This window comes from Thalassotalea algicola (assembly GCF_012932965.1).
GTDB lineage: Bacteria > Pseudomonadota > Gammaproteobacteria > Enterobacterales > Alteromonadaceae > Thalassotalea_F > Thalassotalea_F algicola.
This window is the reverse complement of the sequence record NZ_JABBXH010000004.1, coordinates 115,344-173,014: the sequence shown is the minus strand read 5'-3', so window position 1 is coordinate 173,014 and position 57,671 is coordinate 115,344. Positions and strand designations below refer to the sequence as shown.

Sequence of the window (57,671 nt, the reverse complement as noted above, 5' to 3'; positions counted from 1 at the left end):
ACAGTACAACTAGATTTTGCTTTACCTGGCCGATTAGATGCTTCTTATATTGGTGAAGATGGTGAACGTCATGTACCGGTAATGATCCATCGCGCAATTCTAGGTTCGTTGGAACGTTTTATCGGAATTTTGATTGAAGAATATACGGGTAAGTTCCCAACATGGTTATCGCCAATTCAAGCAACAGTGATGAATATCACCGACAAACAAGGTGAATATTGTGAAAATGTTGTTAAAAAACTAAAAGAAAATGGCTTTAGAGCAAAACATGACTTGAGAAATGAGAAGATAGGCTTTAAAATCCGCGAGCACACTTTAAAGCGAGTTCCATATCTTTTAGTCGTTGGTGACAAAGAAATGGAGAATGGCGAAATTGCTATTCGTACACGTGGTGGTGAAGATTTAGGAAAAATGTCGGTGGATGCTTTCATTGAGAAGCTAACTGAAGAAGTTAATTCACGGGCTTAATACTTTTTACGCAGGTATGTATGAGAAAACATACCTGATTATTTTTTAGTTCTTTGGAGGAACAGACTATTAAAGGTGGTCAAAGAGGCGGTCAAAAAGAGCCAGCTCATCGTTTAAATGAGTTAATTACAGGTATTCCTGGCAATGAAGTTCGTTTAATCGGATTCGATGGCGAAGCAGCGGGCATTGTTACATTAAATGAAGCAATGGACTTAGCAGAACAAGCAGGTGTTGATTTAGTAGAAATCAGTCCTACAGCTAAGCCTCCTGTATGTCGAGTAATGGATTACGGTAAGTTCCTTTACGAAAAAGCCAAAGAGCAAAAAGAACAGCGTAAAAAGCAGAAACAAATACAGGTTAAGGAAATAAAATTCCGTCCTGGTACAGATGAAGGCGACTATCAGGTAAAACTACGCAACCTGAGGCGCTTTTTAGAAGGTGGTGACAAGGCTAAGGTAACAGTACGTTTCCGCGGCCGTGAAATGGCCCACCAAGAAATTGGTCTAGAGCTTCTAACTCGTGTTAAAAACGATTTAGAAGACATAGCGTCAGTCGAGTTTTTCCCTAGAAGGGCAGAAGGTCGTCAGATGATTATGGTATTAGCACCAATTAAACGTTAATAGCTTGGTCTGCAAGTAGTTTTAATATTTTTAAGACTCACCACTATTATCTGAAACCGGTTATTGAGGCTTGCAAGTAAAGCATTACTTTTTGTAAACATGCTTTCGCCTTTTATAACTTAATATTAATGGCAGAAATGCGGAGTAATTTTCATGCCTAAAATGAAAACAAACAAAGGTGCTGCAAAGCGCTTTAAGCCTACAGCTAATGGCTATAAATTCAAGCAAGCTGGTCTTCGTCACATCCTGACTAAGCGCCGTACTAAAGTTAAGCGTCATTTACGTGCTAAATGCCAAATCGCCGCTTCTGACATCAAGTCAGTTAAAAAACTTTTACGTCACGCTTAATAGGAGACTTAGACAATGGCAAGAGTAAAACGTGGTGTTGTAGCACGCCGTTCTCATAAGAAAATATTAAAGCAAGCGAAAGGTTACTACGGTGCTCGTAGTCGCGTATATCGCGTTGCATTCCAAGCTGTTACTAAAGCTGGCCAATACGCATACCGTGACCGTCGTCAACGTAAGCGTCAATTCCGTCAACTTTGGATTGCTCGTATCAACGCAGCATCTCGTCAAAATGGTTTATCTTACAGTCGTTTCATTAACGGTCTTAAGAAAGCATCTATCGAGATCGATCGTAAGATCTTAGCTGATATCGCTGTATACGATAAAGCAGCTTTCACTGTATTAGTAGAAAAAGCAAACTCTGCTTTAGCTGCTTAATTACAGGTTAAGTGATAAATAAAAGGACGCTTTATGCGTCCTTTTCTCTTTTTAGTCGTTATTTTATTGCTAATTTGCCATATTACATCGTTAAAAGTGCTCACATATAATTATATGCTCCGTGCTTTTTCCTTGAACTATTACAAATTATCAGCAAACTAACGTACTAAATTTAGTATGTACTAAGGCGTTATTTGTTTGTATTTAGTCATTTGAATCTAAACAAATAAGTTCTATTTAAAAGGTTTGAGATTATGAGTCTTGCAGATCAAGTATTAGCGGTAAATGATGATTTGCCAATTCGTACTGATAAGCCCGTTCATAGTGGCAAGGTGCGCAGTGTTTATTGGTTAACTGAAGCTGATAGCCGTCGTTTGATTAAAGAAAAAAACTACGATGTGCCAAGTGACACACCATTAGCGATTATGGTGATCAGTGATCGTATATCGGCATTCGATTGTATTTGGACTGGTGAAGGTGGTATGCGTGGTGTACCTGGCAAAGGGGCCGCTTTAAATGCCGTTTCTAATCACTGGTTTAAATTGTTTAAAGAAAATGGCTTAGCCGACTCTCATATTTTGGATATACCGCATCCGTTTGTTTGGATTGTCCAAAAAGCACAACCTGTAATGATCGAAGCAATTTGTCGTCAATACATAACTGGTTCAATGTGGCGCGCATATGAAAATGGCGAGCGCGAGTTTTGTGGTATTGAGTTACCTGAAGGCTTAGCAAAAGACAGTAAGTTACCAGAATTACTTCAGACACCTTCAACAAAAGGGATTCTAAAAGGAATTCCTGGAGTGCCTGAGGCAGATGATGTCAATATTACTCGTAAGAACATAGAAGATAACTTCGAAGCGTTTAACTTTAAGTCAGAAAGCGATATAGCTTTGTATGAAAGGTTATTAACCGATGGTTTTGATTTGATCACCGAAGCGCTGGCTAAAATTAACCAAATATTTATCGATACCAAATTTGAGTTTGGATACGTTAAAGATAAATCAGGTAATGATAAGCTTATCTATATGGATGAAGTTGGAACGCCCGATTCTTCGCGCATCTGGGATGGTGCTCAATATCACAATGGTAAAGTGGTCGAGAACTCCAAAGAGGGCTTCCGTCAGCTTTTATTAAACTATTTTCCTGATCCAGATATTTTATTAAATAAAAATAGAATGGATGAGCGTGAAGCACTAGCGCGTAACAATGAACTACCAACCGAAGTATTAATGCAAGTGTCTCAAACCTATACCGAAATTGCCGAAAAGATCACCGGTGAAAAAATAGTGTTGAGCGATAATCCAAAAGCAGAAATTATTAGTGTTCTAAAAGAGCATTATCAACTTATTGACTAGGTCTTTCACTTAGTTTTTATTTTCAAAAGCCTAAATCTTAATCGATTTAGGCTTTTTTTATGCCTATATATTAATATTTACATATAAAGTGAAGAAAACTTTTGAAAATCAAATGTATTGAGCTATAAATGATAGTTATCGAAACGTGTTCTAGAATAATGATTTATATAACAAAAGTTTAACAAATCAAATGTTATCAAGATAGGAAGCAATCATGGCTGTAAAGGAAAAAGACCAACAAGAAAACATACAAGATCTTCTGGCAAAAGTAGAAGCGATCAGTCGCGTACAAGCGGTGATTGAGTTTGAATTAGACGGAACTATTATTACAGCAAATGACAACTTCTTAAATGCTATGGGTTACACCTTGGAGGAAATCCAGGGAAAACATCACAGTATGTTCGCTGAAACGGATTATGCGCAAAGTGCAGAATACAAAGAATTTTGGCATAAGCTTAATTTAGGCGAGTTTGATTCAGGGGAATACAAACGCTTTGGCAAAAATAAAAAGGAAATATGGATTCAAGCGTCATATAACCCTGTTTTTGACGATGATGGTAAACCATATAAAGTGATAAAGTTTGCTACAGATATTACTGCACAAAAAATGCAATCTGCAAATTATCAAGGACAGATTGAAGCCATAGGAAAGTCACAGGCTGTTATTGAGTTTAATATGGACGGAACCATTATAAGCGCTAACGATAATTTCCTTGCGGCAATGGGGTATTGCTTGGAAGAAGTGGTGGGGCAACATCATAGTATGTTTGCTGAATTAGCGTATGCTAATTCAAATGAATATAAGCAATTTTGGTTAAATTTAAATCAGGGTAATTTTGATTCTGGGGAATATAAAAGAATAGCGAAAGGTGGGCGTGAAATTTGGATTCAAGCTTCATATAACCCAATTCTAGATCTAAATGGTAAACCGTTTAAAGTGGTAAAATTTGCAAGCGATATTACCGAACAGAAAAAGCAAACGGCTGATTTTTCTGGGCAAATTGATGCGATTAGTAAATCGCAAGCTGTCATCGAATTTAACATGGACGGTACAATTATTAACGCTAATAGCAATTTTTTATCTGCAATGGGTTATAGCCTTGAGGAAATAAAAGGCAAACACCATTGTATGTTTGCTGAACCAGATTATGCAAAATCAGCAGAGTACAAACATTTTTGGCAGCAACTCAATTTAGGCGAGTTTGATTCAGGAGAATACAAACGACTAGCAAAAGGTGGTCGAGAAATTTGGATTCAAGCTTCGTATAACCCTATTTTAGACCCCAATGGACAGCCGTATAAGGTAGTAAAGTTTGCGACCGATGTTACCGGTCAAAAGCTACAAAACGCTGACTTTTCTGGCCAAATTGATGCTATCGGTAAGTCTCAAGCGGTTATCGAGTTCAATATGGACGGCACTATTATTCAAGCCAATGAGAATTTTTTATCAACTATGGGCTATAGCCTCAACGAAATTAAAGGTAAACATCACAGTATGTTTGCCGAGCCTGAAGTTGCAAGCTCTGCAGAATATAAAGTATTTTGGCAAAAATTAAATCAAGGTGAATTTGATTCTGGCGAATATAAACGTTTAGGTAAATTTGGTAAAGAAGTTTGGATTCAAGCGTCTTACAACCCAATTTTCGACTTAAATGGTAAACCATATAAAGTCGTAAAATATGCGACAGATATAACTCAGCGTAAGCAAGCGATTGCTGAAATAAAATCAGTTATTATGTCGATGGCAGATGGCGATTTAACTCGTACTATTGACGTAGATTTAGGAGAAGAGTTTAACGTTTTAGGTGAATCAATGAATTCACTGTTAGACAATTTAAGCGAGATGATGGGCACCATTCGCGATGCGGCCAGTCATGTATTTTCGTCTTCACGAGAGTTAGCTGTAGGCAATACGGAACTTAGTAATAGAACAGAAGCCCAAGCTTCTAGTCTTGAAGAAACTGCATCTGCCATGGAAGAACTAACCTCGACTGTGCAACAAAATGCACAAAATGCCACTGAAGCAACTAACCTATCAACTAATGCAATGAAAAAAGCTAGTGATGGTAAGGGGGTTGTTAACGGTGCAATAGATGCTATGGAAGCGATAGAGAAGTCGAGCAAAAAGATATCAGATATTATTGGTGTAATTGATGAGATTGCTTTCCAAACTAACTTACTCGCATTAAACGCAGCCGTTGAAGCTGCTCGAGCCGGAGAGCAAGGCAGAGGTTTTGCTGTAGTTGCCAGCGAAGTTAGAAACTTGGCGCAACGCAGTGCTTCAGCAGCAAAAGAAATCAAAGGTTTAATTAATGATAGTGTTGAAGCGGTAGATCAAGGCAGCAAACTAGTTGATGATACCGGCAAAACATTTGGTGAATTAGTTACAGCTGTACAAGAAGTAGTAACTATGATTTCTGATATCGACTCAGCTAGCCGTGAACAGTCGGCTGGGATTAATGAAGTTAGCGGAGCGGTCACGCAAATGGATACTATGACGCAACAAAATGCGTCTTTAGTAGAAGAGTCAACGGCGGCAAGTAAATCGATGGAAGAGCAGGCGCAAAGCTTACTTGAACAAGTGTCGAACTTTAAAACTCATGATGAAGAAGTTCAGCAAAAACGCAAACCGAATAAACCAGTAAGGCCTACTAGAAGAAAAACACGTCAGTCAGTAAGTGCTGATTGGCAAGATTTCTAGTAAAGAGTCGAAATTTGAAAAAACAAAGCCACCTTTTAGGTGGCTTTGTTTTTTCATAGATGACGAATAAACCAATTATGCAAGTAAACTTGGAGAAGAAACTAGTAAGGTAAATGGCAGTGGTTCTGCCAGCAAGGATTCATCAATATCTAAAACATTAAAGTGGTTATGTTGAAAAAAGCTTACGATAGAGTCTTTTTCACTTTCACATTCACCTTCACCTTCAACCAAATTTAAGCGTTGATAATATGCTCTATCTTGCTCAGTTTCACAGACATCTGGGTCAACAAACAGTGACATAGGCATAGCAAGGGTAAAGATTGATTGTACTTTTGAATATTCTTTAGCTATTTGCGTTAATATTGCTTTGGCAACCCCTTGATTACGATAGTCTTCATGCACTGAAATAGCTTCTAGCATAATGTGCTGTTGCGATTTTTTTGCATCAGTTTTAATTGAAAGTGTTTCAGCAAGGTTTGCTTTTACATTTTGTTTTGTAAAAAACAAATTTAATGGTAGTTCCCAGTCGCATGCGCCAAGTGCTTCTAATTTTTGATAGCTTTCCTTTGCACCACGATTTTTATTAAGCACAAGTATCTCAAACTCTGCTTTCGCAACTAATCTTTCGCCATCAAACACGTTAACTTCTTGGCTTAATTGCCATTCAAATTCAGTTTTAATTTCTGGCGTTGTAAATTCAAATGTTAGTTTGTTCATTTTTAACTTGTTATTCCTGTTTGCCCCAAATATCTTCAGGCTTTAATTTAAGGGTTTTACCGGTCTCTTTTTTCGACTTGGCCGCTTTTGGATTTACGTACAGCTTACTTTTGCTTGGACGGGCACCTTGTGTTTTGTTGTTTGAAATTTGCTTGATTTTTACTTGCGAAGTTGGTGCCGCATCAGATTGTGCTTGGTTTTCTTTTATTGGTCGAAATTTTTGCTGGATGCCTTTTAAAAAATTTCTTAATACTTGATCCTTACATTCTCTATAATGTTTGTGGTCAGGCTTTCTAAAGAATGCACTAAGTTCTGATTTTCCAATATTAAAATTAGCAACCTTAAGCAGTTCGATAATATCTTCTGCTTTTAACGTTAACGCTATTTTTAACTTAGTTAGGATAACGTTGTTATTAAGCTTTTTCTCGTTAGTTGGCATTTGCCCGTCTTTTTTTCCTCGTTTCTCTATAATTAAACCATTTAGAAACGCTGAAAATACGTGATCTGATAAATTTACCTGATCCTTGTCTTCGTCTTTACGGAGCCAATTCGTTATTTGTTCAATAGTTACACCAACGTCTGCCAGAGCAAATATGTCGCATAGTTTTTTATCACTATAATTAAAACAAAACCTAAGACGACGCAGAATATCGTTATTTGTCACGTTAATACCAAATCTATAATAAAACGTTGTTATTTTAGCACGACAGAATACCCTTGTTACTGTTTTATTTCGCTTTTGCTAGCTTTGTTTCTTTTTAGTGCTTAAACTTCTACGCGCGCAAAACTATCTGTGCCTTAATTCAAAGCCCTATAAAAAATGAAAAGAATAATAAAACTAGCTATTGGCATACTTTTGTTGGTGTTAGTAGCACCTACATTTGCCAATGAAAACGCAAACGCCTCTGACAGGGAGCATTTTCCTGTTAAAGAGCAGCAAGATAGTGCGGATAAAATGTACTGGGAAGTTGATGTCGCTTTTTTACTTACCTACCGTAAAATCATAATTCCTGACATAGTAGAAAGAGAAAAGAAAATTAGTGCGGCTATTAATTTATCCGGCGGATTTTACTATAAAGACTTTTTCGTTGAAGCTGCGCCACTTTCTGGGCGTCCTTTCACCATTGGCTATTCTCTTTTTTCAGACGAAAGCCAACAAGTTAATCTAATTACAGAGTCGCTATTTTTTAAACTTGATGAAGACAGTCAAGAGAGTGGCAATATGCTCGATGGTATTAATGAGCGGAAGTCCTCTATGGAAGTTGGTGTTGAATATTTTTCGATTTTAAAGAAAAACGATATTAGGTTAAAGCTATTGCATGATGGGCTCAATAGACATAACGGTACAATTGCGACCTTTGAAATTTCTCGTCCATTCTTTACTAAACATTTCATGCTAGTTCCCGGGATAGCAGTATCTTATGTCGATGATAATGCAGCAGATTATTATTATGGAGTTTCACGCGAAGAAGTCAGAAGTTTTAGACCAGAATACCATGCAAAAGGAAGTGTCATTTCAACGGTTAGAGTGTATTTAGAAAGGCCGCTAAACGATAGTTGGTCAATAGTAGCTTCTGGAAAATATTCTTACTTTGGCGAAGGTATTGCAGATAGCCCGTTGGTTCAAGGAAGAGAAGACAACTATTCATTTAATTTTGGCGTTTTATGGACTTTTTAATGCGTCTAGTTCTGTTGTTATTCCTCATACTAATGTTCCCAGTTGATGTTATAGCTCAACAGCAGGAAAAATCGGTTATCAGTGCGGAAAAAATCAAAGAGCCATTGCTAATAGCGAGCCCAAACACTTGCGAATTAGCAAAAGGAACTTTCTTGTGTGAAATGAAAGCAGCCCTTATCTGGGAGACTGCTCAACTAGGTAATTATTGTGTTTATGAACTTGATGAAAGTCTACCTATACGTTGCTGGAAGAATGCTTGGTCAGGTAGATTTGTGTTGTCTTTTCAATCGAATAAAACGGTTACATATTTGTTAAAGCAAGAAGAAAAGCAAACAGAGCTTACACGCACGAGTATTAATGTGATTGGTACTCTTGAACAAAGAATGCGCGCCAAGCGTCGCAGCCGATTTTTTAGAATATTTTAATTCTTATAGGCTGCATAGGTTAAGGTTTGCCAATATTTCACACTGCGTAATACACATTTTTACAAACGCTATACACAATTCGACAATAGCGTTAAAGATTAATACAAAGCTTAGCCATATTATTTTCCTGACTCTTTTATTCCAATGTTAAGGAAAATATTATGAAAAAACTATTAACAACAATTGCTTTGCTTTCTCTATCAACAGCGACATATGCTGAAGTGTCACCTAAAAACTTGGTAGAACGTCCGTTCACATTAGCTGACGGCGAATTTCAAGTAGCTGGTGCTATTCAATATGGTGAAAAATTTGATGGTGATAAAGAGTGGAGTATTGTGCCTCATTTTGCTTATGGTATTACTGATGATTTAACCGTGTCTTTTGGTGAGATTCGATACCGCTTTATTGATAGAGTTAACAATAAAACCGGCTTAGAATTAACATCTGGCCTAAGTTATGCTGGACGTCTGAAAGCTGGCGACGCTGATGACGCCCATGGTGGTAAAATTGATCTTGCTGGTAAATATGTGTTTACATCGGATACAGCAGTGGCTTTTAGTTTAGGTTATGTTCATTGGCAGGATTTTGATTTAGACAAAGTAGATTGGCAAGACGAAAAAAATAGAGATAGAGCTGAAATTCGCTATTCAACCAGTTTTTTACACAATTTGTCTAACGATGTAACGTTTATTGCTAGTTACACTTATCGTGATTTAAAAGACTTTCAACAAAACTCTGCACAAGCTGCATCTGTTGGACTCAATTATGCGTACTCTAAAAGCATTGATTTAGGTTTGTTTGGTCGCTATTCAGACTATAATCCTGCTGAAAATGGCTTTTCTAACGATGGTCATTTAGAAAGAAGCGCAGGGCTTTACATGAGTTATCGCTTTTAATTAAACGGTTTTACTTAAGTCAGCCGTTTAGCGCGGCTGACAATATATTTTTAAAGGAACTTTATAGCAGTGGAAAAAAATCAGGGACATATTCTTTTAGTCGAAGACGACGAAAGTCTAGCATCGCTCGTTAAAGATTATTTTCAACGTCAAGGCTTTCAAGTGACCGTAGAAGGGCATGGAAATAATGCGGTTGAGCTAATAGAAAAAAAACAACCGGATTTGGTATTGCTCGATATAATGCTACCAGGAAAAAATGGCTTAGATATTTGTAGAGAATTAAGAACTAAGTCTGATATTCCTGTTGTAATGCTTACGGCTCGCACCGACGATATAGACCAGATCGTTGGACTAGAAGTTGGCGCTGATGACTACATTTGCAAGCCAGTACAGCCGAGACTTTTATTAGCAAAAGTCACTGCTTTATTAAGGCGTAGTAATGCGACTCAAGTTCAACATTTAGAAATTTCAGGTACCAAAGTCAGTATTGGTAGTTTAGAAATTAATAAAGCGAAGCAAGAGGTTTTTATTGGCGGTCAATTAGTTGAATTTACAACAAATGAATTAGAGTTGTTATATCAGTTTGTAACTAATGCAGACGAAATTTTAACGCGTGATGATTTACTTAATAATTTAAGAGGATTTGGGTACGACGGCTTAGATCGTACAGTTGATATGTTGGTTTCTAAGCTAAGGAAGAAGTTGGGAGATGATTCAGCTAAACCTCAAAAAATTAAAACTGTTTGGAAAAAAGGTTATATATTTGTTTCAGATGTTTGGTTGTAACGTTTTAAAACAATGAAGAACCTCTTTCTACGCTTATATATATTACTGATTCTTACTTTTGTTGGTTTAGGCTGGAGCATAGAAATTTTCTATTCTAACCTATCGAATGAAGAGCAAATAACCTCAGATCTCGCCTTACATAAAGGTACTTTCATGTTGCTCAATGCTGAGTTAATGAGACACCCTGAAAACGAGCAACATACTCACCTTGAAGCTTTATCAACATCCTTTGGTTATCCCATAGCACTATTGAATGAAGATAAAATAAGACAGTTTTCTAACCATACGGGCTTAGCGTTAGGCACTCATCAGATCAATTACTTAAGTTCTGGTGGAGTTATTAGCCTGTTTAATGACATTAAAGGTGAAAGCTGGTTTTTAAAAAAGCTAAGTGATCGTAATGGCGTTATGGTGTTAGGACCAATTTATACCGAACCGGTAGTGCAATCAGATATTATTTATACTGGGTTGTTTTTTATAGGTTTGGCCGTCTTCGTATTTTTGTGGGTTTGGCCAATTTCTAAAGGGTTAATGTCACTGACAAATGCCGCTACTGAATTTGGAAAAGGAAATTTCGAAGTACGCGCGAACACCCATGTATCTTCTTCGTTACTTGAGCTTGTTGAACGTTTTAACTCGATGGCAGCACGAATACAGCGTTTAATTAAGTCTCATAGAGAATTATCTCATGCCGTTTCTCACGAATTAAGAACACCTATTGCTCGTATTCGTTTTGCAATGGAAATTATTCGAGAAGAAGATAACGCTGAATTAAAGCACAAGTACCTCGATTCAATGGATGAAAGTATTGAAGAGTTGGACAGTCTGGTCGATGAATTACTTGTGTATGCTAAGTTTGACCGAGAAGAACCGCAGTTAAAAATTAAAGAATATAATTTGGTAATATTTCTTAACGATATCATTGAGAAATATCGACTTAATGAACCACGTTTTCAATTTCATTTAAACGTTGAAAACTTGGTATCCGCGAATAAGGTTAATGCAAGTTTTGATCGCGAAGGTATGAACAAGGTTATCGATAATTTGTTACGCAATGCTGTTCGCTATGCCAAGAAACGAATTAGCATTTCAGTAACAATCGAACAAGAAAAACTAGTTTTAAAGGTTTCTGATGACGGTGTAGGAATTCCACAAGAAAAAAGAGACAGTATTTTTGAACCTTTCGTAAGACTAGATGAAAGCAGAGACAAAAAGTCAGGTGGTATTGGCTTAGGCTTGGCGATTGTTAAACGGTTTGTCGAACTTCATCAAGGCCAAATAACAATCGAAAGTGCCAAAGGTGGTGGGGCTTGCTTTAATGTAACTTGGCCACAATAGCTTTTTTTTGAAATTGAAAAAATTTAGCTAACTTCCTTTCTCAGATAAATTCTTTAAAAATGCAATAAAAACCCTTGTTTTACGCTACTTTTCATTACTTTTTTTGTGTAGAATTAGCCACTATTTTTTATTTGATAATGTCTATTTAAAGCAAAACTGCTTTTAGAGGAACTCATGAACTTAGACGATATAATTTTGCAGGCAGAAAAAGAAATAGCACAAGCTGCTAGTCCTGCTGCTTTAGATGAAGTTCGAGTAAGCTACCTTGGTAAGAAAGGTATCTTTACTGAACAAATGAAAGGCTTAAGCAAGCTACCTAAAGAAGAAAAACCTAAAGCTGGTCAAGTAATAAATCAGGCGAAACAGCAAGTACAGAAACTGTTAACCGCCCGTGGTGAGCTTTTAAGAGCAGAAGAGATTAAAGTAAAGTTAGCTGCAGAATCAATCGACGTAACTTTACCTGGTAACACTAGTGAAATTGGTGGATTGCACCCAGTTACTCGTACCATTGAACGAATTCAGTCATTCTTTAGCGAGTTAGGTTTTGAAGTTAAAGCAGGCCCTGAAGTTGAAGATGACTTCCATAACTTCGATGCTTTGAACATTCCTGAACATCACCCAGCTCGACAAGATCATGATACGTTTTATTTCAACCCGAAATTAGTATTACGAACACAAACGTCAGGTGTACAGATCCGTACCATGGAATCAGAGAAACCACCACTGCGTATTATTTCCCCAGGCCGTGTATATCGTAATGATTACGATCAAACTCATACACCAATGTTCCATCAGGTAGAAGGCTTGCTAGTAGATAAAGATGTTAGCTTTACCCACCTTAAAGGTATTTTGCACGATTTCTTACATAACTTTTTTGAAGAAGATTTAAAAATTCGTTTCCGCCCATCGTATTTCCCATTTACTGAACCTTCTGCAGAAGTAGATGTTATGGGTAAAAATGGTAAATGGTTAGAAGTATTGGGCTGTGGAATGGTCCATCCAAATGTCTTAAAATCTGTTGGTATAGACCCTGAAGAGTACACAGGTTTTGCATTTGGCATGGGTGTCGAGCGATTAACTATGCTTCGTTACGGTGTGAATGACTTACGCTCATTCTTTGAAAATGATCTTCGTTTATTAAAACAATTTAAGTAGGACTAGCGATAATGAAATTTAGTGAATCTTGGTTAAGAGAGTGGGTTAACCCTGAGAATTCATCAGAAGAGTTAGCGCACCAAATCACCATGGCTGGTCTTGAAGTTGACGGTGTAGATCCTGTTGCAGGTGAGTTTTCTGGTGTTGTAGTTGGTGAAGTTGTTGAATGCGGTCAACATCCAGATGCAGACAAATTACAAGTTACCAAAATTAATGTTGGTAGTGCAGCTGCAGACGGTGAGCTATTAGACATTGTATGTGGTGCAAAAAACTGTCGACTTGGTTTAAAAGTCGCTGTAGCTATGGTTGGCGCTGTACTTCCGGGTAACTTTAAAATTAAAAAAGCAAAATTACGTGGTCAACCTTCATTTGGTATGCTGTGTAGTGAGTCTGAACTTGGTATGGCAGAAAGTGCTGATGGTATTCTCGAATTACCAACAGATGCTCCTGTAGGCACTGATATTCGAGAATATCTAGATTTAAATGATAACACTATTGATGTTGATTTAACTGCTAACCGAGGCGATTGTCTAGGTATTAAAGGTTTAGCACGTGAAGTTGGTGTTTTAAATGGTATGGAAGTTAACGAAATTGCCATTACGCCAGTTATACCAACAATAGACGATACTCGAGAAATTAAGCTTTCTGCACCAGCAGCTTGTCCTCGATATCTTGGTCGTGTTATTAAAAATATCGATTTAAATGCCATCACACCATTATGGATGGTTGAGAAATTAAGACGTTGTGGTGTTCGTTCTATCGATCCGGTAGTTGATATTACAAACTACGTATTGTTAGAACTTGGTCACCCAATGCACGCCTTCGATTTAGCAAAAATTGATGGTGGCATTGATGTTCGATTTGCAAATAAAGAAGAAAAGTTAGTACTGCTTGATGAGAACGAAGTAACGCTTTCAGAAGAAACCTTAGTCATTGCTGATGAGCAAAAATCATTAGCTATGGCAGGTATCTTCGGAGGGTTGCATTCAGGTGTTACAGAAGGTAGTAAAGACATCTTTTTGGAAAGCGCATTCTTTTCTCCGCTAGCTATTCTTGGTAAAGCTCGACAGTACGGTCTGCATACAGATGCATCTCATCGCTACGAACGCGGTGTTGATCCACAGTTACAACATGATGCAATGGAAAGGGCGACTCAACTTCTTCTAGACATCGTTGGTGGAGAAGCAGGACCTATAGTAGAAGCTAAATCTGACGAAGATATTCCTCAACCAAGAAAAGTAAACCTTCGAAGAGAAAAGTTAGATCAACGCATTGGTTTGCACATTGAAACAGACAAAGTCTCTGAAATCTTAAATCGTTTAGGATTTACTGTAGAGTTTGCCAATGATGTTTGGAATGTCACCGTGCCAGGTTATCGTTTCGATATTTCAATTGAAGTTGATTTAATTGAAGAAGTAGCACGTATCTACGGCTATAACAATATTCCAAATGTAGCGCCGCAAGCTTCTTTATCAATGCGACAACATAAAGAAAGTAACTTAAGCGTATCAAAAGTCAGACAAGCGTTAATTAACCGCGGATACCAAGAAGCGATTACTTATAGCTTTGTTGACCCTAAAGTTCAGGAGCTGATTCACCCTGATTGTGAGGTAATGACATTACCTCATCCGATTTCTTCTGAAATGTCAGTAATGCGCTTAAGTTTATGGACAGGCTTATTACAAGCTGTGACTTATAATCAAAATCGTCAACAAGCTCGAATTCGCTTATTTGAGACTGGCTTACGTTTTATACCAGACGAATCAGCAGAAAATGGTGTACGCCAACAACAAATGATTGGTGGTGTTATTTCAGGTACCCAGCATCAAGAGCACTGGAATTTAGAAAAAGCAGCGGCAGACTTTTTTGACTTAAAAGGTGACGTTCAGGCTTTACTAGCTGTAACAGGAAAAATTGAAGAATTTGAGTTTGTAAAAGCTGAAATTGATGCAATGCACCCTGGTCAAACAGCTGCCATTTATAAAAATGGTGAGTTAGTTGGTCATATAGGAACCTTACATCCTGAATTAGAAAGGAAATTAGGGCTAAATGGTCGCACATTAATGTTTGAGTTATTGCTTGGTCAAATTTTAGACTTGAATGTGCCGCTAGCGCAGGAGGTTTCTCGCTTTCCGGCAAATCGACGTGACGTAGCTGTAGTGGTTGAAGAACATGTTGAAGCAAAAAAAGTGTTACAACTCATTGAAAAGGTTGGCGGAAATTATTTAGTTGATCTAAACTTGTTCGATGTATACCAAGGTAAAGGTATCGAACCAGGATTCAAGAGTTTAGCAATTGCTATGACATTGCAAGATAATGAAAAAACACTTGAAGAAAAAGACATTACAGAAGTTGTAAATCGTGTGGTCGATACATTAAAGAATGAATTAAATGCATCACTGAGGGATTAAGCAATGGCTCTAACCAAAGCAGAAGTCGCAGAGCACCTTTATGAAAAAGTCGGGTTAAGTAAACGCGATGCGAAAGATATGGTAGAAATATTTTTTGAAGAAATACGTGAAACCCTAGAAAAAGGTCAACAGGTTAAATTATCTGGTTTCGGTAACTTTGATCTTAGAGAGAAAAGTGAACGTCCAGGTAGAAACCCGAAAACTGGCGAAGATATTCCGATTTCTGCACGTAAAGTCGTAACGTTTAGACCTGGGCAAAAGCTTAAAAGCCGTGTTGAAGACGGTAATGGGCAATAATTTTTGTTAATTATTTTATAGATAAAAAAGGCTGCTTATGCAGCCTTTTTTTATTAGCTAATATCTCGCTGGTATTCCTACAAGTCGTCCTAGTAAAGTACTAAGTAAAACTCTTAACCAAACAAATACAAAGCCTAGTATTAGCCCAGAACTCATTGCTTCAATTGAAATTGGCACAGCTAGTTGATAATAGCTACTAACGGTCTTTACGTCTTCAAGTGTTAAATACTGAATAAAATTTATTACTTGGTGAATATAGCTCGGCGTTTCGAGTTTTGAAATGGCGTTGCTGAGGAATTCGTGTCGCTGTTGTAAGTCCGCGACTAATTGTCCCGTTTGTTGGAAAGCGGTTTTATCATTTTTTAAGTACTCGTTGATTAATACCTTTATATCGCCACCATATGATTGATCTGCGATTTTTTGGTAACCATCTATATGCCACTGATTTTCGCTTAGTTTCCCAACCAAATATTGCTTATATTGTTGAATAAACTCTGGCAGTTGTACTGCAACGATAAAACCCAAAGTAAACAGGCAATAGTCTACTGTTGATTTAACAGCGTTCATAATCATGATTATTTCTTAACCGGGGTGATCATAGAAAGACACATACTTAAATGTTGAATAAAAAATTGAAATTTATTGAGTTCATCGTTACTTATTTCATTGATATTTGAACGTTGGGCAACGATAACACCAATATTGTTTTGTTTAATATTAACAGAGCCTAGCGCTAAGCTTTTTTGTTCAAATAGTTTATCTACGGGGTAAGGAAATTCAGCGGCTAAGTGCTCCTGTTGACTATTAATTTTAATTGCTTGGTTATTCCGCAGTATACGATTTAATGAAGAGTCTTTTTTACCTGTAACAAATGTCAATGAACTTTCTACAGGCTTACCTGCTCGGTCGAATGTATGCCTACATGATAAGGAGGTTTTATTTGAAGTCAGTAAATAAAACGCACAGTTATCAAAAGCTAATATTCTAGCTATCTGAATGAGTGTATAGTCAATAAATTGATTAATGTCTTTAGAAGAGAGTGTCATTTCACTTAAATACTGTAATGCTTGCAATAACGCCGCCTCTTTATTCGAAACTTCTTCTATTATTTGCTGATCAGAGCTTAGTAGTTCGGAACTTTTCGGGAGATCTTTGACTAAATCAGCTAGCATCTGCGCACCGTATGACGCTAAAAGCTCTACGGAGTTTTCTTTGACTTGATGTATTTTGTGAGCCAATTGCCTTTCATTGATATCCATTATTGTAGCAATTTGCGTCATTAACTCTTCATAGTCCTTTGCTGGTGGTGGCCTTTCTATATACTGAACGAGTTTGTCAGCAAGATAGATAACCTGCATTTCTTCCGTTCTTTGCTCGGGATGATCAAGAGACTTAACTAATAAGTCACCTAAGTTCCATGTTTTAGCCAGCCCAGTACTTAACTCATCGAAGCTGATACCAATTAGTTTGTTACAGGCTTGCTCGTAGTCTTCTCTAGGTAATTCGACAAGTTCTTCCAGTTCATTTTTAAATTCCTTACCTAAGCACCAAAATGCAGTTTCACCAATCCTGCGCAACATGGCGGCTAAATAAACTTCCTCTTTGGTATCATCGCTATAATTAGGTAGCATCATTTTGGCTAACTGACCGGCATAAAAAGAGTTAGCCATTAATTGTTTGATTTTATTATAGATACTTATGTCTAAGTCTTTGTTCTTAAGTAGGCTTTCGATAATTTTAGAAGTTAAACAAATATTCTTAACTGTCTGTACACCTAAGATAACTGTAGCTCGTGAGACTGTTGAAACTTGATTTACACCGTATCGTTGGACACTGTTAGCAACTTTTAATAAGCAGGTAGAGAGTGCCTGGTCGTGGAGTATGGCTTTACTAAGCCTAGGTAGGGATGAAACATCATCGTTGGCGAATTTATCTAAAAGTTGAGCCGTAGAAGTTAATGCAGGTAACTCTCGTTTCGATATTAATGAAATCCAATGGTCTGTGTTTGGTTTTTTACCTGTCACGTAATCATCCACTACATCTACTAATGTCTACCATTGTTATCTAAACTGACCGTGATTTGCAAATTATATAAGTTAGACAAATTTTGGCCGCATCAAAGTCAACACGGCCTTTTACTTATTCGTACTCGATAGGATCTGTGGCGTTATTATCACTAAATGCTTCGAGCCTTTCACGGCAAGCACCACATTTGCCACAGGCTCTTTCACGACCGTTATAACATGTCCATGTTTTACTATAATCCAATCCCATCTTTAATCCGTCTGTTAAAATAGCCGTTTTACTGACAGTTAAATAAGGGCTAAATATCTCTACAGGTTCGTAGTTAGCAATCTGACATACGTCATTCATTTTCATCACAAATTCAGGGCGACAATCTGGATAAATCGCATGATCTCCAGAGTGAGCACCATAGTAGACTTGAGAGGCGCCTACCGACACAGCATAGCCAACGGCTAATGAAATTAAAATCATATTGCGGTTAGGTACAACAGTAGACTTCATGCTGTCTTCTTCGTAATGACCTTCCGGAATTTCTATGTCATCAGTAAGAGATGATCCAGATAAAAGCTGGTTAATCGCGGAAATATCAATAACTTTATGAGTTAGCTTAAGCTCTTTACAAATAGCTTTTGCACTTTCTATTTCTTTAACATGGCGTTGACCATAATCAAAAGTAAGTGGGTATACTTGCTTTCCATCTTTAATGGCTCGGTTTAACACGGTAAATGAGTCCATGCCACCAGAAAAAATAACAACTACTTTTTCAGTCATTTAATTTAACTCTTGAGGTATAATTCAGGTAATTGGTGAATTTTACTGTAATAAACAGGTACGCTAAAGCAAAACTATGGCAATAACTTATAAAATTAATGAAATCTTTGAAACACTGCAAGGCGAGGGCTCTTTTACGGGGCAACCGTCGGTGTTTATTCGTTTGCAAGGGTGTCCTGTTGGTTGTTCTTGGTGTGATACAAAGCATACATGGGAAGTTAACAGCGATTTGCGAATACCAATAAGTGATTTGCTGGCACAAAAAGAAGAAACAGAAGATTGGGCAGAACTAACTGTTCAAGAAATATCGGATCTGTTTAGAGCGCAAAAATTTAAGGCAAAACATGTTGTTATTACGGGCGGTGAGCCTTGCATGTATGATCTAATTCCACTCTGTTCGCGGTTAGAAAGTGAAGGTTTTAGTACTCAAATTGAAACTTCGGGCACTTATGAAGTTAAGACTACAGAAAACTGCTGGGTTACTGTGTCACCAAAAGTTAATATGAAGGGGGGCTATAAAATTCTCCCACAAGCAATGGCTCGCGCCAACGAATTGAAACACCCGGTCGCTACTGAACAACATATAGATGATTTAAAATTGTTACTTAATGACTTTTCTGTTCAAGACAAACAGGTTTATCTACAGCCAATTAGTCAAAAGCAAAGAGCTACAGAATTAGCGATCAAAAGCTGTATTGAAAATGATTGGCGATTATCGGTGCAAGTACATAAATATATTGGTATTGAGTAAGACTATTCTGATAACGGTATTTCAATATTAATTTGAACACCGTCAGGGTTGGTACAATTTTGTGCACTTATGGTACCTAAATGATATTCACATATTAAGCGGGCGATAAATAACCCTAAACCCAAATGGGGTTGCTGATCTGCACTCTTATTGGTTTCTACTCTCATTGACACCATAGAATTAAATAAACGGTTCTTCATTTCGTCTGGGAGTTGGGGACCATTATTTTTAATCGTGAGCACCATATTCTGCTTTAACGTAATAAGCACTATTTCTACGTGTTTATCTTGGCTAAATTCGACTGCATTATTAACCACTTTTTCTAGCATTTGCGCAAAATGCTCTGGTGAACCGTTAATAGAAATGTTTTGATTTGTATTGTTAAAAATAAAGTCAATTTCAGGGTGAATTTGCTTAAAGCCGCTTATGCAACTGTTTACTACTTTAAAAGCGTTAAAAGCATATTTGTCCGTATGTTGTAATAACTGTTCGACACGCGTCGCTTCAGTCATACTCGTAATAATGTGATTTAATCGATGAACGCCGCTTTCAGCTCTGTCTATATATGCTTTAGCTTGTTCTGGAATAGGGTACATGCTTAAGTTTTCGATAGAGGTTCTAACGACCGCAATTGGTGTTCTCAATTCATGCGATAGTCTAGATGAAAGATTTTCTAGGTATTGGTTGTACTGAGTGAGTCGAGAAACAGCTGTTGAAAAGCTACGTGACAAATCACCAATTTCATCATTACTCGCGAGTTGTGGTACGTCTTGCTTTACACGTCCTTGTTCATCAATTGCAGCTTCTGCATAGTTTCTTAGTTTTCTAATGCGGTTTGATATACGAGATGCAAAGAAGAAAAAGCTAAAAGTACCAACCAATAATATTGCTAATATCGAAGTAAATAGCTGCTCTAGTGCTCGATTTCTTAGGGTTTTAATGCCATTAGTTGTTTCTTCAACGATTACTGCGCCTTGTACTTGGTCAGATATGTAGATCGGGTAGGCTGCTGATAAAATTACAGCTTGTTTATCGGTACTTAAACGCCATTGGCTGTTTACTTGACCCTTTAATGCTTTTTCAACATGAATACCCTCGATATAACTTTCATCATAGATTTGGTCATAAAAGTTTTGTGTTGGTCTTGTCAGTACTTTGTAATATATAGGATGGAGAATGTTGGCTTCTAGCCAAGACCACCAATCATCAGTATTAGACTCAATTGTTTCAGAGCGCCATACACCGCTAGCGGTGTTTAAATCGCCTGCACTTGCTAATACGCGTTGATGTTTATCGATCACCCAAACGCTGGACTGCGTGTAGCTCATTCCTTTTACTATTCGTTCAATCTCAGGTGAGGGGACTAATATGGTACCTAATTCGTTAGCAACAGAAGTATTTGCCGAGCCAATTAGGCTTTTGGCCTTTTGTCCTGGTACATCAACATCAGCTATAGAAAAACCAATACGACTATCGATGTGAGCTAGCGGGATCCTAAGTTCAAGGTTATAACCAACATTCGTTGCCTGCCAAACACCTTGTATATAATTTACCGGTTGTGGAACCTTACTTTGTTCATTAATTAAATAGGGCTCTACCCAGCCATCGGTTTTGTTACTAACAATGTATTGCTGAAAAAGGCCATTCTCGTCAATTAAACTGAGTTTCAGATGATCGTTTAAAAATACTGAACGTGAGTTATTTCCTCGATAAACAACATGGTTATCTATCACATTAAAAAATAGGTATAAGAACTTGTCGTATTTTCCTACAGCAGCGTTGTAATGGAGGTTGTTGTTTTGCGCAGCGTTTTGCTGCCATATAATGTTTTGTTCATTATAAAAGTGGGACTTCTTTTCAAATTCTGGCCAATCGTTATATTTTCCATCTAATTGAATTGGTTGTTTTATTTTGAATCCGTAAAGATCTTTGCCTTTTTCTACATTTGGCAAAAATGACGCCTGATTATTAAATAGATTTGGCCTATCATGAAGCGCTGTTGCTAATGCGCGAGCCGTCCCAACTAAGGTTTGCTCCTGACCATAACGGAGGTATTTTTCCATTTCCCAGACATATTGGTAGCCAAACCATGGAATGGTAAAGAGAAAGCAGGAAAGAATAACTAATTTAGCACGTAAGCCTAGTCTAACTTTCATTGATGGTTGCTCTTATTATTTTCATTCCAGCGATAACCCATACCATAGACAGTTTCTATACAATTAAACGAGGAATCTATTTTCATAAACTTCTTTCGTATACGTTTTATATGTGAAGTAATCGTACTGTCATCGACAAAAATTTGAGAGTCTTGCATTAATTGTTGTCTATTTTTCACATGACCAGGAGTTTTTGCTAGGGCATGTACCATCCAAAATTCGGTTACCGTCAACTCTATATATTGTTGTAACCATTGTACGGTCATTTTCTCACTATCAATGGTTAATGCCCCACGACTAATGAGCTTGTCTTGTTCAACTGGTTTGTCTTGAGCATCTTGTCGCCTAAATAAAGCAGCTATTCTTGCTGTTAAATGTGGCAGGCTAATATCTTTGGTTAAGTAATCATCTGCGCCAATTCTTAAACCTGAAACGGTATCGACATCATTGTCTCTTGCAGTAAGAAAGATTATTGGCAAGGTTGATGATTTGGCTCGAAGCCATTGACATAAATCAAAACCAGCATCGTATTCATTATGAAGGCCGATATCGAGTATAACTAAATGCGGTAAGTGAATGGCAAATGCTGCTTCAGCAGTTTGTTTATTTGAAAAGCTTTGAACTTGATAGCCTTGTAACCTTAATACGTCGGCGTAGTTTTCTCTTATCGCGTCGTCATCTTCTACGATAGCAATACGTTTAGTCATTGACTGCTCTTTGATTGGATTTGATGATTAATTTACTCAAACTATATCGCAAACTTGTATTGATAATCTGCAAATAGATGTAATTGCTAGATTGTTGCCACAATTGTTCGTTAATTTGCCATGATTGCCACCTAATTTCGACGTTTTTTCTGTGTTTAATAACTATCAAGTTCCCAATAAACAACTTAGATAGGACATAAACATGAAAAAATTACTATTAACTTCAATTATTGCTAGCTCAATTATTTTAACGCCTTTGACCCATGCAAATGACAAGCAAGGTTTATCAGATCAACATGAAGAAGAAATTAGCTTTGGTGCAGGTGCAATAATTGGTGGTATTTTAGGTGGGCCAGCTGGCGCAATGATAACGGGGTTAGCTAGCACATTTATTATGAAAAATGTGAATAATGAAGAAAAGCTTGTGGCACTTATAGATGAAAAAGATCAACAAGAGGCTTCCTTTCAAACACAAATAGCGCAGTTAAATAAACAAATGAGAAATGCTGAACACCAATATCAACAAGAGTTATTAGACTTGGAAAATGTTCAACAAAAAGCGGGGGCCTTGCAAGCGAGTAATCTTATGATGAGCTTGCAATTTAAAACCGGCTCTTCACAAGTACCTGAGTACTACCAAGAGCAAGTTCAAGCGCTAGCTAACATTTTAAACCACGAAACAAACTTAACTATTGATCTATCGGGGTATACAGACTTATTAGGAGACAGTGAGTTGAACCAAAAACTATCTCAAGCGCGCGCGAATTCAGTTAAAGAACAGTTGGTAGCATTTGGTGTAGACGAGGCTCGAATTAGTACCTTCGCCTTTGGAGATAAAAAACCTGTTGTGGCAAACGCGCAAAATCAATCGAGTTATTACGATCGCCGAGTGATGATCAGTGTAAAGCAGCCTAGCGAGCAAGTTGCTAAAAATTATTGATACATTGGCAGATTCATCTAATACCGCTCATACTGAGAATAAAGTTAACATTGTATTTTTAGTATGAGACGGATTCTTACACTTATCTTATCACTTTCCTATAGCTCTTTGTTGTTTGCCAATGTGCCTACTATTACGATTAGTTCAGGAACTTATTCTGAAAAATCTCTTTTATACCCTATAGAGAAATATATTTTTAAAAGTTACAGTCGTCTTGGTTATCGAGTCAATATAATTGAACTTTCCGTGGGACGCAGCATTAAGATGGCTGAAAATGGGGAAATAGATGCCTTAATGATAAAAGCTGAGGAAGTCGCCAATAGCCTTAATAATTTAATCAAAGTACCAATCCTACTATTAGAAGGTGAATTCATGCTTTATTGCCAAGCACATGTTGATTGTGACTTTAGCGTTTTAAACGACCCCGAAATTATTGTTGGAGTGCTTAGTGGTGTAAATCTTCCGACCCAGTATTTGTCGACTAAATCAGCATCAATGTACCAAATATCAAAAGGCTCTCAACTTGCAGAGGTTTTTAAGAAAAAACGAATTGACTATATTCTGACTTTTGAAATAGATGGCATTAATGTGTTTGATTTTAATCTTGCTAACGATATTCAAAAACTTCCGATTAAAAAAGTTAAGGGATATCACCTAGTGCATAAAAAACATCAAAAATTAATTCCAGAGATAAAGGCAAGTATTGAACAGACAATTAAAGAACTCGGTCCAATCTCAGATAATATAGAACGATATTTTAATGAAAATACTAGCGTTCAATAACTCTTTTAAATGGCGGTAGTGCATCTAATAGCTCACCTCCATATCGTTTTGTTACTACTCGTTTATCCAATAATGTTATAACTCCCGTATCTGCTTCATTTCTAAGCAGCCTACCACAGGCCTGTATTAATTTATTTGATGCTTCAGGTACCGTTATAGACATAAAAGGGTTTCCTCCTTTTGCGGTAATATATTCTGCATGAGCCTCTTCCACTGGCGAAGTAGGTACCGAAAAGGGTAATTTAGTAATAATTAGGTTAGTTAAATATTTACCAGGAAGATCTAACCCTTCAGAAAAGCTTTGAGTACCAAAAATAACGCTTTCTTTATCGTTGTCACATTTCTTCTTGTGGTTTTCGATAATAAACTGGCGAGATTGTTCCCCTTGCATTTGTAATGATAGCTTATGTTTCTCCCGCATCACTCTAGCGACTTGTTCCATTTGCCAATATGAAGAGAATAACACCAATGTTGCTTTATCTTGTTTTATTAGTTCAGGAAGCAATTTAGCTAGCTCATCAGTAAATGAAGGGTGATTAGGTTCAAATCTTATATTCGGAATCACTAACCTTGCATTATTTTGATAATCAAATGGTGAAGACACTTGCTGATATTGTGTACCATCATTGATATCAAGCCCAACTTTTCTTCTAAAATGATCGAATGAATTAAGTGCAACGACTGTCGCTGAGCAAAGCACCGCTCCTTCACACTTAGACCAAAGGTTATCTTCTAGTGTAAACCCAACTTCTATAGGGGAGGCAGACAGTAAAAAATCTTGCTTTTTACCTTCTAGTTTTTCTAACCAACGCGCTAGTGGTGCCACTTTGTCACTATCGGTTCTATCATACATTTTCCAAAGTGCATGAAAATTCTCTAAACGTTGGATGAGAAAACCACATTCAGCTAATAACGGCTCTGCTAAATAGGATTGAACTTCACCATCTTTGACAGCTTCCAATAACAACGCATACAACTTATTGCTGTGAGTCAGACATTTACGACTGTACTCTGCCAAATCTTCTGCGTTAGTTTTTATAAGCTTTGGAATAATTCCATGTTCAAATCGATAGCTTTCTTGACCTGCCTTATTATCTAGACTTTGCTTATCATTAAAAAAACTGGCTTGATTTGATTCTATAAACTGACCAACTTTTTGCAAATCAGCTTGTAGACTTTGACAGTCATCGGCGAGTTTCAACGCTGGCGATATTGCTGATTGGCTCTTTACTAGCTTACTAATTTTGTCACTTGCTTCCGTCAGTTTTTGAAGCCATTCAAGGGAGCCTTTTATGGTTATAGCTGCACTTGAATGGTCACGCGTTACCTTAGGGAGGTGATGCGCCTCGTCAATAATATAAAAGGTTTCGTCAGGTTCTGGTAGAATTCGGCCGCCGCCCATTTCAAGATCTGAAAGTAACAATGAATGGTTAACTACGAGCACGTCGGCATCGTCCATAGCGTCACGCGCTTTATGGAATGGACAGTAATTATGTTCGGCAATATGCCTTAAACAGCTATGCTTGTCTGATTGAATAGCTTGCCATATATGATTTGGTATTGTGTCTGACCACGAGTCTCTATCGCCTTGCCATTTGTTATCTTTTAGCGCTTTATACAATTGTTTAATTAACTTAATTTCATAGGCACTTGGTTTTTCAGCAAAGGTAAAGCCTGCTTGTGGGCTATCATTGTCTGCTGCAGCTGTTGCAAGCTTTTGACGGCATACATAACGTTGCCTTCCTTTTGCTAAAGTAAACTTAAAATCAATTCCTGCATTGTCTTTAATGAAGGGTAAATCTTTATCTACTAGTTGCTCTTGTAGTGCGACGGTTGCGGTAGATATGACTACTTTTTTCTTTTTAGCGAGCGCCAATGGAATGCTACTTAAGCTATAAGCTAGTGACTTACCTGTACCTGTTCCTGCTTCTATAACAATTATTTTTCTATTTTTGTCGTATTCACCAGCAAGTGTTTTAGCAATTTCAGCTATTAAAAATGTTTGCTGTTTCCTAGGGTTAAAATTAGGTAGGTTTTCGCCAATTGCTTTATATGAAGCGCGTATCGCTTGCTTAATTTTTTCGCTTAACATTAGCGCGTTTGTTCCCATTGGCGTTTGAATCGATTAAACTGCTGTATATATTAACAGTTTGTTCGGTGCTTTGGCGAGAAATAATGGCAGCAAGTCTTCAAAGTGGTTTTGTTCTCACTCGCAAAACCTATGATACGTCAAAAGGTATGGTTATTTCTTTATGGCTAATAACTAAAGACGGCCCTGTTAATCTGCAAGTTACAGATGAAAAAGCTATTTTTTTCATTGAGCAATCATCTAAAGAAAAAGCCATTCGATTATTAAAAGAAAATGGCATTACCCCAAGCAGAATCGTGCCCTTGGCACTTAAGAGTTTTCAACAACAGCCAATTTCAGGTGTGTATTTTGACTATATTCGTGAATTCTATCAGGCAAGAGATGTATTAAAACAACATAAAATTAAATGCTACGAAGATGATATTCGTCCTGAAGAACGTTACTTAATGGAGCGTTTCATTACAGATAATGCAGAATTTAGTGGTATTGAAAAACACACTATCAATAGCGCGTTAACATTAATTCATGGCAAATGTAAGAAAGGGCATGGGCAAATTAATTTAAAAATGGTGTCAGTTGATATCGAATGCAGCCCTAAAGGAGAACTATACTCTATCGGCCTTTATGCGGAAAAATATCAATGTGTAATGATGATAGCCGACAAGCCAGATCCTAAAGAAGGTTATGATTACATAGAGTGGCTTACAAATGAACCAGCCTTGTTAACACGTTTTGTTCAATGGGTTGGACAGTTCGACCCAGATATTTTTATTGGCTGGAATGTCATTAATTTTGACTTTAGTTTGTTGCAAAAGCGCTTTGATCTTCACAACATTCCTTTCGCTATTGGTCGAGATAATCGTGAGCCTAGTTGGCGGACTTTAAAATCATCTGAACAACGTTTTATTGGTATCGCCGGTCGGGTTGTTGTAGATGGTATCGATTTATTAAAAACAGCGACCTATAACTTCCCAAGTTTTTCATTAGATAATGTCGCGCGCGAATTACTTGGGAAATCTAAGAAAGTTGAGGATGTTGAGAATAGATTAAAAGAAATAGTAGATAATTTTCATCATGATAAACACGCTTTGGCGGCTTATAATTTAGAAGACTGTAAGTTAGTTTGGGAGATTTTTGAACATACGCAACTATTAAACTTTGCAATGTTAAGGTCTAAACTTACTGGCTTAACATTAGATAGAGTTGGCGGTTCGGTAGCAGCTTTTACTAATTTGTATTTACCTAAACTGCATAGATCTGGCTATATAGCGCCAAATTTAGGCGACGGTAAATCGGATCTTGTCTCTCCAGGTGGCTATGTAATGGACTCTACACCTGGCCTTTATAACAATATCTTAGTGCTAGATTTTAAAAGCCTGTACCCAAGCATAATTCGTACTTTTTTTATTGATCCTATGGGGTTAATTGAAGGTCTTAAGTCTCCTACAAGTAGTGTAGAAGGGTTCGATGAAGCTTATTTTTCACGAGATAAGCACTTTTTGCCTGCAATCATCGATGAACTTTGGCATGAACGAGATAAAGCAAAGCTTGAAAATAATTCTGCTTTGTCTCAAGCGATAAAAATTATTATGAACTCTTTTTATGGCGTTTTAGGTTCTACGGGCTGTCGATTTTTCGATCCTAGGTTGTCGGGCTCAATAACTAAAAGAGGCCATGAGATTTTAAAAACAACGCAAAAGTGGATTGAGGAAGAGGGCTTTAACGTAATCTATGGTGATACGGACTCTATATTTGTCCACATTGGTGAAGCACATGATAAAACACAAGCTCGCTTACTAGGTGATAAACTTGAGAAATTAATCAATAAAAAATGGCATGAACATATAGAAAGCACTCATAAAGTTAAAAGTAAGCTTGAAATAGAATTTGAAACTCACTTTTCTAAATTTTTTATGCCAACAATTAGAGGTTTAGAGATTGGCACTAAGAAACGCTATGCTGGTTTAATCAAGGAAAAAGGTACGTCCCGACTCGTGTTTAAAGGGCTAGAAACCGTAAGGACGGATTGGACGCAATTAGCAAAGGACTTTCAGCAGGAACTATATCGTAGAGTGTTCAACGAAGAGCCTGTGGTAGATTTTATTCTTAAAACAGTTGAGAATGTCCGAAAAGGGAAACTAAACGACAAATTAGTCTATCGAAAGCGCATTCGTAGGAAACTATCCGAATATCAAAAAAACATTCCCCCTCATATTAAAGCTGCAAGAGCTGCTGATGAATTAAATGCATCAAATGGCAAGCAACTTAAATATCAAAAGCGAGGTTGGATCGAATACGTAATGACCTTGCAGGGCCCCCAAGCGATAGAGCATCAAAGTGCTTCGTTAGATTATCAATTATATATTGATAGGCAGTTAAAGTCGGTCGCCGATGCTATTTTGCCTTTTATTGACTTGTCATTTGATCAAATTACCGATAATCAGCTTAACTTGTTCCAATAAGTTATAGCTTTTGAATAGGCTTTTCGATTATATTTCTATAAGATGTATAGACGGCTAGATTGCCAGTGTTATTTTGTTTGATACAAGTAAGAATAAGGCGACTTAATGAAAAAGCAAACACGTATAGTAAATGCAGGTCGAAGTAGCAAGTGGACTAAAGGAGTTGTTAATCCACCTGTGCAGCGAGCATCAACCGTGGTATTTGACACTGTTAAAGAAATGAAACATGCGACAACTCATAGAGCCAATCAAGTATTGTTTTATGGTCGCCGTGGTACCACAACCTCTTTTGCTTTTAGTGACGCTATGACCGAGCTAGAAGGCGGTGCAGGTTGTGCGCTTTACCCTTCAGGAACGGCTGCTATTACCAATGCTATTTTGTCCTTCGTAAAAACTGGGGACCATATTTTAATGGTTGATACCGCATATGAACCTACACGTGATTTTTGCGACAAAATGCTGACTAAACTTGGCATTACAACAACTTACTATGACCCTTTAATTGGTAAAGATATAGAATCATTAATTCAAGCAAATACGACAGTTGTATTTTTAGAGTCACCCGGTTCACTAACGATGGAAGTGCAAGATATTCCAACGATTGCAGAAGTTGCACATAATCACGGCTGTATTGTTATGTTAGATAACACATGGGCTTCACCGATTAACTTAAAACCTTTTGAATTAGGTGTAGATATCTCAATTCAGGCTGCAACAAAATACGTTGTAGGGCACTCTGATGTCATGCTAGGTACAGCAACAGCTACATCAGAATATTGGCCGACATTAAGAGAAAGCAGCTATACCATGGGGCAATGCACTTCGCCGGATGATTTATATTTAGCGTTGCGAGGCATTAGAACGCTCGGCGTAAGAATGAATCAACATGAACAAAATGCGTTAAAAATAGCTAAGTGGCTATCTAAAAGAGAAGAAGTCGAAATTATTTTTCATCCTGCTTTTGAAACATGTCCTGGCCATGAATACTTTAAAAGAGATTTTCTTGGCAGCAACGGTTTATTTTCGTTCGTTTTGAAGCCTCAGGTTGTAAAAAACTTAACGGATTTTCTTGATGGCATGAACCATTTTAAGATGGGTTACTCCTGGGGCGGATTTGAAAGCCTAATTATTGCAGTACAAAATGTTGGTGCATTAAGAACGGCAACAGATTGGACTTATGAAGGACCACTTGTCAGGTTGCACGTTGGTTTAGAAGATGTAAACGATTTAATATCAGATTTAGAAGAAGGTTTTGAACGATTAAAATCAGCAGAGTAATTATCGTTTTAGTTAAAAAGGGAAGGCTAAGCCTTCCCTTTTATTTTGTGATTTTATTTATAACGCTTAAGGGTTATAAACTACATCTAGTTTCATGCCGCTTGCCGCACGATAGCCGTATAGACCGATGTGCCATGTATCAGCAATAGGGTTGCTGAATGAACAAGTTTCATTGTTGCCGTTTTCATAAGGGCGACAGTCGTAACTACTGCTCGTTGGTTGAGCGCCACGTTTAATATACATATCAGCGTCTCCTGTACCACCGCTTAACGTGAAGTCTAGTGTCGACATGCCAGCTGGAATATCAATTGTGTAGTATTTCCACTCTCTTCTTGACACTGAAATATCAGAAACCGATGCAGAACCACCTGTAGCGCCACCACCAGTGCTGCCTTCTGTAAAGCTACCTGTTAATGTAACGCCAGAAAACGCTGAATAAGCAGAAACTTCTACATAATATGTGCCTGCTTGTGGTGTAGCGAATGAACAAGATTCAGTATTTCCATTTTTATATGGACGACAGTCATATGATGATGTTGTTGGCTCAGAACCAAACTTCACATATAAGTCACCATCACCAGAACCACCAGACATATCAAAATTAAGGTCCGTTGCGCCTGCAGGTACGTTCATAGTAAATGATAGTACTTCAGATGTATTTGCAGATAAGTTGTTTTGTGCAACACCATTAACTAATTCACCACCAGTAGGAGGGTTAGTAGTGCCACCACCACAGTTTCCAGTTAAGCTATCTGAAGCAGATTTAGCCTGTACTAAACCATAGCCTGTTTTATCGTCACGACCGGCAGCATCTAGATCGACAGCTGTTGATTTCAAAGCGTTTCTTACTTCTGTAGGACTACAGTTTGGATTTTTACTCCAAACAAGCGCTGCTACACCTGCAACATGTGGCGTCGCCATCGACGTACCGTTATAGTAAGCATAATCTTGGTTTGCATTTACTGTTAAACTGACATTGCTGCCAAGTTGTCCAGCAAGTTGCTGACCTAATTGACGATTAACTGAAACAGTAGGGACAGTAACATCGCTATTTCCGTCTACTAAAAATGGATTTTGTAAACCTGGACGATCACTATTACTGTATACGATAACGCCTGCAGCACCTGCGTCTGCACAAGCTTTAGCAGGGTTTATTTCAGGATAATTACTTCCAACTTGGTTACCATTTCGCTCTGCTAAACAGATGTTACCCGCAACATCATTACAGCTATAAGAACTGCCAGAAATTGTACAGCTACCCAAAGTACCGTTTGCTGAGCCGTTAATGTTATTAATAGAGAAGCTTGAACCACTTTGAACATAACGACTTTGCGGAACAACCTCGTCGTTGCCATAAGTAGTACCACCAATTGATATGTAACCTAAACGACCATCTCCAGCTACGGTAGATAAAATAGCTTCACCAGGTGCCGCTATTTCGACTTGTGAGGTATATTGAGAAAATTCTGCATGTTGACCGTTTTGATCGACAGCACCTACTGCCATTACAGAGTCATATGAGGCAGGGTAAGAGAACGTTGCGTCACCGTCGTTACCAGCAGCAGCAATTAGTAGTACACCACTATCTGCAGCGGCTTGAAGTGAGTTTTTCTCTGTGTTGTTTGAACCAGAGCCACCTAAACTCATATTCACGACTTTAGCACCATTATTGACACAAGTATCAACGGCATCTACAAGATCGCCAGTGTAACCCCAGCCCTCTGCATTGAATACTTTTACGATATGTAAATTGACATTGGTATTTGGCATCACACCAACAACACCTTCACTATTATTCACAGCAGCAATAGTACCAGCCACGTGAGTACCGTGAGAGCCGCCAGCTTGGTACCAATTACCTGTTCCAGAGTTATTAGTACCTGTTGCATTGTTTGCAGACAGATCAGGGTTGTTCTGTTGATAACCAGAGTCAATGATACAAACCGTCATATTTGCAGCGTCATTATCATTTACTAAATCAGATTGTGTGTTAGCAATGCCCCAAGGTTCATTCTGTGCCATGAAGTAACGTTTGTAATCTGGCTCTACAGAAGAAACTGAGCGGTGCTTCTTCAGCTTAGCCATTAATGTTGTTAAATCTTTTATATTCTTTTCTTGGCCAATAGAAACAATGTGTTTGCCATTGTTTAATGTTTTAACTGACTTTAGGTTTAACCCTGTAGTCTTAGACATTTCACTACTAAAAATTTTGAAATCAGGTTTATCATTTACATAGGTGATGATTAAACGGTCAGTCATATCACGACGAGCTTGTTTCTTATCGTTCATCCACTGTGCAAAATCACTAGTGTTTGCTTTAGCTTTTTCAGCAGCTTCTTTTAGTTTGACTACTTTGTTTAGCGCATTTCGCTCTAATGCTTTTTCATCCTGAAACGTATTTGCATTTACATAGCTTGTCGTAGCTACTATTGAAAGGGCGAGTGTGCTCAGCATAAATTTACTATTTTTCATTACTGTTTCTCTCTGAATTATCGGGGCAACTTAGAGTTAAGCTTTAAATTTAATTCGTTAGTTGCGTTAGTTTTTTTGTTTTTCTTATTGTTGTTTTTCAACACTATTAGCATCTGTCGAGACGCTATCTCTCGCTAGTAAAATACGGCCAGCATGTCGTACTTATGCGACTTGACCAATTATCGTTGTAATCTTTTAAGTTTTTGTAATATATAGGTAATATTTTTAAGTGTCGTTTTTATATTAAAAAATGGCGTAGTTGTACTAGAGGATAAAAGTTAAATAAGTAGGATGATGCTATTGCCCTGACATGGATGTCACAGTGGCATTTATTCAAGCTTAATTGTTTGCATAGATACGGTCCAACAAAGCTAAAGAAATGGCAATTTAATAATAAATATATTTTGAAATTATTAGAAAATGTTAACTAATCAATTTGATACGTTTTCTGTATATACTTTAATCATTAAAGTTTTATAAAAAGAGTTTATAAATATTTAAATTTACATTATTGTTACGAAACATTAACAAGTGTTGTATTTAAACGGAAAAGAGTATTTAGCCATTTGTTGAAATTAGTTTGCTTCTTTAGAAAAGGATCACTTGAAGTAATAGCGGTAATTCACCCTAAGGAACAACGATGACGCAAAAAAATAAAAATATCATTCAACCTCTTGTTGCGGTAATTATTACTTGTAGTTATTTGCTCGCGGGAATAGCAAATGCTGAGAAAGTAATTACCAGTACGCTATCTACACAAGCAACTAGCTCTTATATTTTATCTAACAAAGATTTACCTGCATTATTAAAATTGGTTAAATCAATGGGGCTAAAGCCTACCCATAGCTTACCTATTATTAACTCTATTGCTGTTAACCTAACACAGAATCAATTAGTTAAAATTCAAAAAACACTTCCTGTAAAAGTAAGCCAAAATCATAACGTTAAAAGCTCTGCCTGGGGAAGTAGTAAGAAACGTTTTCAGCCTTTAGCTTCTGTTCCATACGTCATTGATGCTGACTTAGTTCATTACTTTTATAATTTGGGTGAAGGAGTGACTATTGGTTTCCTAGATACTGGCTTAGATCAGTTAAAGGGCCTTGATTATGATATGCAAGGTCGAGATAAAGCATGGGGAACTTATGATGCGATTAACGATACTATAAGTAACTATGACGATGAAGCTAGTGGTCACGGTACACATGTGGCGAGTGTAGCAGGTAATAGTGATACAGACATGTATGGTAACGTTTATGGAGTAGCGCCTAATGCTGCTTTAGTCGGGATCAAGGCGTTTGATGCGGAAGGTAAAGCATCATATGCAGACATTATTAGAGGGATTAGCTGGGCTTTAGACGTAAAAGATCAAATTAACTTACGTGTACTTAATATGTCGTTTAGTGCACCAATTCGTTCTCATTATTGGGATGATCCGTTGAATCAGGCTGTAATGAAAGCTTGGCAAGAGGGTATGGTAGTCGTAGCATCTGCAGGCAATACAGGACCAGATCCAATGACTATTGGTGTGCCAGGAAATGTACCGTATATCATTACGGTAGGCGCTATGTCGGACAACTATACGATTACTGAGGGTACTGACGATAGACTTGCGACGTTTAGTGCGGCTGGACCAACTTATGAAGGATTCGTTAAGCCGGAAATAGTAGCACCAGGCGGGCACCTATCGGGCTTAATGTCTTTTGATAGTCAAATAGTGCAAGCGCATCCTGAATATCATGACGGAGGTCGTTATTTTGAAATGTCTGGTACATCACAGGCTGCGGCTGTAGTTTCAGGTGTGGCAGCTCTAATTTTAACAAAAGATCCAAGCTTAACGCCTGATCAGGTAAAGTGCCGAATTATTGCTGGTGCAGATTTAGCTTTAGATGGGCAGGGTAATCTAGCATATAGTGTTTTTCAGCAGGGCGCAGGAATGGTTAATGCATTTAACTCTCTCATTAGTACAGTAAAAGACTGCGCAAACCAAGGGCTTAACATAGCAAAAGATTTGTCTGACGAAGAGCACTATTCAGGTAGCGCAAATATTAACGAAGATGGAAACTTTTATGTTAAAGGACTAAGTGATGCGTATATTTGGGATGTTAGTCAGCCTATTAATGAAGAGCTAGGTTATAAATGGCACTCAGACACTTATGTTGATCATTTTATTTGGAAAACCAGTTACGATATCAACAATTTTGATTGGGAAAGCCAAACGGAAGTCGATCACTTTATTTGGAAAACTAATGTCGATCATTTCATCTGGAAAACCAATGTTGACCATTTTATCTGGAAAACTAATGTTGAAGTCAGTACGACTGAACAAATTAGCGTTAACAACTGGGTTGAACAACAGTAAAAAAGCCTAGTATATTTGGTTAATAACTTAAAATAGAGATGGCAAACTTGAAAAAAATTATTGTACTTTTAGTTTGTCTCTCTTATTCCTATCCTTTGTTTGCAAACTCCTTCGATATTTTCAAACGATTTTCAATCGAAAACCCATTGTCTTATAAAGCCATTTACGCTATCGCACAGGACCATGATGGTTTTATGTGGTTTGGTTCGCAAGAAGGCCTCCATCGTTATGATGGGTATGATGTTGTTACATATTTGCACGATAATAACGTTTTAACATCACTTTCCTCAGATGTCGTTAGTGACATATTAGTTGATAGTAAAGGCCGGCTGTGGGTTGCAACTAGAGAAGGGTTGAACCTATTTAATCCGTTGATAAATGGTTTCAATCATTTATCAACAGCTAAGCTTTTAAGTAGAAACATAAATACATTAATGGAAGATTCAAATGGCAATATTTGGGTAGGAACAGAAAAAGGAATAAATGTACTGTCTGAAAACGAAGGTAGTTGGAATGTAGTTAATCATTATTTGATTGATATACCCATTCACGCGTTTAACCAGATAAATGATGGCAATATATGGATTGGGACGAATGGTAACGGTATTTATACGTTAGATACCAATACCCAGATGCTCGTAGCCATTGCATTTGATGAATTATCTACAGACGTAAATTTCGCTAAACTTATTAATGCAATACACCAAGATGATTTAGGTAATGTTTGGGTTGGCACTGCAGAAAATGGTTTAGTAAAAATTGATACTCGAGTTGGTAAGAAAGTCCATTTTACAGATAAAAAGTCTGGTAGCTTAGCTCTGGCAAGTAATACTGTTGAAGCGATTTATCAGGATTCTAGGCAAAATATTTGGATCGCTACAGATAAAGGCTTATCTATTTACGACTTTTCCAATAAATCATTTACAAAAGCTAAGCACTCAAATGCGAATATGTTTAGTCTTGCCGGAAATTTTGTTTTAAGCATTTATGAAGATGACAGCCAAATGGTTTGGGTTGGTACAATGTCGGGAACAAGTCGTTGGGACCCTCATATGGCTACGTTCAATCAATATGATAAAAACAACGAGTTGTCTCTTTCTAGTAAGTTAATTACAGGGTTTACTAATTTTGGTGAAAACTCTACTTTAATTAGCTCTTACGATGGACTTGTATACCAGCTAGATTCAAAGACTAATGACATGACGGTTTTGCTTGAGCCTAGTGAAATAGGAAGGGTCAGAATAAGTGCCTTGATGTCGGAAGAGCAAATCATTTGGATAGGTACACGCTCTTCAGGATTAATTAAATATGATTTACGAGCTAAACGGGTAATTCGACATTATAAATTTAATGGTAACGAGCAAGATAGCCTTTCTGCCAATAGTATTACCGATATTTATAGAGACTCAAATAGTAGGCTCTGGGTAAGTACCTACCACAATGGCCTTAACTTATTATTGCAAGATAATTCATTCAAACGTTTTACCTATAATGAAAAAAAACCAACTAAAGGACCGAGTATAAGTCATGTGTTGCAAGTGGAAGAAGATAAGCATGGCGATATTTGGCTTGCTACATATGGCGGAGGACTTAATCGACTTGACGTAGATTCAGAAGAGTTTACGCACTTAAATCATAACCCAGATGATATTGGTACCATTAGCAGTGATTTGAGTTGGATAATGTTGTTTGATCAGCAAGGAAATTTATGGAGCGGCAGCCAAGCTGGTGGCATTAACTTTCTCAGCCATCAAAACATTAAACGTAATAACTTCATATTTGAGCACTTCGATATCAAAGATGGCATGAAAGACCAAACCGTATACGGCTTGGTTCAGGATATTTCAGGGAATATCTGGTTTAGTTCTAATAATGGTATTTCACGATATTCACCTACTTCAAAGGTATTTAAACATTTCGACAACAGGCATGGTTTAACTGATTTAGAGTTCAACCATGGTGCGGTGTTCAGAACAAAAAACAATATTTTACTATTTGGCAGCGCTCGAGGTTTTAACGGTATTAACCCTAGCAAAATAATTGATGCTCAGCCGGCTCCGATCATCAAGCTAAATAATATTTATAAACTAAATGAACCAATCTTGTTTAAACAGCCGTTATCTTCGTTAAATACTGTAAATTTTGACTATCAAGATCAATTAATATCCTTCGAGTATGTAGGATTAAACTATAGCGAACCAGAAGCAACACGGTATAAATATCGCTTATTAGGCTTCGAAGATGAATGGATTGATGCAGGTAAGCTAAGGCGTGCTACTTATACAAACTTACCTGCTGGAAGTTATACGTTCGAGGTTACAGCAGCTAATAGCGATAACGTATGGAGTAACCATACGTATCAGTTAAATATTATTGTTAATCCTGCGCCCTGGAATACGTGGTGGGCCTATTTGCTCTATGTATTCTTTTTAGCTTTTGCTTTACTTTTATACTCACGTTTGATGAATCGAAAATTACTTTCTGAGCAAGATCAACGTGCGTACTTAAAAGAGCAAGTTATAGAAAAGACAGAAAAATACGTTCAAAAGAATAGCGAGTTAGAGCAAGCGAATCGTCAATTAGAAAAAGTAGCAATAATTGATAAAGTAACGGGTGTTAAAAGCAGACGGTATTTAGATATATATATTGAGCAAGCTAGCAAATTGATGCTGCAAATCCATAACAACTTAAAGCCTTTACAGCGAAGTTTGTTACCTAGGCTTTATATATTAATGGTTCAAATCCAAGATATTAATAAAACGTCTAATAGCCAGATTATCAACATTGTTGATTTGATGGAATATAGCAAGAATGAGGACGATTTGGTTGTTAGATGGTCTGAGAATGTTTTTGCAATTATAGGTTATGAAAAGGGCAATGATGCCGCAGATTTATCGACTAATTTAACTCATCGATTTAAACATGCCTTTGATCAAGATATTGACATTAAGCTAGCTTATAGTTTCTTTCCGTTCGATTTAGAGCAACCATTCGCTTATAGCTGGGATCAAATTAGCGTGCTAATAGAGTTGTCTCTCAAGACAATACAGCATAATAAAATGGTGAATTGGGTAGGAATTCACGGACCTAAACAGGAGTCTTTCGATTTTATATCTGTCATGGAGTTAGACAGCTTAGAATTACTATCCAGTTATCTTTATTTAAAACACCAGTAAAACGAGATTTACATTGCTACTATTTACAGTAGAATTGCTAATTATGTTAAATATTTTGCCTGATATTGCTTTGGTGTGCATTTGTATTTCTCTTTGAAACAACGCCCAAAGTAAGTTTGAGATGAAAAGCCTACATCTAAAGCAATAAGTCCTATTTGATTGCCACTTTTTAATAATTCTTCTGCTTTTTTAAGCCTAAATTCCTTTATATAGTTATTTGGAGTCGTACCAAGCAATACTTTTAATTTTCGCTGTAATTGTCGTTCGCTAACCGCGAGTTCTTTTGACAATATTTTGATATCCAACTCAGGTTCAACATAAAGCTTAGTTACTATATTAGATAGCTTTTCTAAAAACTTATCATTTACTGTAATTCCTTGATCAGGCGAAGCTATTTTTGCTAAACCTTGACTAACGTTTTTATCTTTTAGTTCTTTTTTACTATCGAGCTTAAATTTTTGATAGTAGTTTTCTTGTAAAAGGTCTCTGTTTGCAATTAAATTTTCAATACGGACGAGTAGTTCTTTCTGATTGAATGGCTTGCTTAAGTATTCGTCAGCTTGAAGATTTAAACCTTTGATGCGGCTTTCTAAATCTGAACGCGCTGTTAACATGATCACGGGAATATGCGAAGTTAACTCATTTTGTTTTAGCTGTTGCAATACGTCAAAGCCATCTATACCGGTAAGCATAATATCGCAAACAATTAAGTCTGGTATGTACTCTTGAGCCAAACTTAAACCTAATTCGCCACTCAATGCAAGTACGCAGTGGTGTTGCTGTTCAATGATTTGCTTTATATGACTTTGCATGTCTTTGTTATCTTCAATAACTAAGACAATTTTCTGAGAGTGGTTAACATCTTCATTGGTAATTGTTACAGAATCGGTAAGAAGGCTTGAAACTTCGTCATCTGACATCATACTAGGCGGCGTAAATTCTTCTGCCAATGGTTTTGCAATAGGCATTGAAAGTGTAAATTTACTTCCTTTTTTATATTCACTAACTAGACTTATTCGCCAATGATGAGCTTTGACTAACTCATTGACTAAAGACAAGCCAATACCTACACCGAATATTGCGTTATTTTTTATGTCATCTGCTCTTTGAAAGCGCTCAAATATTTTCTCTTTATTAGCTTGGCTAATACCTATGCCAGTATCAATTACCGCCAAATGTAGTTGATCATTTTCTAGAAACGCCTTAACTTCTATATTCCCTCCTGCCGGTGTATATTTAACGGCGTTTGCTAATAAATTAAATACAATTTTTTCGAATGCTTGTGGGTCACACTCTAACCAGTAGTCATTGGGTATTTCAGCTTCAAATGTCAAATCATGTTGTGCCGCTAATTTTTTAAAGCTATCAAGAGGCATGTGCATTAACGTCTTCAATCGATAAGTCGACAAAGTTAAACTTGGATTATGTGACAACCTAGAGAGTTCTAATAATTGTTCAACCATTCTTACCAATCTAAGGCCATTCCTTTTAGCCGTCGTTAATTCTTGTAATTGTGCTTTGTCTATAGTGGTAGTTAGGTAACGTTCGAGAATGCCATTAATTATTGTAAGAGGTGTTCTAAATTCATGAGAAATGTTAGCTATAAATTTGTCTTTGAGATCTAGCGCCTGTTTTTCGGCGAGTTTTCGCGCTGTAAGGTTTATAAACGTAATAACTACTAAAGGCTTCTCGTTCCTTTCTGTCCATTGAAGCTCTACTTGTACGGGAAAGTTAATTCCGTCGCTTCGTAGCGCATCACACTCTAAAACTAGTCCTTTGTCTTGGCGCTGAAGGTTATATAAATTACTGTCAAATTTGAAAAAATGATGCATTTTTTCTTTTGAAGAAAATAGTAGCTCGATGTTATTGCCTACTATTTCATGCTCTAGTCTTTGAAATAAATGAACGGCTGCAGGGTTTGCCGATAAAATCATGCCCTGGGGTGAAGTTGTTAAAATTGCATTATTGGAAGAAGAAACAATAGCTTTTTCTTCACTGTGTAAAATCGAAGTATGAAGCGCTACGTTTTGCTTATTCAAGGTATGAATGTTTTCTGCTTGTTGAGAGTTAATTGTTTTTAGGTAAGTATGGCGCTTACTTTTATTCGTTGTTATAAACAGTGTGAAAACTATGGATGCTAATGACCAGATGATTATAGTGGTAGGTTGGTATCCTCCGCCGACAATGTAACCAAGTGAATAGTTTATACCAATTAAATGCACTAAAAATAACGAAACTACTAATACAAACACATAGATTTCTACGTTTTGTAATTTAGTCAATTGGGAGTCTACAGGTCTAAAAGCCAATGCCATGTTAAACGCTAAAACAATAAAAACAAAGGGTAATAATTCCAATGAAGACAACACGTATGTAGCAAGTGTTTCTTGATTGTAATGAGCCATTAATGTGTTGGTGTTACTTAAAAAAAGCGAAAAACCCGCTAGGGATAATGAACCGTAATAATATAACCACTGTTTCTTTAATCCACTAAAAGTATGCGATAGCAATCTTATGAAAAGTAATGTGCTTATAGCACAATGAAAAAAAGCAGAAGGAATGCCCGTTAAATATTTTTCATTTGAAAACTCATAGGGTAGCAAGACAAAATAGCAGAAGCAGGTTACAACAAAAAATATAGCCGGAATTCTGCCATTTATATATTTGTTTAAAGGGACTTTACTTAAGTGAGGATTAGTTTCTATAGCGAGAATGATAAAGAAATAACTGACTAATGAAAGAAAGTCCTGTGTAAATATTGAGTATGAGTTTAAATGATAAGTATTGAGTATCGAGCTAATAATGCTTGCGAGAATTGCCAAAGGAATAAACTGCCAGAATAGTTTTAATGACTGACTTGTTAATTGTTTTCTATATATTGCTATGTAAACTATAGTGAGAAGTTGTAACGCAATGAATGAATAGTTTTTTATATTGCTAGCTAAATTTTCCGTATAACTTTCAAGCATTGAGTAGGGGAATAATGCTGCAATAACAAGCAATACTACGAATAAAACTTTAGGAGATTGAGGCAACATTTCGTTTTTATTATTATTTAGTATTACTAAATATTAACATTAAAGAGATGTTATTTTAACAGTTCTTTGAGGGACGTGATTAAAAAACCCACTATAAAGTGGGCTTTGAAATTATTTTAGTTATCGTTATTTACAGTGGTTACTTTCCACCTTGGGCAATAATTTGACGAGCAATTTCATCTGCAACCATACCAGTAGGCTTATTTTCAATATCTGATTTTGCAAAAACATTTAGTAATGTGTCGTAGATCTCTTCTACTTTCTTAGTTGCTCTGTCAGCACAGTAGTCTTCTTCAAACGACACATTGATTATTCCGCCTGCATTAATTACGTAATCTGGAGCGTATAAAATACCACGTTCGACAAGCGCTTGATCATGCTTAGGTTCTGCTAATACATTATTAGCGCAACCAGCGATGATTTTAGCCTTGATTCGATCTATTGTACTGTCATTAACCGTAGCGCCAAGAGCACACGGAGCATAAACATCGCACTCAACATCATAAATTTCGTTGAGGCCTACTGCCTGTGCGCCAAATTGTTCAACGGCTTTGTCCACGGCTTGTTCGTTAATATCAGTTACAACTAGTTTTGCGCCTGCTTTGTTTAAATGCTCACATAAATAGAAACCTACGCTACCAAGACCTTGCACAGCGACCGTTAAGCCTTTTAAATCGTCACGATTTAATTTATGTTTAACTGCTGCTTTAAGCCCCAAAAATGTACCTAATGCAGTGAAAGGAGCAGGGTTGCCACTTTTACCTTCGGTACCTGTAACATAAGGCGTTTCTGTATTAGCAATTGCGATATCTGTAGTAGTGATATTTACATCTTCAGCACTCACATATCGGCCACCTAAGCCATTTAATGCACGCCCAAAAGCTTTAAAAAGTGCTTCAGATTTAATTTTCTTAGCGTCACCAATAATTACCGATTTCCCGCCGCCCATCGTAAGGCCTGCCATCGCATTCTTATATGTCATACCTTTAGATAAACGTAATACATCTACCAATGCTTCCTCATCACTAGCGTAATCCCACATCCTACAACCACCTACAGCAGCGCCTAACTTAGTGCTGTGGACAGCTATAATCGCCTTAAGGCCAGTTTCTTCGTCGCTACAAAATACAACTTGTTCATGATTGTCAAAATCTACTAAATCAAAAAAAGCCACTTTTCATCTCCGTGGTAGGTTGTCGCGCTATCTAGCAAGTTGTTTTAGTTAACAGGAATAATCTCTGTTTTAGTTTTGGCTAAATAAAACGCAGCTGTAATAAATTGGCCAGAACATTATCATTTACGTAAACGTCAATCTATATCTACGAGGAATTTAGTTTATGGTTAAGTGTTCATATTTAAATACATTATGAAAACTTTCATAGAACGAACAAAACAGGCTTAAAAATAGAAGTTAATCGTGTATTTGCCCACTTAAAGTGGTCCAAAATAATTTGCTGTTAGTTGGGAGTTATTATCAATTAATGACTAAGGTAACACTTTTTACTTTTGATTTTTTCAACAGGACAAGCTAACTGTTGTATTGGTCGTCCCGCCTCCATAAATACTGAGCCTACAGGGTAAAATTTGTTGCTAGTAAAGTATTCTACAGAGTCTAATGGGCTATAGATAAAAACTTCTTTAAGTTGCAATTCTTTTGCTGCTTTTAGTAACCCTTTAAATATTAGTCTATCAAGTTGCTGTCTACGATGTTCCCTTACAACAGCAATTCTTCCAATTTCTCCATTTGGTAAAATACGCCCAGTAGCTACTGGTTCTTGGCTGTGATCATCACAAACTAGCATGTGAATAGCTTGCTTATCTTTTCGATCAAACTCGACACGTTTTGGAATGCGGTGCTCGCAAATAAATACACGCTCCCGCACTGTTTTTAGCAGGGGAGCAGCATGCTCCCAAGAAACTCTACTTACACTGTAATGCATTTAGTTAATCTATATACCAGTACCCCATATTTAATACACTAGTTAACATTTGTATATTATTCAAACAATCCATGGAACTTTTTATAGATTCTGATGTCAAAGGCTGATTTTTGGCGATTAAAATAGCCAATTCTCTCGTATTTTCAGAAATTGAAACCCGATCACCATTTATGTATAAGTCACCATTTTGTTCATTAATTAGTGATTTAATACCTAGTACTGGGCGTACAAATATTTCAGGGTCATTTAGGTAACTAACAACCATTTCCTCAGTAAATGGTTCAACTGGTATCAGTATTTCTAAAGCGTGGTGATTACGTGTACAAAATGATGAAATCATGTCGCTAAATAAATCGAGGTCACTTGTTTGAGTTAACATAAACGATTGAAGTTGTTTTATGTCTTCTGTGGTTAAGCACTCAGGCGAGATAGTTATAGATCTATTAGGATCACCGAAGCGTTGACCTGCGATATCTTTATCGATAACGGTATCGGCTAGTGCAGTAATCATTTCTTGTGCACTAGGGGCTTGAAAACCTACTGAATAATTCATTGAGTTTTCTAGTGCAACACCGTTATGTGGGTGGTTTGGAGGAATATATAAAATATCGCCTGGTTCTGTTACTTCATCAATAATAGGCTTAAAAGCCGAGACTTGTTTCAAGTCTTCATGAGGTACCAATTCTATAAGGCCCGCATCTGGTAAACCGACTTGCCATCGACGCTTTCCTTCACCTTGAGTAATAAATACATCGTATTGATCCAAATGAGGGCCGACACCAGCACCTGGTGTTGAAAAGCTCACCATTACATCATCTATTCGCCAATTAGGCAGGAATTTAAATGGTAAAAGTAATGCTGCTGTTGTTTCTGACCAGTTGTTAACCGCTTGAACAAGTAACGTCCAATTATTTTCACCGAATTCACTGAATTCTTCGAATGGTCCGTGTGAAACTTGCCACTTCTCATTGTTATCATGGGCTATTATGCGGGACTCAATTTCTTGTTCCATAGCAAGTCCGGCAAGCTGATCTGCAGTTATTGGGTCTTGAAAAGAATTAAAGCCAGCTTTTATTAATAAGGGTTTTTTTTGCCAGTATTCTTTAAGGAAAAGTTCAGGGGTTAGGTCGCCCCAGTTAATGGTATACATAGTTAAAGCTCGTGAATATTTAGGTATAAAAAAAGAAGACCTTAGTCTTCTTTTTCTCAATAAAGATGTCTAATTATAGCTCATCAATAAATGCGATAGCGCGGCCAATATAGCTTGCAGGTGTTAATTCTGCTAATTCTGCTTTTGCCGCTTCAGGCATATCTAATTTAGCTACAAATTCACGCATTACTTCGGCATTAACTCGTTTGCCACGAGTAAGTTCTTTTAACTTTTCATATGGCTTTTCAATGCCGTAGCGACGCATTACTGTTTGAATTGGCTCAGCCAATAACTCCCAGTTTTGGTCAAGCTCATTCGCTAAAGATTGCTCATTAACTTGTAATTTACTAATACCTTTTAACGTAGCTGCGTAAGCAATTAACGCGTGACCAAAACCAACACCTAGGTTACGCAACACTGTTGAGTCAGTTAAGTCACGTTGCCAGCGAGATACAGGAAGTTTCTGTGCTAAATGCGCAAAAAGCGCGTTAGCAATACCTAAGTTACCTTCAGAATTTTCAAAATCAATAGGGTTAACTTTATGTGGCATTGTTGACGAACCAATTTCACCTGCAATCGTCTTTTGCTTGAAATGACCTAGAGCAATGTAACCCCAAACGTCGCGATCAAAATCAATTAAAATAGTGTTAAAGCGTGCAACCGCATCAAAAAGCTCTGCGATATAGTCATGCGGCTCTATTTGTGTAGTAAACGCATTCCATGTTAAACCTAGGCTCGTTACAAACTCATTTGAGAATGTATGCCAGTCAACGTCTGGGTAAGCAGATAGATGAGCATTGTAGTTACCAACAGCACCATTAATTTTACCAAGCATTTCTACCGCTGCAATTTGATCACGCTGGCGCTTTAAACGCACATATACGTTTGCCATTTCTTTACCCATAGTGGTCGGCGATGCCGGTTGGCCGTGGGTACGAGCCATCATTGGGATTGTTTTGTACTCGATAGATAATTTTTTAAGTGCCTCTAGGATTTCATCTAGTATTGGCATAACAACTTGGTCACGAGCTTCAGTCAGCATTAAACCGTGCGAAAGGTTATTGATGTCTTCAGACGTACACGCAAAATGAATAAATTCAGTTACTGCGTTTAGTTCAGCATTGTCTGCGATTTTTTCTTTTAAGAAATATTCTACAGCTTTAACATCGTGGTTTGTTGTTGCTTCAATGGTTTTTACACGCATTGCATCTTCTTCAGAAAAGTTTGCAACAATATCGTCTAAGACACTGTTGGCTTCAACTGAGAACGCTGGTACTTCAGCAATTTCTGCTTGTTCAGCCAACTTCTGTAACCAACGAACTTCAACGGTAACGCGGTATTTAATTAAACCAAATTCACTGAAAATAGGGCGTAAGGCTTTTGTTTTACTGCCATAACGACCATCAACAGGTGAAATTGCACTTAATGCTGAAAGTTCCATAGTGTTTTCCTACAAACAAATAAAATTAAAAAATTAGTAAATTTCGCTTAGTAACTGGTTAGCACATTTTAATAGTTTAGAACGTGCAAATAATATATTTCTACGTTTTCCGCCAACTTGTCGCCAAAGTACAGCACTTCGAATTCCTGCTAAAAGCAACGCTCTAATTTTGTGCTGATTGGATTCTTGTTTTAAATTAACTGGTTCGCCAGCAACTTGAATACGAGCGCCTAAAGGGCTTATCAAGTCACTGTAAATACTCGCAAAGCTTGCTAGCAATTGAGGGCTATCAATTTCGTAATGCTCACTTTGTCTTTGTGTCTGGTCGATTCGCTCACCTAGCGCTGCTAATTGGCGTTTGTTCTTAGTTAATCGTCGTTCAAGATTAAGTAAACTGACAATGTAACGTGTTAATTCTGGATCTTTTTGTTTAGTGTCATCACCCAAGTGGCTAGTAATAACGTTTAAACCATTTTTTAAATTACTTAAATTCCCACCGTAAACTTCTAAGGTATTTTCAGGCGAGGTAATTGTGATACTTTTTAGCATTGTTGCTAATTGTTGGTTGTCAACAGTGCCTTTACGTGCAATTGTTTGGACCATGCTGGCAATTTGACATATTGCCGCAAACGTTAATGTTTGATCGTTCATAATAATTATCGAATTAGGGTATTAATAATACCGCCACCTAAACAAACATCACCTTGATAAAATACTACAGATTGTCCCGGAGTTACCGAACTTTGTTGCTCTTCAAATAGGATTTCGTATTCATCATCGTTTAGTGGCGTAACAGTACAAGCTACATCTTCTTGGCGATACCGAGTTTTAACTGTGCACGTAAATGGAACCGCTACTGTCTCTCTATTTACCCAGTGTAATTGATTCGCTATTAAACCTTTAGAAAAAAGACGAGGGTGGTTATGACCTTGACCAACAATAAGTACGTTACGGATAAGGTCTTTTTCTACTACATACCAAGGTTCTTCACCGGCATTAGCCAAGCCTCCAATACGTAAGCCTTTCCGTTGTCCAAGAGTATGATACATTAAACCGTCATGCTCTCCGATCACTTCTCCTTCAGCAGATTCGATTTTCCCAGGCTGCGCTGGCAAATACTTTTGTAAGAAGTCTTTAAACTTCCGTTCACCGATAAAGCAAATACCTGTGCTATCTTTTTTGTTGTGAGTAATTAAATCTGCTTTTTCAGCAATAGCCCGAACTTCTGGTTTTTCAATATGACCAACTGGGAATAAAGTTTGTCCAACTTGTTTATGACTAAGAGTATATAAGAAATAACTTTGATCTTTGTTATTATCTAAACCTCGGATCATATTCCATTTGCTATCACGAAATTCTCTTTGTACATAGTGTCCTGTAGCAATATAGTCTGCTCCTAGGTCTTCACAGGCAAACTCTAAAAATGCTTTGAATTTGATTTCTTTGTTGCACATTATATCAGGGTTAGGCGTACGTCCTGCCTTATATTCAGCAAGGAAATATTCAAATACATTATCCCAGTACTCTGTAGCAAAATTGATTGTGTGTAATTTAATGCCTAGTTTGTCACATACAGCTTGTGCGTCTTTAAGATCTTCAGCAGCGGCACAGTACTCATTGGTATCATCTTCTTCCCAGTTTTTCATAAACAAGCCTTCAACTTGATAACCTTGTTCTTTTAATAAGTAGGCGGAAACTGAAGAGTCAACACCACCTGACATACCAACGATTACACGGGTATCTTGAGGGGCTTTTGTTGTATTTACTGCGTCGTTAGACGTATTAGTTAATGACGAATTTTCGCTAGATGACATTAAATTTCGTAACCACTATAGGAAAAAAGGCGCAGAATTATAGCATAGCCTTATCTGCTGTAATAGCCTTTAAAGGTTACTTTTTAATGTGCTAAGAGAGATTTTTTGACCAGTTAAATAGTCATTTATACAGTCTAATACCATAGTGCTTCTTAACTGAGGTTTTAAACGTGTTATTTCGTCTAACGACAACCAATGGCAAGCGGTAATTTCAGCATCCAATGGTGCACATTTTATCTGTTCTGCCAATTCAAAAACGAAACTAAACCTCATAAAATAAAGAGCTAGTTCAGGACGATGGAAATAGTATATGCCTGATAAGTAATCTGGAGATAATAATAAGCCGGTTTCTTCTTCCAATTCCCGTTGCATAGCGGCTATCAGGTTCTCTTTCGCTTCTAAATGACCTGCTGGTTGATTATAGACTGTGCGGTCATTTTCTTTTTCTTCTACTAAAAGAAACTTACCTTTACAGTGTACAATAGCAGCTACAGTTGTATTGGGTTTAAATTGTTCACTACCATGCTGGTTCATTCTTTTTCCTAAGTAATTGCTAACGAGTTTTTTCATTACTCTTTGACTAAAACAAATTCGCCATTATTTATGTTGTCTATATTCCAATGACCAATTGCATAGCGAATAAGGCGAAGAGTTGGATGGCCAATATGCGCCGTCATACGCCTAACTTGGCGATTACGACCTTCCGTGATGATAATCTCTAACCAAGTTGTTGGAATGTTTTTACGTTCTCGAATAGGTGGGGTTCGCTGCCATACCTTTGGTTCGTCAATTATTTTTACTTTTGCAGGCAAAGTCATGCCATCTTTTAATTCAACACCTCTAATGAGCTTTTCAATGTCTTGTTGTTCTGGACTTCCTTCAACTTGCACCCAGTAAGTTTTTGGCGCTTTAAATTTTGGACTTGCTATTCTATGTTGTAATTTCCCATCATTTGTTAATAACAATAAGCCTTCACTATCTCTATCTAAGCGACCTGCGGCATAAACGTCTTTTATTGTTACATAGTCTTTTAAGGTTTTACGGTTTTGGTCGTCTGTAAACTGACTTAATACATCAAACGGTTTATTAAATAGTATGATTTTACGGCTCTCTGGCGAAATAGAGGGCTTTTTATTAACTGGTCGTACCTTGTGGTTGGATTGACCGTTACCCCTTGTCTTTGCTTTGCTTTTATTGTTTGTCAACTTTACTTGCCTGTTGAATTTAAACGATTGATTGCTTGTGACTATTTTAAAGTGCTTTGAATTTAAGTACTATGCGCCAGCAAAAAATTTTTTACAGTACGTTAGCAACTCGCTGGCTAACAAAAAAATAGCAGGAAAAAATTAGGAATTTCAATGAGCAAAGATACATCAAAAATCATATATACAATTACTGACGAGGCGCCAGCATTAGCGACTCAGTCTTTATTACCGATTATTAAAGCATACACCGCTTCTTCTGGCATTGATGTTGAAACTCGTGACATTTCTTTAGCAGGTCGTGTGATTGCTAACTTTCCAAAGTATTTATCAGAAGAGCAACGTATTGGCGATGCATTGGCAGAGCTAGGTGATTTGGCTAAAACACCAGAAGCTAACATAATTAAACTGCCTAACATTAGTGCTTCTATCCCTCAGCTTCAAGCAACGATTAAAGAGCTTCAAGCACAAGGTTATAACTTACCAGATTACCCTGAAGAACCACAAAATGAGGCGGAAGAGTCAATTAAGCTAACTTATGCAAAAGTGTTAGGTTCTGCGGTTAACCCTGTATTACGTGAAGGAAACTCAGATCGCCGTGCTCCTGGCTCAGTTAAGCAATACGCTAAGAACAACCCTCACTCAATGGGCGCTTGGTCAAAAGATTCAAAATCACATGTAGCTAACATGTCAGAAGGCGATTTTTACGGTAGCGAAAAATCAATGACTGTTGATGGTGCTACAGACATGCGTATCGAGTTTGTCGATGCGACAGGTAATGTTTCAGTTTTAAAAGAAAGAGTTGCTTTAGAAGATAAAGAAGTTATCGATGCGTCAGTAATGAGCAAAAAATCGGTAGTTGAATTCTTCGAACAAGAAATTGAAAAAGCTAAAGAAGAAGACGTTTTATTCTCGTTACATATGAAAGCGACGATGATGAAAGTGTCAGACCCAATCATCTTTGGTCACTGTGTAAAAGTCTATTATAAAACGGTATTTGAAAAACATGCTGTTGTTTTTGATCAGTTAGGTGTAGATGCTAATAACGGTATTGGTGATGTTTACGCCAAAATTGGCCGCTTGCCGTCAGAGAAACAAGCTGAAATAGAAGCAGACCTGCAAGCTGTTTATGAAACGCGTCCGCCAATGGCGATGGTTGATTCAGATCGCGGTATTACTAACTTACATGTACCAAGCGATATCATTATCGACGCATCAATGCCAGCTGCTTTACGAGCTTCTGGTCAAATGTGGGGACCAGATGGTAAACAAAAAGATACCAAATTTACCATTCCAGATCGTAATTATGCTGGTGTTTTTCAAGCAGTAGTAGACTACTGTCGTGAAAATGGTGCCTTTAACCCAACAACTATGGGTACCGTTCCTAACGTTGGTTTAATGGCTAAAAAAGCTGAAGAGTACGGTTCGCATGATAAAACTTTCACAGCACAAAGCGATGGTATTATTCGCTCTGTAAATGCAGCAACTGGCGAAGTGTTGTTATCTCATGACGTTTGCGAAGGTGATATCTTCCGTATGTGTCAAACTAAAGATGCACCAATTCAAGACTGGGTGAAATTAGCGGTTACTCGTTCACGTTTATCTAATACGCCAGCAATTTTCTGGTTAGATGAAAACCGAGCGCACGACGCTGAAATTATTAAGAAAGTTAACCAATATTTACCAGAGCATGACACTACCGGTTTAGATTTAAGCATTCTTGCTCCAACAGAAGCGTGTAAAAAGACGTTAGTACGTTGCGGTAACGGCGAAGACACTATATCAGTAACAGGTAACGTTTTACGTGACTACAACACTGATTTATTTCCGATACTTGAGCTAGGTACGTCGGCAAAAATGCTTTCAATTGTACCGTTAATGAACGGTGGTGGTTTGTTTGAAACTGGAGCAGGTGGTTCGGCTCCTAAGCATGTTCAGCAATTTGAAAAAGAAAACCATTTACGTTGGGATTCACTAGGTGAGTTTTTAGCATTAGCAGCATCTCTAGAGCATTTAGCTAACTTTGCTAATAACCCCAAAGCACAAGTACTTGCTGATACACTTGATGCGGCTACAGCTAAGTTTTTACAAGAAAACAAGTCTCCATCACGTAAAGTGAATGAATTAGACAACCGTGGTTCACATTTTTACCTTTCAATGTATTGGGCAGAAGCATTAGCTTCGCAAGATAAAGATGCAGAATTAGCACAAGCTTTTGGACCTGTGGCACAAGCATTAACTAAGCAAGAAGAAAAGATTGTTGCTGAGCTAAATGATGCGCAAGGTGTTTCAATGGATATTGGTGGTTACTACTTCCCAGAGCAAGAAGCTGCTGCTAAGGCAATGCGCCCAAGTGAAACACTAAATACAATTTTGGCAACGTTGCTTTAATTGCTGTCTTAATTAATTGAATGAAAAGGCTTGTTTATACAAGCCTTTTTTTTGCCCTCAATTTAAATTGTTTAGTTTTACAACTTCATTTAACATCTAATAAATCATAATTTTTAAGTTTTTTATGGAATTCATACAAGGTCTTATAGTCATCACTTCTATCCATTTGTTGGCTGCAGCCTCGCCTGGACCCGACTTTGTATTGGTTTCTCAGCAAACGTTGGCAAATGGAAAACGTGCAGGGCTACTGTGTAGTTTGGGAATAGCGCTAGGCTTGTCTGTTCATATTATCTATTCGTCATTAGGTTTGGCTGCAATCATAGCGAATTCTGAAACAGCGCTGTGGGTTATTCGAATACTTGGTGGCTGCTACTTGCTTTACCTTGGGGTTAATGGCCTGCAAGCAAATAGAAAAGACTCGGTTAACATAGATTTAGGGACCGAAAATAAATTTGGAACATATAAAACAATAACTACAGGTTTTCTATGTAATGTGTTTAACCCTAAAGCACCCATTTACTTTGTTGCTTTGTTTACTATGGTACTTTCACCTGAAATGCCTATGTGGCAATTGGCTTTTTATGGCGTATGGTTAATGGTATTGCAAATGTTGTGGTTCTCACTGGTGGTATTTATGTTAAGTAATTCAGTTCTTAATAGCAGATTTCAACGTTCAGCACATTGGATTGATAGAATACTGGGTGGCGCGATGATCCTTATGGGGATTAAAGTGCTTACAACAAAAGTATAACTCGATAAATTAAACCACTTTAAAATTTAGGCTAATCTAATTAAAGGGTGAAAGTAATTGGTAAATTAATATTATGAAATGGCAATTGTTGTGCCTATTAATGTTTTTTAATTTTAATGTAAGTGGTACTGAACCGATTCTGAAATTTGACTTGTCTGGTTCTAATAATTGGAGCCCATATTATTTTGATGATAAAGATCGGCCAGGAATTTTAGGCGAATTAGTGCCTGAAGTTCTCGCATTAGCTGACATTAAAGGGCAGCATATCACTTTACCCGCAGCTCGATTAGTAGCAGCAATCGAAAAAGGTGACATAGATTTTGATCTCATAAGCCCCGCCTGGTTCGCAAATCAAGAGTTCGCCCCTAAATTTGTGTTAAGTGAGCCTTTGGTACCTATAAAGGAGTACGTCGTACAGCTTAGCGCTAACAACATACCAATAACGAAAGAGCAAGAGTTGCATAATAAGCCTATTGGTACGGTAAGAGGCTATTACTATCATAATGACGATGTCTTTATTCGTCAGGATTTTTCTTCAGAAAAAGAATTAATAAAAGCACTGGCGAGTAAACGCATTGATTATGCGATTATAGGTGACCTTCCTGCGAAATACTGGTCCTCACGTTTAGATGTAAAAGTAAAATTAACTTTGCTGCATTCGGATGGTTTTTTACATATAAGACTTCGAAATGAGCATGCTTTACTTTTAAATAGGTTAAACAGTGCTATTTATCAATTGCATGAAACAGGCAAAGTACGTGCTGTTATTAATAAATACCTAGAGTTACTATGATTTTTAAGAGTAAAACATTAAATACACTATTTAGTATAGCCACTTTTCCTATATGGATTGTACAGGGGGGTTTCTTTAAAAAGATCGCAATTCGTTTACCTGAAGCAAATGGTATTGTTGATAAAAACCATGAAACATTTGATTTTATCATGTTAGGCGATTCAGTAGCAGCAGGCGTTGGTATTGAACATATTGATGACGCATTAGCAGGGGAAATAGCTAAATGTTTAGACGGAAAACTTGGCATGCCTAAGTGGAAAGTAATGGGGAAGTCAGGTTATAAACTTAATGATTTGCTCTTGCACATTGATAGTCATGAATTACCACAAGCAAACCATTATGTGGTGTCTATTGGTGTAAATGATGTAAAAGCGTTCACTTCTTTTTCGAAATGGCGAATACAAATTAATGAACTTATTAATCGTATTCTTCATGTTTCACCTAATGCAAAAATTACCTTTTTAGAAGTTCCGCCAATGGACAAATTTCCATTATTAAAATTACCTTTATCCTCGGTACTTGGTGCCCGGTGTTCTGAACTTAATAATATAACAAATACGCTAATACCTAGTTTTAAATTTGTAAATACTATCCCGATAGAACTTAGTGGTGAAAAATCACACTTTGCTGAAGATGGTTTTCACCCGTCTACAGTGGCGTGCCAGCTAATGGCAGAAAAAATTACGCATTTCTTTGATTAATATTAACTTATTTTCTAAATAGACTATTATTATTGGTATTCATGAGGTTTATATTAATTATAACGTTGCAGTGATTAGTGTATTTGCTCTTTTTAGTTTAGCTTAATTAAAAAGAGGTGTTACTTAATCTCTTCTCATCACTAGACTAATCGGGGGATGCTATGTCTAATAAAGTTACTATTCCAACTGAAGGTCAAAAAATTACCCTAGAAAATGGTAAATTAAATGTGCCTAACAATCCTATAATTCCTTTTATCGAAGGGGATGGTATCGGGGTAGATGTTACTCCTCCTATGAAAAAGGTAGTTGATGCAGCTGTAGAAATTGCTTATAGCGGTGAAAAGAAAATCCATTGGATGGAAGTGTATGCTGGTGAAAAAGCTACAGAAATGTACGATTCGGAAACTTGGTTGCCTGAAGAAACATTAGAAATGTTCAAAGAATATCGAGTTGGCATTAAAGGGCCTCTAACGACACCGGTAGGTGGTGGTATTCGTTCTTTAAACGTGGCATTACGACAAGTACTTGATCTATATGTTTGCCAACGTCCTGTTCAGTGGTTTACTGGTGTACCAAGTCCAGTCAAACATCCTGAAGCAGTAGATATGGTAATTTTCAGAGAAAACTCTGAAGATATCTATGCTGGCATTGAATACAAAGCAGGAACCGAGCAAGCAAATAAAGTAATCAAGTTTCTAACTGATGAAATGGGGGTTTCTTCTATACGCTTTGTTGAAAATTGCGGTATTGGCATTAAACCAGTATCTAAAGAAGGTACACAGCGCTTAGTAAGAAAAGCAATTCAATATGCAATTGATAACGACAGAGACTCAGTAACGCTAGTACATAAAGGTAATATCATGAAATATACCGAAGGCGCGTTTAAAGAATGGGGTTATCAGTTAGCACATGATGAGTTTGGGGCTGAGCTTTTAGATGGTGGTCCTTGGCTATCATTAACTAACCCTAAATCAGGTAAAGAAATAATAATCAAAGACGTAATAGCTGATGCAATGTTACAACAAGTGTTATTAAGGCCTGAAGAGTACAGCGTAATAGCGACGTTAAACCTTAATGGTGACTATTTATCAGATGCGTTAGCAGCACAAGTCGGCGGTATTGGTATAGCTCCTGGTGCAAATATAAGTGATGAAGTTGCTGTATTTGAAGCAACTCATGGCACTGCACCTAAATATGCTGGCTTGAATAAAGTAAATCCAGGTTCAGTTATTTTATCTGCTGAAATGATGTTGCGTCATATGGGCTGGACTGAAGCCGCTGATTTAATGCTTAAAGGTATGTCTGGTGCAATAGGTGCTAAAACGGTTACTTATGATTTCGAGCGTTTGATGGACGGGGCAACGTTAGTTTCTTGTTCTGAATTCGGTGACGAAATTATCAAACATTTAAATTAATCAGATATTCGTTTGACAAAATATAAAAAACACAGCAATTGCTGTGTTTTTTTAGGCTAGTTAATTTATAAAATTAATTTTCGAGTTCACCTTCAATAGGCACTATACTCGCAGCATGATGACCCTTTGGTCCCTCATTAAGCTCGTAATTAACATCTTGACCAGCTTTCAGAGTGCGGTATCCTTCCATTTGAATAGTAGAGTAGTGAGCGAAAATGTCTTCTCCACCATCATCAGGGCGAATAAAACCAAACCCTTTTGCATTATTAAACCATTTAACTGTACCGTGAGCCATACTTCTACTTCCTTCTATATCATGCGGTATAATTTAGGTATGCTTCCCATTAAATATCGCACATGAGTGCGGCGACTAAAAAATAGTCACCTGTAAATCGTAGATTAAGTTAAAAAATAGTCAAGTGATTTACACTATTTTTTACATTTTTTTAATACAATCTTTTTTTATAAAAAGATTCAGCAAAATTAAGCGCTAGAGACTAATATAAATTTATGAGCAACTGGAAAGAATTAACAGAAACTCAACATGATACTGAAGATTTGCTCGAGGAGCGTATAGAAGAACCACCCAGATATCATGTAATGTTAATAAATGATGACTACACACCAATGGATTTTGTTGTTGAAGTTTTGCGTAGGTTTTTTAATATGGACTCAGAGAAAGCTACTGAGATAATGTTAACCATTCACTATAAAGGAAAGGCCAGATGTGGCACATTTTCTGCAGAAATTGCAGAGACAAAAGTTGATCAGGTAATCAGATTCGCTACAGAACATCAACATCCTCTGCAATGTTCGATGGAGAAAGCGTAAATGTGCAAGGTTTTTACGAGCTGGAGTAACCTATGCTGAATAAAGATTTAGAAATTTCGTTAAACTTAGCTTTCCGTCAGGCTAAGGAATCTCGTCATGAATTTATGACGGTAGAACACCTATTATTAGCGCTACTAGATAATCCTTCGGCGTTAGATGCGCTTAAAGCATGTGGAGCTGATATGTCTAAGCTTAGAAAAAGCTTAGTTGATTTTATTGCTGAAACAACACCTGTCATCCCTGAAGGTGAAGAAGATAGAGAGACACAGCCCACATTGGGTTTTCAGCGAGTACTGCAACGTGCTGTGTTTCATGTACAGTCATCGGGCAAAAGTGAAGTTAATGGCTCTAATGTACTCGTCGCTATATTTAGTGAACAAGAATCACAAGCGGCTTACATTTTAAAGAAATCAGAAATTACACGTTTAGATATTGTTAACTTTATATCTCATGGCATTTCGAAACTGGAAAGTGGCGATGCTATCCCTCAGGAAGAAATAGAACAACAGCCGGACGAAGAACCACGAGTGGTAGAAAGTTTTGCCGTAAATCTTAATGAAGAGGCAAAAAAGGGCAATATCGATCCGCTTATCGGCCGAGATGATGAATTAGAAAGAACACTTCAAGTATTAAGTCGTCGTCGTAAAAATAATCCGTTATTTGTTGGTGAGGCAGGAGTAGGTAAAACTGCAATTGCAGAGGGCTTAGCATCTCTTATTGTTAGCGAGAAGGTCCCAGAGTTTTTAACTGATGGAACTATTTATTCGTTAGATATGGGCGCTTTACTTGCCGGTACTAAGTATCGAGGCGATTTTGAAAAACGTTTTAAATCATTGCTTAAAGAGTTAGAAAATGAAGAAAACGCCGTATTATTCATTGATGAAATACATACTATTATAGGCGCTGGAGCTGCATCTGGCGGTATGATGGACGCGTCTAACTTAATTAAACCACTGTTGTCTTCTGGTAAATTACGTTGTATTGGCTCTACTACTTATCAGGAATATCAAAGTATTTTTGAAAAAGATAGGGCACTTGCTCGTCGTTTCCAGAAAATTGATATCGCTGAACCTAGTGTCGATGATACAACTAAGATTTTGCAAGGCTTAAAAGAGAAGTACGAAAGTCATCATGGTATTAGATACACTAATAAAGCGCTTAAGGCCGCAGCTCATTTGGCGGATAAGTACATAAATGAGCGTTTTCTTCCTGATAAAGCAATAGATATTATTGATGAAGCAGGTGCTAAACAACAGTTAGTTGCGCCATCAAAACGTAAGAAAGTCATAAACAATACTGATATAGAAACCATCGTTGCTAAAATGGCACGTATCCCAGAAAAATCAGTATCTAGCTCGGAAAAAGACAGTTTAAAAAATCTAGATAGAAATCTTAAATTAGTAGTTTTTGGTCAAGATAAAGCCATAGAAGAACTTTCGTCGGTAATTAGATTATCAAGAGCTGGCTTAAGTAATGAAACTAAGCCTATTGGTTCATTTTTATTTGCAGGCCCAACTGGTGTTGGTAAAACAGAAGTTACACAACAGCTTGCTAAAATAATGGGCGTTGAATTACTACGCTATGACATGTCGGAATACATGGAAAAACACGCAGTTAGTAGGTTGATTGGTGCACCTCCGGGATATGTTGGGTATGAACAAGGAGGTTTACTTACTGATGCCGTAATTAAACATCCACATGCCGTAGTGTTGCTAGATGAAATAGAAAAAGCGCACGAGGATGTTTATAACATATTGCTACAGGTAATGGACCATGGCACCTTAACAGACAATAATGGTCGTAAAGCTGACTTTAGAAATGTTATTTTAGTGCTGACCACTAATGCTGGTGTTACAGAAACAACAAGAACATCAATTGGCTTCAAGCAACAAGATCATAGTCTAGATGCTATGGATGAAATAAACCGTGTGTTTACGCCAGAGTTTAGAAATAGATTAGACAATATTGTATGGTTTAATCATCTAGACACTGATGTTATTTATCAAGTTATTGATAAGTTCATTGTTGAGCTGCAAGCCTTGCTTGATGAAAAGGGCGTTTCTTTAGAGTTAACCTCTAGTGCTAAATCATGGTTAGCGGAAAAAGGCTATGACAAAACAATGGGCGCTAGACCTATGTCTAGACTAATTCAAGAACAATTGAAAAAGCCGTTAGCTAATGAATTACTGTTTGGTGAATTGGTCAGTGGTGGAGTTGTTAAGGTAACGGTTAAAAAAGACGAACTTGTTATTAAAACCGAAAGCAAAAAAGAACTGGTAGAGCACTAACCCAGTGCTCTACTGGTTTAGCAGTGACTAAACAAACGAAAATAAAAAAGCCCTGATAATTCAGGGCTTTTTTTGTTTAATGCTTAGCTTTATCTGGCGCGGAAAATAATGCGACCTTTCGATAAGTCATACGGCGTTAATTCGACAGTTACTTTATCACCAGTCAAAATACGAATGTAGTTTTTACGCATTTTTCCAGAGATATGAGCGGTAACAACATGACCGTTTTCTAACTCAACGCGGAACATAGTATTAGGTAGTGTTTCTAACACAGTACCTTGCATTTCGATATTTTCTTCTTTCGCCATTGGGCGTAAAACCTCTAAATTTGTGCATGAATATAAAGCTGCGCAGATCATGCCCAATTATCCAGC

48 protein-coding genes (1 of these 48 only partly in view) are annotated in these 57,671 nt (G+C 37.3%); 28 read left to right on the top strand and 20 right to left on the bottom strand.

What is annotated here, in order from left to right:
• The 6 genes from thrS to HII17_RS12765 all read left to right on the top strand — a co-directional run.
• Positions 1-468: the end of a threonine--tRNA ligase gene (gene thrS / locus HII17_RS12790; protein ID WP_169075774.1), read on the top strand. Its footprint begins 1,443 nt before the window's first position; 468 of the gene's 1,911 nt are visible here — the last part of the coding sequence; its start codon lies off the left edge, out of view; the stop codon is at positions 466-468.
• A 53-nt stretch (positions 469-521) separates the two neighbouring features.
• A complete protein-coding gene (gene infC, locus HII17_RS12785) occupies positions 522-1,088 on the top strand; it encodes a translation initiation factor IF-3 (RefSeq protein WP_169075773.1) in 567 nt (188 codons plus the stop codon).
• Positions 1,089-1,241: 153 nt separating this feature from the next.
• Entirely contained in the window at positions 1,242-1,436 is a 195-nt protein-coding gene (rpmI, locus tag HII17_RS12780) for a 50S ribosomal protein L35 (protein ID WP_169075772.1), read from the top strand.
• 15 nt (positions 1,437-1,451) lie between these two features.
• Positions 1,452-1,811: a 50S ribosomal protein L20 gene (rplT, locus tag HII17_RS12775; RefSeq protein WP_169075771.1), complete on the top strand. Its 360-nt coding sequence runs from the start codon at positions 1,452-1,454 to the stop codon at positions 1,809-1,811.
• Between the two features lie 254 nt (positions 1,812-2,065).
• Complete coding sequence (locus tag HII17_RS12770) at positions 2,066-3,169, top strand: phosphoribosylaminoimidazolesuccinocarboxamide synthase (protein WP_169075770.1); 1,104 nt, start codon at positions 2,066-2,068, stop codon at positions 3,167-3,169.
• Positions 3,170-3,383: 214 nt separating this feature from the next.
• Positions 3,384-5,870: a methyl-accepting chemotaxis protein gene (locus HII17_RS12765; protein ID WP_169075769.1), complete on the top strand. Its 2,487-nt coding sequence runs from the start codon at positions 3,384-3,386 to the stop codon at positions 5,868-5,870.
• A 75-nt stretch (positions 5,871-5,945) separates the two neighbouring features.
• Here the strand turns inward: HII17_RS12765 and HII17_RS12760 are convergent, their stop codons facing one another.
• Entirely contained in the window at positions 5,946-6,587 is a 642-nt protein-coding gene (locus HII17_RS12760; RefSeq protein WP_169075768.1) for a GNAT family N-acetyltransferase, read from the bottom strand.
• 10 nt (positions 6,588-6,597) lie between these two features.
• Positions 6,598-7,251, bottom strand: a complete 654-nt coding sequence (locus tag HII17_RS12755) for a YehS family protein (protein WP_169075767.1) — start codon at positions 7,249-7,251, stop codon at positions 6,598-6,600.
• 156 nt (positions 7,252-7,407) lie between these two features.
• Between HII17_RS12755 and HII17_RS12750 the strand changes: the two genes are divergently transcribed.
• The 8 genes from HII17_RS12750 (at position 7,408) to HII17_RS12715 (ending at position 15,573) form a co-directional block, all read left to right on the top strand.
• Positions 7,408-8,265 carry a MipA/OmpV family protein gene (locus tag HII17_RS12750; RefSeq protein ID WP_169075766.1) on the top strand — a complete coding sequence of 286 codons (858 nt, stop codon included), beginning with the start codon at positions 7,408-7,410 and terminating at the stop codon, positions 8,263-8,265.
• Entirely contained in the window at positions 8,265-8,690 is a 426-nt protein-coding gene (locus tag HII17_RS12745; protein WP_169075765.1) for a DUF3019 domain-containing protein, read from the top strand. The genes HII17_RS12750 and HII17_RS12745 overlap by 1 nt, the downstream gene beginning before the upstream one ends.
• Before the next feature lie 161 nt (positions 8,691-8,851).
• Positions 8,852-9,586: a hypothetical protein gene (locus HII17_RS12740; RefSeq protein WP_169075764.1), complete on the top strand. Its 735-nt coding sequence runs from the start codon at positions 8,852-8,854 to the stop codon at positions 9,584-9,586.
• A 69-nt stretch (positions 9,587-9,655) separates the two neighbouring features.
• The gene (locus HII17_RS19215) at positions 9,656-10,372 is read left to right on the top strand and encodes a response regulator (protein WP_169075763.1); all 717 of its coding nucleotides are present in this window, start codon (positions 9,656-9,658) and stop codon (positions 10,370-10,372) included.
• A gap of 12 nt (positions 10,373-10,384) precedes the next feature.
• A complete protein-coding gene (locus tag HII17_RS12730; protein WP_169075762.1) occupies positions 10,385-11,710 on the top strand; it encodes an ATP-binding protein in 1,326 nt (441 codons plus the stop codon).
• 174 nt (positions 11,711-11,884) lie between these two features.
• Positions 11,885-12,865, top strand: coding sequence for a phenylalanine--tRNA ligase subunit alpha (gene pheS, locus HII17_RS12725; protein ID WP_169075761.1), 981 nt, complete (start codon positions 11,885-11,887; stop codon positions 12,863-12,865).
• Between the two features lie 11 nt (positions 12,866-12,876).
• Positions 12,877-15,276, top strand: coding sequence for a phenylalanine--tRNA ligase subunit beta (gene pheT / locus HII17_RS12720; RefSeq protein ID WP_169075760.1), 2,400 nt, complete (start codon positions 12,877-12,879; stop codon positions 15,274-15,276).
• A gap of 3 nt (positions 15,277-15,279) precedes the next feature.
• Positions 15,280-15,573: an integration host factor subunit alpha gene (locus tag HII17_RS12715; RefSeq protein ID WP_169075759.1), complete on the top strand. Its 294-nt coding sequence runs from the start codon at positions 15,280-15,282 to the stop codon at positions 15,571-15,573.
• Between the two features lie 57 nt (positions 15,574-15,630).
• Here the strand turns inward: HII17_RS12715 and HII17_RS12710 are convergent, their stop codons facing one another.
• The 3 genes from HII17_RS12710 to queC all read right to left on the bottom strand — a co-directional run bounded on the left by HII17_RS12710 (position 15,631) and on the right by queC (position 18,369).
• A complete protein-coding gene (locus HII17_RS12710) occupies positions 15,631-16,146 on the bottom strand; it encodes a DUF2937 family protein (protein WP_169075758.1) in 516 nt (171 codons plus the stop codon).
• Positions 16,147-16,148: 2 nt separating this feature from the next.
• Positions 16,149-17,597, bottom strand: a complete 1,449-nt coding sequence (locus HII17_RS12705) for an HDOD domain-containing protein (RefSeq protein ID WP_169075757.1) — start codon at positions 17,595-17,597, stop codon at positions 16,149-16,151.
• Positions 17,598-17,712: 115 nt separating this feature from the next.
• Positions 17,713-18,369 (bottom strand): 7-cyano-7-deazaguanine synthase QueC, encoded by a 657-nt coding sequence (gene queC, locus HII17_RS12700; protein ID WP_169075756.1) that lies wholly within the window; start codon positions 18,367-18,369, stop codon positions 17,713-17,715.
• A gap of 76 nt (positions 18,370-18,445) precedes the next feature.
• Between queC and queE the strand changes: the two genes are divergently transcribed.
• Complete coding sequence (gene queE, locus HII17_RS12695) at positions 18,446-19,120, top strand: 7-carboxy-7-deazaguanine synthase QueE (protein WP_211185356.1); 675 nt, start codon at positions 18,446-18,448, stop codon at positions 19,118-19,120.
• A gap of 2 nt (positions 19,121-19,122) precedes the next feature.
• On the opposite strand, the gene pdsS is transcribed toward queE, so the two are convergent.
• A complete protein-coding gene (gene pdsS, locus HII17_RS12690; protein ID WP_169075755.1) occupies positions 19,123-21,276 on the bottom strand; it encodes a proteobacterial dedicated sortase system histidine kinase in 2,154 nt (717 codons plus the stop codon).
• Positions 21,273-21,983 (bottom strand): proteobacterial dedicated sortase system response regulator, encoded by a 711-nt coding sequence (pdsR, locus tag HII17_RS12685; protein WP_169075754.1) that lies wholly within the window; start codon positions 21,981-21,983, stop codon positions 21,273-21,275. Before pdsR ends, pdsS begins: the two co-directional genes overlap by 4 nt.
• A gap of 202 nt (positions 21,984-22,185) precedes the next feature.
• On the opposite strand from pdsR, the gene pdsO reads away from it, so the two are divergent.
• Positions 22,186-22,923 carry a sortase-associated OmpA-like protein PdsO gene (gene pdsO / locus HII17_RS12680; RefSeq protein ID WP_169075753.1) on the top strand — a complete coding sequence of 246 codons (738 nt, stop codon included), beginning with the start codon at positions 22,186-22,188 and terminating at the stop codon, positions 22,921-22,923.
• 63 nt (positions 22,924-22,986) lie between these two features.
• Entirely contained in the window at positions 22,987-23,706 is a 720-nt protein-coding gene (locus HII17_RS12675; protein WP_169075752.1) for a hypothetical protein, read from the top strand.
• Here the strand turns inward: HII17_RS12675 and dinG are convergent.
• The gene (dinG, locus tag HII17_RS12670) at positions 23,693-25,798 is read right to left on the bottom strand and encodes an ATP-dependent DNA helicase DinG (RefSeq protein WP_169075751.1); all 2,106 of its coding nucleotides are present in this window, start codon (positions 25,796-25,798) and stop codon (positions 23,693-23,695) included. The genes HII17_RS12675 and dinG overlap by 14 nt on opposite strands.
• An 83-nt stretch (positions 25,799-25,881) precedes the next feature.
• Between dinG and HII17_RS12665 the strand changes: the two genes are divergently transcribed.
• Both HII17_RS12665 and HII17_RS12660 read left to right on the top strand, forming a co-directional pair.
• Positions 25,882-28,257, top strand: coding sequence for a DNA polymerase II (locus HII17_RS12665; RefSeq protein WP_169075750.1), 2,376 nt, complete (start codon positions 25,882-25,884; stop codon positions 28,255-28,257).
• A gap of 105 nt (positions 28,258-28,362) precedes the next feature.
• Positions 28,363-29,535, top strand: a complete 1,173-nt coding sequence (locus HII17_RS12660) for a cystathionine beta-lyase (RefSeq protein ID WP_169075749.1) — start codon at positions 28,363-28,365, stop codon at positions 29,533-29,535.
• Positions 29,536-29,601: 66 nt separating this feature from the next.
• Here HII17_RS12660 and HII17_RS12655 read toward each other — a convergent pair whose 3' ends face one another.
• On the bottom strand, positions 29,602-32,007 hold the full coding sequence (locus tag HII17_RS12655; RefSeq protein WP_169075748.1) for a S8 family serine peptidase: 2,406 nt from the start codon (positions 32,005-32,007) through the stop codon (positions 29,602-29,604).
• 640 nt (positions 32,008-32,647) lie between these two features.
• Between HII17_RS12655 and HII17_RS12650 the strand changes: the two genes are divergently transcribed.
• Both HII17_RS12650 and HII17_RS12645 read left to right on the top strand, forming a co-directional pair.
• Positions 32,648-34,366 carry a S8 family peptidase gene (locus HII17_RS12650; RefSeq protein ID WP_169075747.1) on the top strand — a complete coding sequence of 573 codons (1,719 nt, stop codon included), beginning with the start codon at positions 32,648-32,650 and terminating at the stop codon, positions 34,364-34,366.
• Positions 34,367-34,413: 47 nt separating this feature from the next.
• Positions 34,414-37,542, top strand: a complete 3,129-nt coding sequence (locus tag HII17_RS12645; protein ID WP_169075746.1) for a ligand-binding sensor domain-containing protein — start codon at positions 34,414-34,416, stop codon at positions 37,540-37,542.
• A 41-nt stretch (positions 37,543-37,583) separates the two neighbouring features.
• Here the strand turns inward: HII17_RS12645 and HII17_RS12640 are convergent, their stop codons facing one another.
• The 9 genes from HII17_RS12640 to HII17_RS12600 form a co-directional block, all read right to left on the bottom strand.
• Positions 37,584-39,947 carry an ATP-binding protein gene (locus HII17_RS12640; RefSeq protein ID WP_169075745.1) on the bottom strand — a complete coding sequence of 788 codons (2,364 nt, stop codon included), beginning with the start codon at positions 39,945-39,947 and terminating at the stop codon, positions 37,584-37,586.
• Positions 39,948-40,719: 772 nt separating this feature from the next.
• On the bottom strand, positions 40,720-41,754 hold the full coding sequence (locus tag HII17_RS12635; protein ID WP_169075744.1) for a Leu/Phe/Val dehydrogenase: 1,035 nt from the start codon (positions 41,752-41,754) through the stop codon (positions 40,720-40,722).
• Positions 41,755-42,058: 304 nt separating this feature from the next.
• Entirely contained in the window at positions 42,059-42,520 is a 462-nt protein-coding gene (locus HII17_RS12630; RefSeq protein WP_169075743.1) for a GNAT family N-acetyltransferase, read from the bottom strand.
• 4 nt (positions 42,521-42,524) lie between these two features.
• A complete protein-coding gene (locus HII17_RS12625; RefSeq protein ID WP_169075742.1) occupies positions 42,525-43,670 on the bottom strand; it encodes a cupin domain-containing protein in 1,146 nt (381 codons plus the stop codon).
• A gap of 73 nt (positions 43,671-43,743) precedes the next feature.
• Complete coding sequence (gene purB, locus HII17_RS12620; RefSeq protein ID WP_169075741.1) at positions 43,744-45,111, bottom strand: adenylosuccinate lyase; 1,368 nt, start codon at positions 45,109-45,111, stop codon at positions 43,744-43,746.
• 33 nt (positions 45,112-45,144) lie between these two features.
• Positions 45,145-45,762 (bottom strand): high frequency lysogenization protein HflD, encoded by a 618-nt coding sequence (hflD, locus tag HII17_RS12615; protein ID WP_169075740.1) that lies wholly within the window; start codon positions 45,760-45,762, stop codon positions 45,145-45,147.
• A 5-nt stretch (positions 45,763-45,767) separates the two neighbouring features.
• Positions 45,768-46,925, bottom strand: coding sequence for a tRNA 2-thiouridine(34) synthase MnmA (mnmA, locus tag HII17_RS12610; RefSeq protein ID WP_169075739.1), 1,158 nt, complete (start codon positions 46,923-46,925; stop codon positions 45,768-45,770).
• Positions 46,926-46,994: 69 nt separating this feature from the next.
• A complete protein-coding gene (locus HII17_RS12605) occupies positions 46,995-47,459 on the bottom strand; it encodes an NUDIX domain-containing protein (protein WP_169075738.1) in 465 nt (154 codons plus the stop codon).
• Between the two features lie 35 nt (positions 47,460-47,494).
• Entirely contained in the window at positions 47,495-48,130 is a 636-nt protein-coding gene (locus tag HII17_RS12600) for a pseudouridine synthase (RefSeq protein WP_169075737.1), read from the bottom strand.
• 153 nt (positions 48,131-48,283) lie between these two features.
• Between HII17_RS12600 and HII17_RS12595 the strand changes: the two genes are divergently transcribed.
• The 5 genes from HII17_RS12595 to icd all read left to right on the top strand — a co-directional run bounded on the left by HII17_RS12595 (position 48,284) and on the right by icd (position 54,178).
• Complete coding sequence (locus HII17_RS12595) at positions 48,284-50,518, top strand: NADP-dependent isocitrate dehydrogenase (protein WP_169075736.1); 2,235 nt, start codon at positions 48,284-48,286, stop codon at positions 50,516-50,518.
• A 124-nt stretch (positions 50,519-50,642) separates the two neighbouring features.
• Entirely contained in the window at positions 50,643-51,269 is a 627-nt protein-coding gene (locus tag HII17_RS12590; protein ID WP_169075735.1) for a LysE family translocator, read from the top strand.
• A gap of 100 nt (positions 51,270-51,369) precedes the next feature.
• Positions 51,370-52,062, top strand: coding sequence for a substrate-binding periplasmic protein (locus HII17_RS12585; RefSeq protein ID WP_169075734.1), 693 nt, complete (start codon positions 51,370-51,372; stop codon positions 52,060-52,062).
• Positions 52,059-52,763, top strand: coding sequence for an SGNH/GDSL hydrolase family protein (locus HII17_RS12580; RefSeq protein ID WP_169075733.1), 705 nt, complete (start codon positions 52,059-52,061; stop codon positions 52,761-52,763). Before HII17_RS12585 ends, HII17_RS12580 begins: the two co-directional genes overlap by 4 nt.
• Positions 52,764-52,924: 161 nt before the next feature.
• Entirely contained in the window at positions 52,925-54,178 is a 1,254-nt protein-coding gene (gene icd / locus HII17_RS12575; protein ID WP_169075732.1) for an NADP-dependent isocitrate dehydrogenase, read from the top strand.
• Between the two features lie 73 nt (positions 54,179-54,251).
• Here icd and cspD read toward each other — a convergent pair whose 3' ends face one another.
• Complete coding sequence (gene cspD, locus HII17_RS12570) at positions 54,252-54,473, bottom strand: cold shock domain-containing protein CspD (RefSeq protein WP_169075731.1); 222 nt, start codon at positions 54,471-54,473, stop codon at positions 54,252-54,254.
• 215 nt (positions 54,474-54,688) lie between these two features.
• Between cspD and clpS the strand changes: the two genes are divergently transcribed.
• Positions 54,689-55,009, top strand: a complete 321-nt coding sequence (clpS, locus tag HII17_RS12565; protein WP_169075730.1) for an ATP-dependent Clp protease adapter ClpS — start codon at positions 54,689-54,691, stop codon at positions 55,007-55,009.
• A 32-nt stretch (positions 55,010-55,041) separates the two neighbouring features.
• Entirely contained in the window at positions 55,042-57,297 is a 2,256-nt protein-coding gene (gene clpA, locus HII17_RS12560; RefSeq protein WP_169075729.1) for an ATP-dependent Clp protease ATP-binding subunit ClpA, read from the top strand.
• Positions 57,298-57,386: 89 nt separating this feature from the next.
• Here clpA and infA read toward each other — a convergent pair whose 3' ends face one another.
• Complete coding sequence (gene infA / locus HII17_RS12555) at positions 57,387-57,605, bottom strand: translation initiation factor IF-1 (RefSeq protein WP_093328826.1); 219 nt, start codon at positions 57,603-57,605, stop codon at positions 57,387-57,389.
• Positions 57,606-57,671: the final 66 nt, after the last annotated feature.

Excerpts from the sequence above, each read along its gene's own strand:
- HII17_RS12625 (WP_169075742.1), bottom strand. The coding sequence starts at position 43,670 with ATGTATACCATTAACTGGGGCGACCTAACCCCTGAACTTTTCCTTAAA.
- HII17_RS12765 (WP_169075769.1), top strand. The coding sequence starts at position 3,384 with ATGGCTGTAAAGGAAAAAGACCAACAAGAAAACATACAAGATCTTCTG.
- HII17_RS12760 (WP_169075768.1), bottom strand. The coding sequence starts at position 6,587 with ATGAACAAACTAACATTTGAATTTACAACGCCAGAAATTAAAACTGAA.
- HII17_RS12605 (WP_169075738.1), bottom strand. The coding sequence starts at position 47,459 with ATGAACCAGCATGGTAGTGAACAATTTAAACCCAATACAACTGTAGCT.
- mnmA (WP_169075739.1), bottom strand. The coding sequence starts at position 46,925 with ATGTCATCTAGCGAAAATTCGTCATTAACTAATACGTCTAACGACGCA.
- HII17_RS12745 (WP_169075765.1), top strand. The coding sequence starts at position 8,265 with ATGCGTCTAGTTCTGTTGTTATTCCTCATACTAATGTTCCCAGTTGAT.
- HII17_RS12750 (WP_169075766.1), top strand. The coding sequence starts at position 7,408 with ATGAAAAGAATAATAAAACTAGCTATTGGCATACTTTTGTTGGTGTTA.
- infA (WP_093328826.1), bottom strand. The coding sequence starts at position 57,605 with ATGGCGAAAGAAGAAAATATCGAAATGCAAGGTACTGTGTTAGAAACA.
- HII17_RS12675 (WP_169075752.1), top strand. The coding sequence starts at position 22,987 with ATGAGACGGATTCTTACACTTATCTTATCACTTTCCTATAGCTCTTTG.
- HII17_RS12770 (WP_169075770.1), top strand. The coding sequence starts at position 2,066 with ATGAGTCTTGCAGATCAAGTATTAGCGGTAAATGATGATTTGCCAATT.
- dinG (WP_169075751.1), bottom strand. The coding sequence starts at position 25,798 with ATGTTAAGCGAAAAAATTAAGCAAGCGATACGCGCTTCATATAAAGCA.
- HII17_RS12590 (WP_169075735.1), top strand. The coding sequence starts at position 50,643 with ATGGAATTCATACAAGGTCTTATAGTCATCACTTCTATCCATTTGTTG.
- HII17_RS12585 (WP_169075734.1), top strand. The coding sequence starts at position 51,370 with ATGTTTTTTAATTTTAATGTAAGTGGTACTGAACCGATTCTGAAATTT.
- rplT (WP_169075771.1), top strand. The coding sequence starts at position 1,452 with ATGGCAAGAGTAAAACGTGGTGTTGTAGCACGCCGTTCTCATAAGAAA.
- pdsS (WP_169075755.1), bottom strand. The coding sequence starts at position 21,276 with ATGAAAGTTAGACTAGGCTTACGTGCTAAATTAGTTATTCTTTCCTGC.
- HII17_RS12660 (WP_169075749.1), top strand. The coding sequence starts at position 28,363 with ATGAAAAAGCAAACACGTATAGTAAATGCAGGTCGAAGTAGCAAGTGG.
- pdsO (WP_169075753.1), top strand. The coding sequence starts at position 22,186 with ATGAAAAAATTACTATTAACTTCAATTATTGCTAGCTCAATTATTTTA.
- clpS (WP_169075730.1), top strand. The coding sequence starts at position 54,689 with ATGAGCAACTGGAAAGAATTAACAGAAACTCAACATGATACTGAAGAT.
- HII17_RS12630 (WP_169075743.1), bottom strand. The coding sequence starts at position 42,520 with ATGCATTACAGTGTAAGTAGAGTTTCTTGGGAGCATGCTGCTCCCCTG.
- HII17_RS12730 (WP_169075762.1), top strand. The coding sequence starts at position 10,385 with ATGAAGAACCTCTTTCTACGCTTATATATATTACTGATTCTTACTTTT.
- icd (WP_169075732.1), top strand. The coding sequence starts at position 52,925 with ATGTCTAATAAAGTTACTATTCCAACTGAAGGTCAAAAAATTACCCTA.
- pheT (WP_169075760.1), top strand. The coding sequence starts at position 12,877 with ATGAAATTTAGTGAATCTTGGTTAAGAGAGTGGGTTAACCCTGAGAAT.
- queE (WP_211185356.1), top strand. The coding sequence starts at position 18,446 with ATGGCAATAACTTATAAAATTAATGAAATCTTTGAAACACTGCAAGGC.
- HII17_RS12740 (WP_169075764.1), top strand. The coding sequence starts at position 8,852 with ATGAAAAAACTATTAACAACAATTGCTTTGCTTTCTCTATCAACAGCG.
- purB (WP_169075741.1), bottom strand. The coding sequence starts at position 45,111 with ATGGAACTTTCAGCATTAAGTGCAATTTCACCTGTTGATGGTCGTTAT.
- queC (WP_169075756.1), bottom strand. The coding sequence starts at position 18,369 with ATGACTGAAAAAGTAGTTGTTATTTTTTCTGGTGGCATGGACTCATTT.
- pheS (WP_169075761.1), top strand. The coding sequence starts at position 11,885 with ATGAACTTAGACGATATAATTTTGCAGGCAGAAAAAGAAATAGCACAA.
- HII17_RS12665 (WP_169075750.1), top strand. The coding sequence starts at position 25,882 with ATGGCAGCAAGTCTTCAAAGTGGTTTTGTTCTCACTCGCAAAACCTAT.
- HII17_RS12715 (WP_169075759.1), top strand. The coding sequence starts at position 15,280 with ATGGCTCTAACCAAAGCAGAAGTCGCAGAGCACCTTTATGAAAAAGTC.
- HII17_RS12710 (WP_169075758.1), bottom strand. The coding sequence starts at position 16,146 with ATGATTATGAACGCTGTTAAATCAACAGTAGACTATTGCCTGTTTACT.
- HII17_RS12595 (WP_169075736.1), top strand. The coding sequence starts at position 48,284 with ATGAGCAAAGATACATCAAAAATCATATATACAATTACTGACGAGGCG.
- clpA (WP_169075729.1), top strand. The coding sequence starts at position 55,042 with ATGCTGAATAAAGATTTAGAAATTTCGTTAAACTTAGCTTTCCGTCAG.
- HII17_RS12655 (WP_169075748.1), bottom strand. The coding sequence starts at position 32,007 with ATGAAAAATAGTAAATTTATGCTGAGCACACTCGCCCTTTCAATAGTA.
- HII17_RS12580 (WP_169075733.1), top strand. The coding sequence starts at position 52,059 with ATGATTTTTAAGAGTAAAACATTAAATACACTATTTAGTATAGCCACT.
- HII17_RS12650 (WP_169075747.1), top strand. The coding sequence starts at position 32,648 with ATGACGCAAAAAAATAAAAATATCATTCAACCTCTTGTTGCGGTAATT.
- hflD (WP_169075740.1), bottom strand. The coding sequence starts at position 45,762 with ATGAACGATCAAACATTAACGTTTGCGGCAATATGTCAAATTGCCAGC.
- HII17_RS12640 (WP_169075745.1), bottom strand. The coding sequence starts at position 39,947 with ATGGCTCATTACAATCAAGAAACACTTGCTACATACGTGTTGTCTTCA.
- cspD (WP_169075731.1), bottom strand. The coding sequence starts at position 54,473 with ATGGCTCACGGTACAGTTAAATGGTTTAATAATGCAAAAGGGTTTGGT.
- rpmI (WP_169075772.1), top strand. The coding sequence starts at position 1,242 with ATGCCTAAAATGAAAACAAACAAAGGTGCTGCAAAGCGCTTTAAGCCT.
- pdsR (WP_169075754.1), bottom strand. The coding sequence starts at position 21,983 with ATGACTAAACGTATTGCTATCGTAGAAGATGACGACGCGATAAGAGAA.